This is a genomic window from Enterococcus sp. CWB-B31 (genome assembly GCF_020567645.1).
GTDB lineage: Bacteria > Bacillota > Bacilli > Lactobacillales > Enterococcaceae > Enterococcus_L.
The window spans coordinates 1-44492 of record NZ_JAJDJW010000023.1 but is presented as its reverse complement, the minus strand read 5'-3'; the positions used below and the strand labels follow the sequence as shown (position 1 = coordinate 44492).

The window sequence follows — 44492 nt, the reverse complement described above, 5'->3', positions numbered from 1 at the left end:
TTCCTTTCTAGTTGGTTTTGTGGTGATTCTATTCTAGCGGAAATGTTGTGTGTCTTCCTTGTTTTTTAATGAGAAAATAGGACCGATAGATTTTTTTCTATCAGTCCAATAAATTATAGAGCCTAAAATATAGTTGTTCAGACCATATTTAATAACGATTAGAAGGGCAAAAAATGGCTAATAAAACAAACAGTTTAGCCTATACAAAACAGATGTATAAGTACCATATTGTATTTAGAGGATACTTTTGGTGTAGTTTTTTTCTATTGGTTGTTTAAAAGTAATTAAACATAACTGTTACTTTTCATACATTTTCTGCATCGGACAAGTTGTCATAGACAAAAAGAAGTCTTGATGAAAAGCTATGTTGGCAGTATTCTTCTATAGAATTTTTAGAAAGTAAGTACAAAAGACGTTTGTATCGCATGCTTTTAGAAAATACCCCTATGTATTCATTTTTTGCTTTTACTCTTCAACAGGTAGTTCTTTAGACATTTTTACACACAGGATATTATCTTCCAAAAACGTGCCTGATTGTTTGGTATAGCCAAGTTTTTCATAAAATGGCACAACGCTTATTTCGGCCGATAAAGTAGAGGTCGTGCAGCCGTCTTTGACTGCTTTTTCTTCAAGAGCATTCATTAGTTTTGTTCCAATGCCTTTTCTTCTGTTATTTTCTTCCACACACAAGCGATCGGGCTGAATAATTTCATCTTCTGCTTTTTCATAACGAACAGTTCCGACTGCTTCTTTTCCATCGTATAATACGAAGTACTTGCGATCAGGTGTATCCAGGCTGTCAAATTCTTCCTGTACAGAGATGTGCTGTTCTTTTACGAATACCTCATAGCGGAGTGCAAAAGCTGCTGCCTGATTCCAACGTTCATTTCCAAAATGTAGTTTCATAGTTTTCCTCCATGTTTTATGATAAATAAAATGTGATTCAGTGGTATACTTATCATAACAGAAATATTAAAAAATTACGAGGAGGTTCTCAGCAGTGTTCATGGAACAATTAGACTGGGTGAACTGGAAACAGCTGTCTGACAGTGTGAAGAAAACAGTCTTTCAACAGCTTCTTCTTTATTACGTTGATCCAAATATAGAAATTACAGATATTCGTTTGAAAAATTTTGAGCTTTATGGAATAAAATGCCGAACCTTCGAATTGGAACTGGATGGCGAAACATTTGTTTTTATACCGGGAAATCGGGAGGCTATCCTGGGCTGGGATCTTGGAGTGGAAGGACTTCGCAGTCACGAACTGGTAAATGTTGATTCTGCTGAAATTGAGAATCAAACATATAAAGCAATGTTGAGCCGGCAAGAAATTGATGAAGCGGCTGATTGGTTAAATGTGGAAGATTCCTATGATTTTTCGACTCTGGAAGGAATCAGTTTGTATATTAATGATCATACAAGTGAACTCAGAAAAAGAAAAATTGCACCGATGCTCGTTCAGAAATATGCGTTGCCTGCCGGCACATCAATTCTTGGTATTCTTGATACAGTAACTGGAACGTTCAGAGGAGAAGTTGGTATCTTTTTACAGTTTGAAGAAGAAATTAAGACCATGCTATTTCCGCCTTTATCTGCTCAGGAAAGCATATTCTGGGAATTTCCAAAAACGCTGCATAAAAAGAACTGCTATTATCTAGAGTTTGTGCCGACAACAGATTCTTATCTTGTTTATTCTTCTCAGGATTGTACGCATGCTGGGTTAAAGAAACGAATCGCTCAAAAAGGCTTTGAGATGCTATCAGAAGATCATTGGGAGTTCGCGGCGGGTGCGGGAACAAGACGCTTGTTTCGGTGGGGAAATGAATTGAAAATCTATCCTAATTCATCTGGACAGCATATTCTGGAGAAAATTAACGGGCCCAATATGTTTGGATTGATTGTTGACAGTCATATGAACAGATATGAGCTGACTCGAGAGAGCAGCTCTGTAAAATTGGAGCGGCAGCGGCCAAAGCAATCATTGATTGAAAATATGCTGCCATTATCCACGTATTATCAGTCTGAACATATCATTTCTGCGGAACAGATTTTAAGCCCGGATATGTATTTGTACAGGAAAGCTATACTGGTTGATTATCAATAGAACAATTTTAAGGCGAGCTTGAACAATTTCCTGTCTTACTCAAGACTGGTAGTTGACTTTTAAGATGATTTTCCTTATACTTTGAGAAGAAATCTAAAGAATATCTTTTTAGTTCTCTATGTTTACAGAAAGTTCTTTACAGCTGAGAAAAGAACAACATATGATTAAATCGGCTCTCTTTAGTTACACCGGTAGAAATATCGGCGCCACTCTGCGTTACAGAGCTTAAGAGGTAATGATCAGCATCATTGCAATCAAGGTGGTACCGCGAAGATTTCGTCCTTGACTGCAATGGTGTTTTTGTGTGCTCAGACAAGGGGGAGTACCTCCAGCATATAAAATGCAGACTATCATTAGCAGCTCTCAGACTGTTTCAGCAAAGATCCAGTTGTTTGTCGCTTTATATAGTATCTGTAAGATTAAGTTTTCCAGAGCTCTTTGTTAGACAAGAAAAACTTTATTAAGAAAGCAGGAATAGAAAGATGAAAAAGTTATCAAGCAGTCAAGTCCGCCAGATGTATTTGGACTTTTTTAAATCAAAAGGTCATTCTATTGAACCAAGTGCTTCACTTGTGCCGGTTAATGACCCCACACTACTTTGGATTAATTCAGGGGTAGCAACCTTAAAAAAATATTTTGACGGATCGGTTGTTCCCGAAAATCCGAGAATTACCAATGCACAAAAATCAATCCGTACTAATGATATTGAAAATGTTGGAAAAACAGCCCGCCACCATACTATGTTTGAAATGATGGGCAATTTCTCCATTGGTGACTATTTTAAAAAAGAAGCGATTCTTTGGGCGTGGGAGTTTTTGACTTCTCCTGATTGGATTGGTTTTGATCCGGATAAGCTGTATGTCACTGTCTATCCAAAAGATACAGAAGCAAAAAGAATTTGGGCAGAGGAAGTAGGATTGTCAGCAGACCATATTGTGGATGTGGAGGATAACTTCTGGGATATCGGTGCAGGTCCATGCGGTCCGGATTCAGAGATCTTTTATGACCGCGGCGAAGCATTTTTGGATGTTGCCGAAGATGATCCTGAGAACTATCCGGGAGGAGAAAATGAGCGTTATCTGGAAATTTGGAATTTAGTCTTTTCTGAGTTTAATCATCAGGCAGACGGGTCTTACGATCCGCTTCCTCATAAAAATATTGATACGGGGATGGGACTGGAACGAATGGTCTCCATTATTCAGGATGCTCCGACAAACTTTGAAACTGATTTATTTATGCCGATTATTCGTGCAGTTGAAAAATTAAGCAGCTTAGCAAAATATGGAGAAAATCCTCAGACTGATATTTCGTTTAAAGTCATCGCCGATCATATTCGTGCTTTGTCATTTGCTATCGGAGATGGTGCCCTTCCATCAAATGAGGGAAGGGGCTATGTTTTAAGACGCTTGCTTCGTCGAGCAGTGATGCATGGGAAGAAATTAGGGATTAATGAAGCGTTCCTTTACAAATTGGTACCGGTTGTCGGTGAAATTATGGTCAGCTACTATCCGGAAGTTCTTCAACAGAAAGACTTTATTGAAAAAGTAGTACGGACTGAAGAAGAACGATTCCATGAAACGATTAATGAAGGACTGGAAATTCTTAATGAGCTGATTGCATCTGTTAAGGATTCTAAAGAAGACACATTGAGCGGTAAAGACATTTTCAAACTGTATGATACCTATGGCTTCCCAGTTGAACTGACAGAGGAAGTGGCAGAAGATGAAGGACTGAAAGTTGATCACTCTGGTTTTGAGAAAGAAATGGACATGCAGCGGGAGCGCGCACGCGCAGCAAGAAATACAGAAGCGTCCATGGGTGTGCAGTCAGCTGTGTTGACTGATATTAAAGTGAAAAGCACTTTTGTCGGTTATACTGAACTTGAAGCAAACTCAGAATTGCTGATTATTTTGGACGGTGAAAATATTGTTGATGAAATGAGTGAAGGGACAGCACAGTTGATTTTTGCTGAAACACCATTTTATGCTGAGATGGGTGGACAGGTTGCTGATCAGGGTACGATTAATAATCAAAGCGGCGAAGTGGTTGCTCACGTAACGAAGGTTCTCAAAGCACCAAACGGACAATTTCTGCATACAGTTGAGATTACAGGGAAACTGAGTGAAGGTGTCGTGTATCAATTGAAGGTTGATACAAATAAACGCAACCGCATTTTAAAAAATCATACAGCAACACACTTGCTGCATCGTGCATTGAAGGATATTTTAGGCGATCATGCAAATCAGGCAGGCTCGTTGGTTGCGCCGGGACATTTACGCTTTGACTTTACACATTTTGGACAAGTGACTCCAGAAGAACTGATTCAAATGGAAGCCATTGTTAATGAAAAAATCTGGGAAGCAATTCCGGTTACAACAATTGAAACAGATATTGATACAGCGAAAAACATGGGTGCAATGGCATTGTTTGGTGAAAAATATGGAAAAGAAGTTCGTGTGATTAATATCGGCGGTTACTCCATTGAGCTTTGCGGCGGAACGCATGTAAGCAATACAGAGGATATCGGTATCTTTAAAATTGTTTCTGAGTCAGGTATCGGTGCTGGAGTGAGAAGAATTGAGGCTGTTACGAGTAAGGAAGCCTACGAGTTAATGCATGGAGAAGAACAGCAGTTGAAAACAATTGCCGGAATTGTAAAATCACCACAATTGAAGGATGTTGTCTCCAAGACAGAACAACTGCAGCAGCAGCTGCGTGAGCTTCAAAAAGAAAATGAACAGTTGGCAGGCAAGCTGGCAAATCAACAGGCAGGCGATGTGTTCAAAGAAGTGAAAGAAGCGAATGGCTATACGTATATCGCAGCAAAAGTGACTGTTAAGGATATGAATCAGCTGCGTCAGCTTGCTGACCAATGGAAGCAGAAGGAACTTTCAGATGTATTAGTTTTAGCCACTGCTCAAGGTGACAAGGTGAGTTTATTGTCGGCAATGTCTAAAACAGCAAATGATAAGGGATTGAAAGCAGGAGAGCTGATCAAAGCAATTGCTCCGAAAGTCGGAGGAGGCGGAGGCGGTCGTCCTGATATGGCTCAAGCGGGCGGTAAGAATCCTGCCGGGATTGAAGAAGCCTTGGCTGAAGTGAAAAGCTGGTTGGAAAAATAGGAATTAGAAAAAGAGTTGATTAAAACTGAACGACGAAGAGCGTTCGGACCTTTGTCAAACATTTGTGAGCTCATACTATTCGTTCAATCTGAATAATGAAAGCTATTGATAAGCTTTCGTATAAAACAGGTCTGACAAATAGAATTTCGGGAGTGGTCATTGAACAGCAGTTTGCTTTTCAATGACTGCTTTTTTTAACCCAGCTTCGAGATGGAAATGGCTTTACTCAAAAAGGAGAGGACAAAGGTGTAACGGTTTCACTCTGGAAAACATAGAAAAATAGAGCTGACTGTTCGCCTTTCTCTGCTGCGTATCTTGTTATTTTCCCTGAATGGAACAGGAGTGAAAATCAAGCAACGGAATAAACCAAATAAGTTATTTTCCTGCTGCTGAAATTTTTTAGAATAATTCTCTTATGTTATAATGTTTAATGGAGGAATTGAGAGATGAATGAAAATCAATTATCAAAACGTTTGAACCAAGTAGGAGCCTTTGTTCCTACTGGAAGTCGCTTGGCTGATATCGGTTCAGATCATGCCTATCTGCCTGTTTCACTGATGCTTCAGGGGAAAATAAAATTTGCTGTAGCAGGTGAAGTGGTCAGAGGACCGTATGCATCAGCTGTAAAGCAAGTTCGGAAAAGCGGGCTTGAGAACAAAATAGTGGTCCGTCTTGCTGATGGCTTGGACGCGGTTGAGGAGCAGGATAAAATTGATGCTGTTTCAATTTGTGGAATGGGCGGAGTACTCATCAGAGATATTCTGGAGCGGGGATGGAACGCAAAACGGATAAATGGCAGTGAATTGCTGATTCTTCAACCTAACATTGGAGAAAGAGAACTGCGCGTCTGGCTGCAGCAGCGCGGATATACCATTTTGGAAGAGGCTATCCTTGAAGAAAATCAAAAAATTTATGAGATTATCTGTGCAAAACGAGAAGTGAGAACTGTTCAATATACAGAAGCAGAATTGTTGTTTGGCCCTGTTCTTATCACTAAAAAAGGAGATGCTTTCCGGAAGAAATGGCAGCGGGAATTGAAACAGCGGCAGAATGTGGTTGAACAGCTAAAAAGGTCAGCCGCAGATCAATCGGAAAAAATAAAAAAAATAGAATCAGAAATCAGAAAAATCGAGGAGGTTCTTTAGAATGAGTTTGTCCGGGAAACAATTTTTCGAAAAATTTGAAGCTTACTGTCCTCAATGGCTGGCCGAAGAAGGAGACCCCGTAGGATTGCATATCGGCACAACTAACAAGGAACTGAATACAGTGATGGTCACACTGGATGTGCGTCCTGAAGTCGTGGTAGAAGCAATTGAAAAAAAAGTGGATTTAATTATTGCCAAACATCCGCCAATTTTTCGACCGGCTAAAAGATTAGACTTGGATCAGCCGCAAACGAAGATGTATGCAGATCTTTTAAAGCATGATATTGCAGTATTTGCAGCCCATACGAATCTAGATATTGTTGAAAATGGATTGAACGACTGGTTTTGCGAATTGCTTGGAATTGAGAACACTGTCTACCTGGCAAAAACACATACCGTTCCCTATAAAAAGCTGGCAGTCTTTGTTCCGGTGGAGCAGGCAGCAGAAATGAGAGCGGCATTGGGGGAAGCGGGAGCAGGTACTCAGGGGGATTATCGTAATACCAGTTATTCAATTATTGGAACAGGACGCTTTACGCCAGTTGAAGGAGCAAGTCCGTCAATTGGTCGGCTGAATCAGGAAGAAAGCGTTCAGGAAGCCAAAATTGAAGTGATTTTTCCTGAAACACTGGAAACAGCTGTCCTCAATGCAATGTATTCTGTTCATCCATATGAAGAACCAGCGTTTGATGTTTATACTATTAGCAACCTAAAAAAAGAATATGGACTAGGGCGGATTGGAGAACTGAATGAAGCAGTGACTCTGACAGAATTTATAAAATTGGTGAAAAATAAGTTTGGTGTGGAAGGACTTCGGCTGATTACAAAGGACGAGGAGAAGAAGATCAAAAAAGTGGCGATCTGCGGCGGCAGCGGAGAAAAGTTTTACCGGGAGGCCTTAAATAAGGGCGCTGATGTTTACATCACAGGAGATGTCTATTATCATACTGCTCATGACATGGAAGAAGAAGGACTCACAGTTATTGATCCGGGGCACCACATCGAAGAATTGTGTATGCCTGAGTTGGTCAAACTGTTCAATCAGTGGAAAAAAGACTATACTTGGGAAGTAACATTTATTCAATCAGAAGTAAATACAAATCCATTTAAACTTAGATAGGAGTAATGAGAATGTACGAAAATTTATTACCTCGTTTTTTACGCTATGTAAAGACTGAAACACGGTCAAATCCGCTGAGTAAAACGACCCCTTCAACAGAGACTCAGGTTGCTTTTGCCCGCACACTGAAAAAGGAACTGGAAGAACTGGGAATGTCAGAGGTTTTTTATAATGAGGATAATGGTTTTGTGATAGCCACGCTGCCGGGAAATACAGACAAAGACGTGCGTACAATTGGTTTTATTGCACATATGGATACTGCTGATTTTAATGCAGAAAATGTAAATCCTCAGATTGTTGAAAATTATGATGGAAAATCGACCATTAAATTAGATGCTGAAGGGAAATACACGCTAAATACGAATGATTTTCCGAACTTAAAAAATTATGCCGGACAGACACTTATTACGACAGATGGGACAACTTTGTTAGGTGCTGACGATAAATCCGGGATTGCTGAAATAATGACTGCTATGGAAATCTTAATTAAGAATCCATCAATTGAACATGGAACGATTCGGGTGGCATTCGGCCCCGATGAAGAAATCGGGATAGGTGCAAATAAATTTGATGTTGACCAGTTTAATGTTGATTTTGCGTATACAGTGGATGGCGGACCTGTCGGGGAACTGCAGTTTGAAACCTTTAATGGAGCACAGGCAGAAATTACGCTTCTTGGAAAAAATGTTCATCCTGGAACTGCAAAAGACACCATGATTAATGCGTTACAGCTGGCTATTGATTTTCATAATGAATTGCCTGCAGAGGAAGTACCTGAAAAGACAGAGGGCAGAGAAGGCTTTTTCCATCTCCATCAATTGTCAGGAACTCCGGAAGAAGCACAGATGATTTACATTATCCGTGACCATGACCGCGAGAAATTTGAAGCTCGTAAAGAGATGATTACGGAGATTCAGGCTAAATTAAACAGTCAGTTTGATCAGGAACGTGTTGTGATGAACTTGTTTGATCAATACTACAATATGGGCGAAATTATTGAAAAAGACATGAGTATTATTGAAGTGGCAAAACAGGCGATGATTGAACTGGATATAAAACCAGTCATTGAACCGATTCGTGGTGGAACAGACGGCTCAAAAATTTCTTTTATGGGAATACCGACCCCAAATATTTTTGCCGGCGGAGAAAACATGCATGGACGTTTTGAATATGTTTCACTTCAGGCAATGGAAAAGGCAACAGATGTAATTGTAAAAATTGCTGAGCTGAATGCCAAAATCAATAAGTAAAAGCGGTTGAGAATCTTTTGTTTTATAAGGCTGGAGCTGCAGGATTAACCGTTGCTCCGGTCTTGTTTTTTTCTTGTGAGGGGATGATGAGATGGAAAAAATGCTGATTTTAACCAACGAAATATCCAGAAGTGAACAAGGAAAAGAATTTGCTGAAAAACTTGTGACGTATGCAGAAGAAAAAGATAAGGGTGCAGTGACTTGCTATCTGCAGCAGATTGGACCGGATGTTGCTGATCAGGCAGCTGTTGATTTAGCTTGATATAAAAATTGACGGCGAACTAAAATGGCAGGAGAAAATGATGCTGTGACAAAGCGTGCTCCTACGCTTCTTCGAATGCTCGTCGCATATCTGAGGGGTCATGTAAGAGCGTGCTCCTGCGTGGAACACCGTTTATTTAGTTTTTGGGGACTTAGCTATACTGATACTAATGTCACCGTCCCTTTAATGACAAACTCTGTTGGAGGCTGTCGAAACTTTACTGCTGCCAAGCCCGCTGATGAATGCTTGTCACCCCAATTATTTCTTCAAGCGCCGAGGACATAAGGTGTTCCACTTAATTATTTTGCCAAGAGTTAATATACTTAAACTGATGTCTTATCTGTCAAAAATTATAGTGAGAAAAGTGAATGAGCTTCCAGATATTGAGTACCTGACTGGGTCGCAAATTTAAATAAGCAGCTGTAAACCAACTATTTTGTATGAAAGTGAGGCAAGTGTATGTTACTGTCAGTAAATGTTTTTTTATGGATTTATTTGATAATTATTAATCTCTATGTTTTCTTTATTATGTATTACGACAAGAGTCAGGCCAAAAAAGGCGGCTGGCGAATTCCAGAACACAGAATACTCACAGCCGGAATCATTGGCGGTGGGCCGGCGGGATTAATCGGGCAGCAGATCTTTCGTCATAAATCAAGAAAATTAAAATTTTATGCTGCTTTCATATTGGGAAGCTTCGTTTTCTGCGGCATTCTTTATCTGTATTTTAGCTATTTTTCTTAGAGGAGGAAGTCATGAAGAATAAACCTGTGCTGAAAATCATTTTTAATGTGATTTTGATGCTGGTTATGATTGGAATCGTTTTTTATGTAATAGATAATTCATTAAGCAGTATTTTTGCACAACTGCTGAAAACAAGTGTTTTTACCCTACTGGCTGTTGTTGGGCTGGGGGTGTTCTATCAAATTGTAGAAGGTCGATCGATTAAAGAAATTGTCTACAGCTTTCAACCTGATTTCACAACAAAGGACGGCTTCTTTGCTTCCTGTTATGTTGCTTTTTATCGGATTGTTTCTTTTGGTACAGGAACGCTTGTTTCAGAAGTGGTTTATTACCGGAAAAAGGCTCTGGCAACCTCTCAGGCTATTGGTATTACAGCTCTGCATATGATTATGTATAAACTGGCTGTAATCTTTTTAGCTGTCTTAGGTCTTATTTTTCAGTTTCCGCTTCTTTATTCGAATGCCCCCATGATGATTCCATTTATTTTAGCTAGTTTAATTTTCAGCTTTTTGATTGTTGTTGTTGTTTTAGCTCTTTCAATAAGTATCAGACTGCAAGTATTTTTAACGGTTTGGGCGGATAAGCATATCAAGCGACCTAAGCTTAGGGATTGGGTAGACCAATGGAATATCCAGATTTATTCACTGAGGGATACCGTCCAGACAGTGATCAAAGACCACTCTGCAATGATTCGTATATTCATGTGGAATGTGGGAAAAGTTCTGATCTGGCTGGTTATTCCCTATGTAGCTTTGGTTGAGCATCATTCTTCCATCGACTTGCTGCTGACATTGTCTTATACTAGTTTTGCGATTGTTCTGGCTGGTGTCATTCCAACACCTGCTGGAATTGGCTCATTTGAATTTGTCTATCTGTTGCTGTTTAAACCTTTGGTAGGGACAGTAGATGCTGTTTCTTCTCTGCTCTTGTATCGATTCGGCAGCTTTGTTTTGCCCTTTCTGATAGGAATGGTTTATGTGATGATTGAAAAGAGAAAAGAGATCAAAAAGGAAATTGTTGCGGTACGTAAGGAAGAACCTTCTAAATGATCAAGACTGATTCTGATAAAAGAGTTATACTGCTTGAGATACTGTATTTGTGAGTAATGATAAAGAAGTTTAGATTTGGATTTTATTGAATTGACTGTTATATTTTGACAAGATTTAGGAAGCAGACTGGTGAAGCTGCAATCATGCCATTTCTAGCATTTTACCTAAATTCAACAATACAGGCTGCAGACTTTTTCTTTTCGTTTGCTGCTGCTGAGTAAATCGTTTTACAGGTTTATTTTGCGAAGATTGTTTTTTTCATTGTTTCTTCTTTTCTTTCTATGTTATAATTTTAGATATGCTGGGGGTGTCTTTATGACTGAGACGTTCATGTGAACGGACCCTTTGAACCTGTGAGTTGATACTTGCGTAGGGAAGTAGTCTGAGAAATAGAATAAGATATTTTAGACTCTTCAAAATGGTTTCGTACATTATGAAGGGTTTTTCTGTTTTTTTGGCTTTCTTCTCAAAAAAATTGAGGAGGAACAAGATGAGTTTTACAGAGGAAGTAAGGGAACAGGCAGATGAGTTGTGGAATAAAAGTAAGCAGCATCCGTTTTTAAAGGAGTTGAAAGAAGGGACACTTTCACCGGAGATATTTCGTTATTACCTGATTCAGGATAGGTATTATCTGGAGCAGTTCTCTACTATTCATCAAGCTGCTGCAGAACTTTCAGAGGACAAAGACATAAAGAAATCATTTCTTGCCGGTGTGGCAGGCTTGGATGAAGCAGAGCTTGCTGTACGAGAAAGTTTTTTCAAAGAGCTGAGAATTGATGAAAAAGAGATACAAGCCACACCGATTGCACCAACTGCATATTATTATACTGCACATATGTATAAGGAACTGGCTTCGGGCAGTGCAGCGAGAACTGCTGCAGCACTGCTTCCCTGTTACTGGCTGTATCAGGAAATTGGAGAAATGCTGATTGAAAACGGTTCCCCGAAGCCCCTTTATCAACAATGGATTGAAACGTATGACAGTACAGGATATCAGGAAGCAGTTGACCGCCAAAGAAGGCTGACTGATTTCCTCGCTGAAAATGTCTCAGAATCAGAAAGAAACTTGATGCTTCAAAGTTTTTTAGTTAGCAGCTATCAGGAATGGAAGTTCTGGGGCATGGCCTATGAACAGGAACAGTGGGAGGAATCTTCATGTATCCATATTATTTAATTGACGAAATCAGAAAGCAAAATCCTTTGATTCATAATATTACCAATATCGTCGTTGCAAATGATTCAGCGAATGGTCTTTTGGCATTGGGTGCCTCACCATTTATGTCCTCAGCGCTTGAAGAAATGATTGAGGTGGCAATAATAGCGGATGCAACGGTTTTAAATACTGGGACCCTTTCACAGGTGCAATTGGAGGCTATGATTACTGTTGGTGAAAAAGCCAATCAGCTGAACAAACCAGTTGTGCTTGATCCTGTAGGAGTGGGTGCAACTTTGTATCGAAAAGAAGCGGTTGCACATCTGTTGACAAGCATTAGTCCAACACTGATTCGTGGAAATGCAGGAGAGATTGCTGCATTGGCAGAGAGTGATTGGACCAGTAAAGGTGTAGATGCGGGAGCCGGCTCTGCAGATATCATTGCTGCAGCGAAGAAGGTTGCGAATAAATATCAGACATTTGTATCTGTCAGCGGGGAAAAAGACGTTGTCACAGATGGACGGATTGTTTATCTTGTTGAAAATGGAACTCCTTATTTTACTTCAATGACAGGTGCCGGCTGTTTACTGTCTTCTATTTGCGGAGCGTTTTTAGCTGTTGATACAGAAACATCGCTTGAATCCGTTGTGCTGGCCAATTGCAGCTATGCACTGGCAGGTGAATCAGTTGCCGGAAAACTTAAGAGACTTGCAGTAGGAACATTTAGACAGGAGCTGCTTGATGAACTTTCTTTACTGAATCAGGAAAAAGTCGAAAAATCAGCCAGAATCAGGAGGATTGACGGATGAATAAAACAATACAGGCGTTGACAATTGCAGGATTTGACAGCGGTGGCGGAGCCGGGATGCAGGCAGATTTAAAAACGTTTCAGGAAAGATTTGTTTTTGGTACTTCTGCCCTGACGGCTTTGCCCATTCAGAATACTCAGGGAGTCAAGGCAGTCTACGACATTTCAACAGCTGCAATTATTGATCAGCTGAACGTGATACAAGAAGATTTTTCAATTGATGCAGTTAAAACAGGCATGCTGTTCACAGAAGAAATAATTCGATGTGTTGCTCAATTTTTACAGATAGCTGACTTTGGTCCGCTAGTGATTGACCCTGTGATGATTGCTAAGGGGGGGCATGCATTGCTGAAAGAAGACGCAGTTCAAGCCCTGATTGAACTGCTGTTGCCGTTGGCCGAAATAATTACACCAAATATTCCGGAAGCAGAAGCAATTAGTAAAATGACGATCACCAGTCAAGAAGACATGGCTGCAGCGGGAAAATTAATCCAATCTCTTGGAGCAAAAAATGTCGTAGTCAAAGGTGGACATCATCTTGCCGATAAAGAATCATCTGACATGCTTCTACTGTCTTCCGGTAAGATTGAGTGGCTGACGGCTGAACGAATAGACACTAAAAATACGCATGGCACGGGCTGCACCTTTTCTGCTTGTATCACAGCTGAGCTTGCAAAGGGAAAATCGGTAGAAGAAGCGGTTCGAATCGGAAAAGCATTTATCCAAGCAGCAATTACAGATGGTATAGATGTGGGCAAAGGAAATGGACCTACTAATCATTGGGCGTATCGAAAGGTAAAAATAAATGAAGAAAAATAAAAGCTATTTAGAAGTTTATTGGATTGCCGGCACTCAGGATATTTTAATAGGAAGTTTGCCGGAGGTATTGGAAGAAGCGCTGCAGTCAGGAATTACATGTTTTCAATACAGGGAAAAGGGGAAAGGCAGTCTTCAAAAATTTGAGGATCGAAAGCAAATGGCACGTATCTGTCAGAATTTGTGCCGCAAATATCAGACTCCCTTTATTGTGAATGATGATGTTGAATTGGCTCTTGAAATCGAAGCTGATGGTATTCATGTCGGGCAGGAAGACCAACATATCCTGGAGGTATTGCCGCTTTTTAAAGAAAAGATTGTTGGTCTGTCCTGTTATGATGAAAAGGAAATTAATTCAGCCAATCAGTTGAAAGGACTGTCTTATTATGGGATTGGTCCGGTTTTCGGCACTATTTCAAAAGAAGATGCAAAACCTCCGATTGGTGTTGAAAAGCTGAGCGAGCTGGTAAATAAGGCATCAAAGCCTACTGTTGCAATTGGAGGAATCAATACAAAGAATATAGCCGAGATTCTTCAGACAGAGGTCGGCGGTGCTGCAGTCATTTCAGCGGTTACACAAGCGAAATCAATTTCGCAAACCATTCGACAATTGAAAGGTCAGTTATAATTATGTGAGTCCCGCTAATTGCTGGTGTATTGATCGAATTAAAACTAATCTATGCTTCTAGTCCAAGAAGCGTGGAGCCCGCACAGGAGTAGGACAGAAATGAAGTTTCAAACTCTCTTCGTATCTGACCTGAATAAACGGCGGGACAAAGACTTCCTACTACAGAAAAATCTTGTCTCTGCGAGTCTTGCCTTGTTCGATTCTTGATACAAACGTGTCTGCTTGGAAAAGCGTTTAGAATTTTATCCAATAGCATGGAAGCACAAAATGAATCAGGGGGAAGTTCTGACTTGTCTAAATGCTTTTTATACAAAAGGTTGAGTGTTTGAAGAGATGCTCAGCCTTTTTTTGCAGCGGCTTCCTTGAAATGCAGGAAATGTTGTGTTCATTTCTAAGCGAGATACTATGAATGATAGGATTGAAAAAAGTACGAAATGCTTTTTTGGGGTATTTACATAAAATTTACATGGTTTTTTGCTGTTTTTTTGAGAAAGTGGTAAAATCAATAGGATTGACTCACAAATAAATTGTTTTAACTAAAAATGTGAGAGCAATTTCTATTTATTAACGGTATAATTAAGAAGATAGTGTGTATTTTATTATCTTTTAAAGATCATAAAATATAAAGGCAGAATATTTGAGGAAGTGAGAAAAATTAGTAAACGGAATAGAAAACCAGAACCTGTTAAAAAGTCCGTATTCCTTTGTAAAAGTGTTGATCCAGAATTTTTAGGCAGAGAAATTTATGCGGATAATGTTGAGACACCTTATAATTTTTATTTAATCCGTGAAATGAATCTGGCTAAAGATTATCAAAATCTGGCAGAAGGGGAAGCATATTTTGATGCAATCTGCGATAGCTGGGATGTAACAAAGGACTTTAATAAACTGGTCGTCAAAAAAATCTATATGTATGTTGAAACTGAAATGATGTACTATACATTATTGATGGGCAGTTTTGAACCGCTGACCAGAGATGCCAGAACGGGCTTAAAGCAGTGGCTGGCGGAGGTTGTTGTTCAAAAAGAGGAGCGTTCTCTTGTTTATAAAGGATACGAAAATGCTAATCCTGCCGAATTAAACACTGTACTGAAGCAAATAATGGAAGCATCAAATGAGATGTTCCGTTTACGTAAAATGATCGGGGAGCTTAGTGAGACCATTGGTCAGGCACGTTTGGAAGCAAAATCTCAGCCTGTTATTTCAAGAAATATACATACCATTCATCTAAAACGAGCACAGCCGATTATTGAAAACAATCCGGAATCAGTGCCTGAAGAGAAAGCTGAGAAGAAACCTGTTACAAGGGTTGCAGAAGCACCGACTGTTGAAGGCGAGTATTCTGAAGAGGACGATGTTACAATTGAAATTCAGCATGTCACTTTCGAACCTGATGAACAGGAGGAAACGACGGAAGCTGAAAAAAAGTTCAAGTTGGGGAGGGCACGAGAAACGGCCCAAGGAAATACCCGGTCAGCCGAAGAGGATATAATCTCCCAAGAAAAGGCAGCCAAAGACAATAAGAACGAAAATGAATCTCCGACAGAAAAACTGCGCCGGAAAAATCAGGAAAATCAAGTTTTGAAAACTGAAGATTTGAAAAAAGCCAGCACTGCTGAACAATCAGGAGCTGAGGAAATAAAGCCTCAGCTGGCTGAAGAAGAAATCAGAGGTCAATTGCTTTCAAAACTGATCTTGTATCAAAAGGACTCCCGCAAGCGGACTCCGAGTAACTGGCCAAGATTTTCCAGATTGATGAAAAACAGCTGCTCAGTTCCTGCTCCAAAAAAAATACCAAATTTTTCTGTCAGTGAGATGGAAAGTCTGGAAGATGATATTTATCTGCGTTTTATGAATAAGCGAATGAATGTTCTCGGAAAGAAAAAGCAGCGTGATCAAAAACGCCGTGTAGATCAGTTCGAACTGCAGCAGCAGATTTCTCAAGCTGAATATTTGAATTATTCTTGGGGACAAGTACTGAAACAGCGCAAAGAAGATATCTTGATCTGCAATCGGCTGAGCAGTGCCAATCTTGTCGCCGGTATGGATGATTTTCTATTTGAAATGAAGAAAATCGCCAGCAAGCGGTCATTTTTCGGCAGAAAAGTTAACTGTTCCGTTGATAAGCTTAGACGGTTGGAAGGTTATGTTTTAATGGATCAATATATGCAGAAGTTAAGTCAGATTTCCAAAGAAGATTATAAATAATGTAAGAATGAATGAGAGGACGAGCTTAATGCAAGGCTCAGAACTCTCATTTTTATTTTGGTGCAACACGATTGATTACGGTTGAAATGAAGGAGCACCAAAGCTAATTTAATCTTTTCTGGTTTTATCGTTTGAATGAGTGATCAGGTGTTTTCAGGCTGCGACCGAAGAAATCACTTTATCAAATCGTTTATACGCAGGAAAAAGTCTTTTCATATTTTGACTTCCTTTAGCATAAATCATAGTGAAAAAGCAGCGATTTATAGTATAATTTTGAAGACAGCAGAAAGGTGGAGAAGGTATGAAAAAAAGTCCGATGTATGCGGTCGTAGATATTGAAACGACTGGTACGGACCCGACAGTGGATCGGATCATTCAATTTGGCTGTGTCCTGATTGAAAATGGAGAAATTGTTTCCCGTTTTTCCACCGATGTAAATCCGGGACGGAGTATCTCGCCTCAGATTCAGCATTTGACAGGAATCAGCAACAGTCAGGTACGAAAGGCGCCTTACTTTGAAGATATTGCATTGACGATCCATCATTTGCTGGCTGAAACAATTTTTGTTGCACATAATATTTATTTTGACTATTCATTTTTAAATAAGGAGCTTCAACGATGCGGCTCACCGGAATTAACTATTCCAGGAATAGATACAGTGGAATTGGCTCAGATTTTTTTTCCGACAGAAAAAAGTTTTCGCTTGGGTGATTTGTCAGAAAGCAAAGGGTTAATTCACGATAATCCTCATCAGGCTGATAGTGATGCTCAGGTTACGGCAGAACTTTTTCTGTTGATTGAAGCTAAAATCAGACGACTTCCGCTCGTTACAATGGAAGCAATTTTGTCTCTGAGTGATCAGCTGGGCATGGACACAGGAATCTATCTTCGATACTTGTTTGAACAAATGAAGGCTGATACAAAACCGTTGAATGAAAAATGGCGGGTCATTTCAGGAATTGTCTTGAAGAAAAAAGAGCTGAATTATATTGAAACACCTCTGTATAAAACAGCAGGATATCCGGAAACAAAGAAGCAAAAAGAAAAGGTTTTTGCTGATCGTCTTGTCTATAGAAAAGAACAAAGCAGAATGATGAATGATGTTTACAGACATTTTACAGATGGTGAGGAAAAGAACCTCTTCATTGAAGCGGCAACTGGTATAGGTAAAACTTTCGGTTATTTATTTCCTGCCAGCTACTTTGCTTCAACGGAAAATCCTGTTATCGTCAGTACGGTATCCATTATGCTTCAGAATCAGCTGCTGGAAAAAGATGTGGCATTTGTCAATCGCTTTTCTCCCAAAAAGCTGCAGGCAACAATCTTAAAAAGTCATCGGCATTATCTTGATCTTCAGCGGTTTAAAGAAACTTTAAATTATCCAGTTAAGCAAAAGCAGTATGCTTTATTTCAGATGAGAGTACTTGTCTGGCTATTGGAAACAACCACGGGTGATTTGGATGAGCTGCAGCTAATTAATTTTAATCATATTTTTTGGAAAGATGTTGTTCATAGAGGGCTGGATATGCTTAAAGTAGAAGATCCGCTGTATAAGGAGGATTTTGTTCGCTTTTTATATGACAAGGCTGCACACAGCAATTTGCTGATTGTGAATCACGCTTACCTGATGCAGGAATCATTTAGAGCATCGCCCCTACTTCCTAGAGCCTCCTCTCTGATTATTGATGAGGCACATCATTTACCGGATGTTGTTAAGCGGGCTGCACTGCAAAAAATTCTTTTTTATCCCTTTCAAAAGCAAGTAAATCAGGCTCAGGAAGAAGGCCAGTTGTTTGATCAATTAAGTCAGCTGTTTGAAGAGCTGCCAGATGTGCGAAGGTATACAGAGATTTATCGTCGGACACTTGCAGATGTTTTAGAGGATTTTAAGGATTTCTGTTTTGAAATAGAACAGCTCCTTCAGGTGAATAGAAATGACGGAGGACAGGAGCAGGTGATTGAAAAGCTGCAGTTTGATCAGTTATCGCTTGAAGGAGAACGACTCATCCGAAGATTAGAAACCCGATTTACGGATTTAGCAGAAATCCAGCAAACGAGTCAAGCAGAAATAGAACAGCAGATAGATCGTTTTTCAATAGCTGATCGAATGAAACTAACAGATATGTTTCAACTGTTTTCAGATGTATCTGAAACAGCAGATTGCTTTGATATTTTTGTCAATGACTGGTCACCGCATTGGGTAAAAGAATACAAAATAGATAAAAATGGCAATGTAACGATTTCAGTAAATGATCTCAGTGCAGGAATGATACAAAAAGCCGGTTGGTATGGGGAATATGAGCATATTCTTTATACAGGCGGAACACTCGCATTTGGAAAGAATCATCACTACCTTCCTGATAAATTAGGATTGGAGCATTTCTCAGTAAAAGTGCTTCCTGATCCTTATAACTATGAAGAGTCTGCTCAGTTGATTGTTCCAGAATTTCCAATGGATATTAAAGAAACATCTGCTGCAGAGCTGGCTGAATATATTTCAAAAACAGTGAAAGAAGTGGCCGTTCAAGAGGATAAGCCTATTTTGGTTTTATTTACTTCTCATGACGTTCTAAAGAGGACGTATACGCATCTGCATACAGTTATGATGAACCAGGGCAGGGAAGTGATGGCACAAGGTATCAGCGGTACAAGAGAAAAGCTGTTGAAACGTTTCTATCAAAGTAAAAACAGCATCTTGCTCGGTGCGGACAGTTTCTGGGAAGGAGTGGATCTTCCGGGAGATTCTCTTCAATTGCTGATTGTGACGCGTTTGCCGTTTGAAAATCCAAAACGTCCTTTAGTTAAAGCGGAATATGAGTTTTTGGAATCAAAAGGGGTGAACTCTTTCACTTCAGAAGCATTGCCTAAAGCAGCAATGAGATTAAGGCAGGCTCTGGGGCGGTTAATTCGTTCTGAAAAAGACATCGGTGTGCTGCTTGTACTGGATCACCGCCTGATTCAGACGAAATATGGGAAGAGAATACTGAAAGCTTTGCCGAAGCAGCTTCCGGTAAAGACGCTGTCCATGGAAGATACCTTGAAGGACATTCGAAATTTTTTTAAAGAAAGAGAATAATTTTCCTGTCAATTATCAAAATAATTTTGTTTTCTGCTATAATGAAAAACAGCAAGTTTTGAAAGGAAGAACCTGATTGTGGCATCTGAAGAATTAAAAGAGCAAAAACGAGTAATCATTCTGTTGGTATTGGTTGCAATCTTACTGACAGTCATTGTGATGCTCAGTATTTTCTATATTCGGGCGACGCACCCGATGGCTCAGGCAAAACGTGAGGCAGTGAAGATTGCTGAGGAATATACGGAACTTGAAACTGTTGATAACTTTTACTGGTTTAACCGCAAGGAAACTTATTTCACAGTAACAGGAAAAGATGCGTCAGGCAAAGAAATTATTGTAATTGTTCCTGAAAAGAGCGGGAATGTTACCGTCCTTAATCAGGAGGATGGAATCAGCGAAGATCAGGCAAAACAGATGGTCGCCCAAAGTTACAAAGAAGAAGAGATACAAAAAGCAAACCTTGGCTTGTTTGATGGAGAGGTAGTTTGGGAAATCGTCGCAAAGTCAGAGGAAGGACCGTTGAACTATTACCTGATTACATTTAAGGAAGGAAAAGAAGTCAACGTTATTCAAAATATCTAACGGTAAAATTAGAGTAGCGGGGCTTTTAAGATATAACAGTCAGAAAGAAAAATAAAAAAATGAGGAGTGGGCGAATGAGACTGTCAAAAAGGGTACAACAATTGGAGTCTTCAGTGACTTTAGCTGCATCTGCTAAGGCAAAAGCTCTTAAACAGCAGGGGAAAGATGTTCTAAATCTAAGTGTGGGGGAGCCGGATTTTGCCACACCTGAGAATATCCAGAAAGCAGCTGTTCAGGCGATTACCAATGGTAAAGCCGGTTATTATACAGCATCAGCAGGAATTCCTGAGTTGAGAGCTGCAGTTACAGAAAATATTCAGAAAAACTATGGTCTTTCTTATGAAGTGAAAAATGTGATTATTACTGACGGGGCTAAATTTTCCCTGTACCTTTTGTTTCAGGCACTGTTGGATGCTGGCGACGAGGTCATTATTCCAGTACCTTATTGGGTAAGCTATGGGGAGCAAGTAAAGCTGGCAGAAGGGACTCCTGTTTTCATCACTTGTCAGCAGGATGATAATTTTAAAGTGACTGTTACCCAATTGGAAACTGCACGGACAGATAAAACCAGAATCATGATCTTAAATTCTCCATCTAACCCTACAGGAGCAATCTATTCCAAAGAGGAGCTCCTTGACATTGGGAACTGGGCTGTTAAGCACAATATTTTTATTATCTCAGATGATATTTATGGCCGTTTAGTATATAACGGAAATATTTTTACTCCGATTGCCAGCATTTCAGAAGAAATTCGCCGACAAACGATTATTGTTAATGGCGTATCCAAGTCATATGCTATGACAGGCTGGCGGATTGGGTATACTGTTGCTGATGAGCAGCTGATTTCTGCGATGAATAAGATTGCATCACAATCAACCAGTAATCCGACAGCTGTCAGCCAGTATGCGGCAGTTGAAGCTTTACTGGGTGATCAAGATACAGTGGAAACGATGCGTCAGTCGTTTGAAGAACGTCTGAATATAATTTATCCTAAAGTTGCTGAACTGCCGGGCTTTAAATTAACTAAACCTCAAGGTGCCTTCTATCTGTTCCCTAATATTGAGGAGACATTAGCTCTTTGCGGCTGTGAAACGGCGACTGAATGGGTTGATGCTCTTCTTGAGGAGGAATATGTTGCACTTGTGACAGGAGAAGGCTTTGGGATGCCTGGATATGTTAGAATGAGTTATGCAGCAGATCTTGCTGCGTTAGAGCAGGCTGTCGCACGCATTGCAGCCTTTATTGAGAGAAAAAGCAACGCCAACAAATAGAAACGACTTAATTCGGGATAGGTAAAATTGAAGGAATGGGAGAGACAACGGTGGAACAAATTCAAATTATTGATTCAAAAAGCCATGTAGGAGAAACAGTTAGAATTGGTGCATGGGTAGCAAATAAACGGTCAAGCGGGAAAATTGCTTTTTTGCAGCTTCGGGACGGTACAGCATATTTTCAGGGAATTGTTGTAAAAAACGAGGTGGGTGAAGAGGTCTTTCAGCTTGCCAAAGGATTGAATCAGGAAACAGCGGTAGTAATCACCGGAGAAATCAGAGAAGATACGCGCTCGAAATTCGGTTATGAAATTGGCATCTCGGCAATTGAAGTTGTTGGCGAAAGTCATGAGTATCCAATTACACCAAAAGAACACGGAACGGATTTTCTGATGGATCATCGTCATCTGTGGCTGCGTTCTTCCAAACAGCATGCGATTATGCAGATTCGTAATGAGCTGATTCGTGCAACTTATGAATTCTTCAACTCAAACGGTTTTGTCAAAATTGATCCGCCAATTCTTACCGGCAGCGCGCCGGAAGGTACAACCGAGCTATTCCATACGAATTACTTTGATGAAGAGGCTTATTTATCACAGAGTGGACAGTTATACATGGAAGCAGCAGCGATGGCATTTGGAAAAGTTTTTTCTTTTGGGCCTACTTTTCGGGCTGAAAAATCGAAGACTCGTCGTCATTTGATTGAGTTTTGGATGATAGAGCCTGAGATGGCCTTCATGCATCAGGAGGAGAGCCTTGAAGTTCAGGAAAAATATGTTGCTTTTCTCGTACAAAGTGTGTTGGACAACTGTGAATATGCGCTGGATGTATTGGAAAGAGACAAAGAATTGCTGAAAAAATATACAAGTCTGCCTTTCCCTAGAATTACTTATGATGATGCAGTCGAGCTTTTGAAGAAAAATGGTTTCGAAGATATTGAATGGGGAGACGATTTCGGGTCACCGCATGAAACTTTTATTGCGAACTCATTTGAACAGCCTGTCTTTATTTTGAACTATCCAAAAGCAATTAAGCCTTTCTACATGAAACCTCATCCAACTAGAGATGATGTGGTTATCTGTGCAGATATGATTGCACCGGAAGGCTACGGAGAAATTATCGGCGGTTCAGAGAGAGCAACAGATTATGAATTTCTGCTGGAGCAGATTCGTCAGCATGGACTGGATGAAAAAGAATATTCATGGTACCTTGATTTACGCCGATACGGCTCGGTTCCTCATGCCGGCTTTGGTTTAGGACTGGAACGAACAGTAACATGGATATCAGGAATAGAACATGTGCGTGAAGCCATCCCATTCCCACGGTTGTTGAACAGATTATATCCATAAACATTAATTTGCAGAGCCTTGTCGGGTAGACGTTCTTTTCAGTCGTTTTAGCCGGCAGGGCTATTTATGTATATAGTTGGAAAACCTGAGAGAGAGCAGTCAAAAGCAAGTAAGCTGAAAGGACAGTATGTTGTTGACAGTTAATGGTTGAGTAAAATGAAAACGAGTGCTAGAATTTTAAACAGGAGCGATTTAGATGCTTCGTTCCTTAGTGTAGTGAAAATTCGATCAGAAACAATAGTTACTTTGTATCATTTAAGCCTGTTTTGAGTGATTAGATTAAAAATAAAAAGGTTTATGACAGCAGAAATTAATCATCAGTCTCTTTTGTGATATTTCCTGTTGAATAAACAAGCAAAGGCGGAAGCCCTCTCAAATTTTTACAAATCAGTTAATAATTTCTTGTATTTTAAAGATTTTGATTGTAAAAATGAAGGAAGCAGTTTAGAAAATAGTTTGTTTATGGTAGAATTAGCCGAAAGCAAAAATAAAGGAATGACGTAAATGGGAAACCCGGCACAGGTAACAAGAAGATATTCTCGATTTCCAGCTTTTGATGATGAAGTTGGCGTAAAGATAACCCCTGAAACAAAGCGCTATTTATTCAAAGACGAATCGTCTATGCTTCAAAGCAGTGATGGAAATACAACGATGTATGCAGAGATGGATACAGCAACACAGAACAAGCCAAAAACAAATCCGTCCCAAGCTGCAGGCAGATCTGATTTGAAGCCAGCGCATACCAAAGAACAAATCGAAGAATTAAAAAAGCATAAGTTGAATCTTCCTGATTATACAATAAACCGCAGCAGAGCAGCGGAACGTCAGAAGAAACCAAACTTATTTGGAAACATGCATAAGAAGAGTAAGGAAAACTTTGAAACGGCTGCGTTCAATAAACGAACCACTACCAGAAAAGTCACTTCATTTGGCGAGCCGAAAAAACAGGATCAAACCTACTTTGTTCCTACCTATGTTCCTGCATCTGTTATTCCAGATCAGCCAGCAGAAGAAGCAATTATATCTGATCAAGAATTGCTGGCCGCTATGCGGAAAGAACCTAAATCCTATCTGCTGATGGATCATGAGGATACCCAGTTTAAAGAAAAAAAGGAAAATGATCCGTCTGTTCAGAAATTTAATGTTCCAAAGGAAACACCGGAAATTCCGCTGACACGACGCCAGTATCAGCAAATTCGTCCGAACATGAAGCGTTTTGATCTAAAAGGGGAAGAAAATTTGCCGCGTTCACGTTCAGAGCTGAAATCAGCTAAAGAACAGGCAAAGAATCAGACGGCGTATGGTCAAAAGGTTTCTGAAGCAGAACAGGAACAGAAAAAGGGGATACTTGATAAATCGTTAAGCGGCATTATTGAAGATTCCCATGCTGAAATGGAAAATACAAAATATTTCAGTTAAATACGATAGATGAAAAAAGCGTACGACCATCCAATGGTCTGCGCTTTTAATCTATCTGTCCCGCTGTCAGAAAAGGAACTTCCAATCCAGCTCTATTTATTTGTTAGAATATTACTGGTTATTGTGAATTATTTTTTAGTTGATTATTTTTCTGTTTTATATGATAATGAGAAACGTACAATTTTAGCATAATTTTAATAAATAAAAGTCAATTTACATATAGAGATTAAGAGAAGAGGATCATAATGGAAAATCGTGAAAATCAACTGTATCATTTTGTGGGAATTAAAGGCTCTGGAATGAGCTCTCTTGCCCTTGTTTTATTTGAAAAGGGATATAAGGTTCAAGGCTCTGATGTGGAGGAGTACTTCTTTACACAACGGGACTTGGAAAAAGCAGGAATTCCCCTGCTGGTATTTGATGCAGAGAATATCACAAAAGATATGACAGTAATTGCCGGAAATGCGTTTCCTGACTCACATGAAGAACTGGTGCGTGCAAAGGAGCTTGGAGCAGAAATTATTCGCTACCACGATTTTATTGGGAAATTCATCCAGCCTTATACAAGTATCGCTGTAACTGGCTCTCATGGTAAAACCGGTACAACAGGATTGCTTTCTCATATATTGAGCGGCATCAAACCAACCAGCTACCTGATTGGCGACGGCACAGGTCATGGTGTTCCCGATGCAGAATTTTTTGCATTTGAAGCCTGCGAATATCGTCGGCACTTTTTAGCATACTCTCCTGACTATGTAATAATGACGAATATTGATTTTGATCATCCAGATTATTACAAGAGTATTGATGATGTATTTTCAGCATTTCAAAAAATGGCAAATCAGGTTAAAAAAGGAATTTTTGCGTATGGTGATGATAAGTATCTTCGTAAGCTTGAAGCGGATGTTCCTATCTATTACTATGGCATGAATGAAGAGGATGATATTCAGGCTAAAAATATTGAACGGACAACAACTGGTTCCGTTTTTGATGTTTACCATGGCAAGGAATTTGTCGGGCACTTTGATCTTCCTGCTTTTGGCGAGCATAACATTATGAATGCCTTGGGTGTGATTGCTGTTGCTTATTTTGAAGGTCTGAATATGGAAAAAGTTGCTGAAGAAATGCTGACTTTTAAAGGTGTGAAACGCCGCTTTACTGAAAAAAAGGTTGGAAAAGTTGTCATTGTGGATGATTATGCGCATCATCCAACTGAGATAAAAGCAACCATCGATGGTGCCCGTCAAAAATATCCGGATAGAGAAATTGTTGCTGTTTTTCAGCCTCATACCTTTACCAGGACCATTGCATTGATGGATGAATTTGCAGAAGCTCTGGATTTGGCTGATTATGTTTTCCTGTGTGACATCTTTGGCTCTGCCAGAGAAGAGCAGGGAAATGTTAAGATTGAAGATCTGGGTAATCGAATTAAAAAGGGCGGTCAGGTTATTCAGGAAGACAATGTCTCTCCATTGCTTGATTATGAGGAAGCAGTAGTTGTTTTCATGGGAGCCGGAGACGTACAAAAATTCGAACAAGCTTATGAAACACTTTTAAGTAATACAACTAGAAATGTACTGTAATTTTGAAATCTATGAATAAAGTCAATTTTAAACTGTAGAGAACTGTTCGTTTATCCGACGATTCTTTACAGTTTTTTTATTTTAGATTTCTAAAAGAGGGGCAGTAATAGTTTCAGAAGATGGGGATGATTATTATTGATTTCTGGAAACTTAGAAAGTATGCTGATTTAAAATACTTTTTTATGAGAATAAATAATTCGAAGGGTTTCTATAAATTTTTGGTTTGTTTTATAGTACATAATTTTTTAATAAAAAAATCTGTTCAATAGAATTGAACCTGCCTGCTATTGTCTGGACTTTCGTAATTTATATTTAGGACCTGACTGAAAATAATAGCAAAAAATCTTTGTACTATTTTCATGAAAATCATCATTATAAAGACTCGTTTATAAAATATATCGCCAGTCCTTCTTACCTAGTGTTAAGCTAGAAGGATGGTATGCAAAGCTCTGATGAAATAAATGAATAAACAGGTATGCCCCGTCTAAGAGATTGCTGGTATGCGTACGAGGATAAGTCTTATTTTTCCAACTATTGTCTGTAGAAAAATGAATATACTAAAATGAGCCAATTTCATTTAAGGGATATCTGTTGAAACTACATATACTATTCCACTAACGAACTTTCTACTACAAAAAAATTTGTATCTATAAGACTCACTAAACTACACTACACTTCGTTTCGATCTCATCAATTTCTAAATGGCAAAGCCACTAAGAATTGAAGGACCTTGTTCGCTTCTCGATAGTCTTAGACACGCTCCAGTCTTATAACAATAGCTGGGAAGTTTTTTATACATCATTGGGCTTGTTTAAATCACCATTAGTTTTTCATTTGAAAAACTTAAAAATTCGTTGACAGCGTTTTCTTAATGGTGTATATTTGGCTTAATAAATGGATAGTTATTATTAAGTTAAGCTAGACCTAAACAATACCTGCAAAGGATAATGTTTAGGTCTTTTTCTATGTTCAGGTTTGGGTTACAAACAAATGGGGGTAGGTTGTTTTGAAAATTCTAAGAATTCTAAATAATAACGTTGTGATTGTTTTGAATGAGGATAATGAAGAAGTGATATTAACAGGAAATGGTTTAGGATTTCAAAAGAAGCCTGGTACTGAAGTGGATAACTCAAAAATTGAAAAAGTATTTGAGCTGAAAAATCAGGTGGAGACAGAACAAATTAAAAAATTATTCTCAGAAATACCTGAAGAAATAATAGATATTTCTTACAAAACAATTTCAAATGCTAAAAAAATTTTGAATAAAGAATTGAATGAAACATCATTTATTGCAATTGCCGATCACTTGCATTCATCTATCCAGCGCAGCAGGAAAAATATCCAAGTAAAGAATTTTCTGCTTTGGGATATTAAGCGCTTTTTCCCAGAGGAATTGGAGATTGCCAGAGAGACCATTCGAACAGTCAACTATCAGTTAAATGCAGAGCTAAGCGACGATGAAGCAGGGTTTTTAGCATTGCATATTACAAATGCTGAAATTGACAGTAATCATGATGATGCAGTCAGTCTTACACAACTGATTGAAGAAATATTGACGGTCATAAAATATACCTTGCGTATTAATTTTGTTGAAAATGATATTTATTTTCAACGGTTTATTACACACTTAAAATTTTTTTCAGAACGCGTATTACGCGATAACCCCGTAGATCAGGAAGAAAATCAGATTGAGAATGAGCTGTTTTCTCTGGTCAGTAAACAATACCCGGAGGCTTTTGAAGCAACGAAGAAAGTTTCTGAATTGTTAAAAACCCGTCGTGATTATGATATTTCAAAGGATGAGCAGGTTTATATCACAATACATTTAGCCAGAATCATTGAAAAAAACTGTGACTGAGGAAGTAAATTCCTTAAGATAAAAAAGGAAGAAAGGAGCGCAGAATGACAGTATACCTGTGGAAAGGATCTGGATCGTGACATTGAGTTGGCGAGACCTCTGAATAAAAATAATAAACATAAATTTGGAGGAAAGAAAATGGGTAAATACGAGGAGTTAGCAAAAAATATCGTGCGAGAAGTTGGAGGCAAGGAAAACGTTAATTCATTAACAAACTGTATTACACGCCTTCGTTTTAAATTGAAAGATGAAAGTAAAGCAAATACAGAAGTATTGAAAAATATGGATGGGGTTGTTACTGTTATGCAGGCGGGCGGACAATACCAAGTAGTTATTGGGAATCACGTTCCGGATGTTCGTAAAGACGTAGACAGTGTTTTGGGCGTATTGGAGCCGGTAGTTGATGATGGACCTAAAGGGAACTTATTCGATCGATTTGTAGACATGATTTCAGGCATTTTTCAGCCAATTCTTGCACCATTATCTGCAGCAGGTATGCTGAAAGGTGTGAATGCAGTTTTGGCATTTGCTTTAGGTGCTGAGTTTTCAGCAAGCTCAACATACGCTGTTATTAACGCTATGGGAGACGGCTTGTTCCTGTTTCTGCCGATCTTTATCGGATATACAGCAATGAAAAAATTTGGCGGTTCTCCATTCCTTGGAATGATGATCGCTTCAAGTTTAGTTTATACTGGCTTTATTGACGGTTCTGCAACAGCAGTATTTGCTGAAAGCGGAGGTCTGAATTTCTTTGGAATTCCATTCTCGATCCCAGCTGCTGGTTACGGTTCAACCGTTATGCCGATCATTGCGTCAACAGCATTTGCTGCGCTGCTTGAGAAGCAGCTGAGGAAGATCATTCCAGATGTAGTAAAACTATTTCTGGTGCCATTCTTTACAGCATTAATCACAATCCCATTGACCTTCTTAATTATTGGACCGATCATGAACGTGGTTGCTGATGGCTTGGGAAATGGGCTGCTTGCTGTTCAAGATTTCAATCCAATTATTTTTGGAGCAATCCTTGGATTCTCTTGGCAGATTCTCGTAATGTTCGGTATGCACTGGGCACTGATTCCCTTTGTTATTATTGCCCTATCTCAAGGTGAACCAACTGCCCTGTTAACTGCATCAGGAAGTGTATCTTTTGCCCAGACAGGGGCTGTTCTTGCAGTAATGCTGAAAACAAAAAATGCAAAATTGAAGGAACTATCTATACCTGCTTTCATTTCAGGAATTTTCGGAGTAACTGAACCGGCAATTTATGGTATTACTTTACCGAAAAAGAAACCTTTCTGGGCTTCTTGTGCTGTCGGTGCTGTTACTGGAGCAATTGCAATGGGCTTGGGTATTCAAGCATATCAAATGGGTGGGCTTGGAATCTTTAGATATACCGGTCAAATTTCCCCAGATGGAGATATCAAATTTGCAGTTTATAGTATGATTTTAGATGCAATTGCTGTTGCAGCTGGTTTTGCACTGGCTTGGGTATTAGGATTTAAAGATGATGAGCCTACGGCAGCTCTGTCAAAAGAAGAGGCAAAAAAGGCGGCTATCGGTCAAAAAAAGCAATTGGGTAAAGAAGAAGTTGATTCACCACTGGAAGGAAATGTTCTTCCTCTTTGTGAAGCTAGAGATGCTGCGTTCTCAGAAGGTATTATGGGGAAAGGTGTTGTGATTGAACCAACTGTTGGTGAGGTTGTTGCACCATTTGACGGAACAGTAATGACGCTGTTCCCTACAAAACATGCCATTGGTTTAATTTCAGACAATGGAACAGAGGTGCTGATTCACATAGGTATTGACACTGTGCAGCTTGAAGGAGAAGGATTTGAAGCATTTGTTGAACAACATGCAAAAGTGAAAAAAGGTGATAAGCTGGTGACTTTTGATATTAAAGCGATTGAGGAAGCCGGTTACAGTACACAGGTACCAATTATAGTTACAAATACACCGGATTATGCGGATGTGATAGCATCTTCCAAATCATCAGTGAAAAAAGGCGAGGTACTGATTACTGCTGTCATCTCAAACTGATAAGCTAATACAGCAAACGATGAATTAACGACAGCGGTCGGAAAATTTTATCAGCAAAGTAGGCTGTGACAAAGCTTCCCCATACGTCGAGTCATCGCAGGAGCAAATGACTTTATGTTCCTACGCTTCTTACGAATGCTCGGATCATACAAAGACTAGAGTACCGTTTATTCGGCTTTAGGGGTCTGGTCTCAGACATACTTATGTCACAGGCCCCTTCTGTTTTAAAAAATGATATTAATCAGCAAAGGAGATAAATGATGAGTTTTCCAAAAGATTTTTTATGGGGCGGTGCAACAGCTGCCAATCAATGTGAAGGGGCATGGAATGTAGACGGTAAAGGAGATTCCATCAGTGATCATAATAGAGCTGGAAGTCGTACTTCCGGCATACATCGTTCATTTGATCCGGTAATTGATACAGATAAATATTATTATCCAAGTCATACAGGGATCGATTTTTATCATCGGTACAAAGAGGATATTGCACTATTTGCAGAAATGGGTTATAAAGTTTATCGCATGTCAATCGCATGGACACGGATTTTCCCCAACGGCGATGAAGAGACACCAAATGAAGCAGGTTTACAATTTTATGATGATGTATTTGATGAGCTGGCAAAATATGGGATCGAACCACTTGTGACTATTTCGCATTTTGAGCTGCCCTTTCATTTAGGAAAAACATATGATGGTTTTCTGGATAAACGAACAATCGGCTTTTATGAAAACTATGCGACCACTCTTTTTGAACGCTACAAAGACAAAGTGAAATACTGGCTGACTTTTAACGAGATTAACTTTGGAACAATGGAGCATGGAAAACGGATTAATGGTCTGTTCAATCGTGAGTATACGGAAACAGAACAGTATCAGGCACTGCATAATGTTTTTCTTGCTTCAGCACGTGCAGTAGTTGCCGGTCATAAGATTAATCCCGAGTTTAAAATTGGCTGCATGCTGGCATATATAACCATGTATCCAAAAACTTGTCGTCCGGAAGATGTTCTGAAAACACAGCAAATTAATGATAAATTCAATTACTTCTGCGGTGATGTTCAGGTTAAAGGGAAATATCCATATTTTATTAAGTGCTATTTTGAAAAAAATGACATTCAGATTGATATCACAAAAGAAGATGAAGAGCTGTTAGCCGCTGGAACGGTGGATTATTACACATTCAGCTATTATATGACGACTTGTGTGACTGATGATATTGACAATCGTGATGATAAAACGGGTGGAAATCTTTTCGGCGGAGTGTCTAACGAATATCTGGAAACAAGCGACTGGGGGTGGCAAATCGATCCTGTTGGATTGCGCTACACACTAAATCAGATTTATTCACGTTATGAAGTTCCGCTGATGGTCGTTGAAAATGGATTAGGTGCTTTTGATAGCGTTGAAACAGACGGTTCGATTAATGATGACTATCGTATTGATTACTTCAAGCGCCACATTATTGAAATGGAGAAAGCCATTGATGATGGGGTAGACTTAATCGGCTTCACTCCATGGGGCTGTATTGATGTTATCAGTGCTGGAACTGGTGAAATGAGCAAACGCTATGGCTTTATCTATGTAGACCGTGACGATGAAGGAAATGGCTCGCTGGAAAGAAGCAGAAAAAAATCTTTCTATTGGTACAAACAGGTCATTGAATCAAATGGTGAAAATCTTTTAAATGGCTGAGTTGAACAGGTTGTATTAGATTTTTTCAGTCATTAAAAATGAATACAGAAAAAGGTTTGGATGAGAGAAATTCCAAATCTTTTTTTGCTGAGAAAAAATGTTTAAAAATGTAAGCGAAAGGGATATCAAGCATTTTTCAGGAAGTGAAAAGAGGAAGAAAAATGGTTGTCCGAAACGCTTTTACAACTAAATGATGCATCCTCAAAATGCGGATTAGCAGTCTCTCATTATCGAAGTATGCACCCAAATGTGTTGCTTCCCGTTTCCCCCTACTTGCCTTTTGCAGTGTTTTTGGTACAATAATCTTATCATTAATGGAGGTGTACTAATTTGAACATCGGAAAACCGAGAAAATTAGGCAAAACCATCGAAGATATTGAGGAAGGTGATTCGTTGTCTTTGACGGAATCAATCGAAGACAAGGATCTGCTGCTTTATTTAGGCTTAACGAATGATGCAAACCCTCTTTATATCCAACATGATTATGCCAAACAAACTGAATATCAAAAGCCGATCGTACCATCGATCATGTTGATGGGCATCATAACAAGTGCCATTTCAAAGCATTTGCCCGGACCGGGCTCTCACGTTGTCAATTTTTCCATTAACTTTCTGGAACCAGTTTTTCACTATGAAACACTGACGTTTCAATTTGAAGTAATCAAAATTGACAAGATGAAAGATGTTGTTACAATCTCAATTGAGGCAGTTAACGAAGAGGAAAACAGAGTATTGGATGCTGTTGTATTAGTACAGCCGCCAAAACATGTAGATTTAGAGGAACCAGAAGAGAAAGAAGGGGTCAGAAATGAATCAGTTTGAAACAACGAAAATCCAAGAGGGACTAAATAATTTTTATGCAAAAGTTTATGGCTTTTTGGCAATGGGAATCGGAATCAGTGCCATCATTTCTTACATTGTTTTAGAAGTTTATGCTTACCAAATTTTCACGATTTTTTATAAGTATCCACTTGCCTTTACGGGGATGTGGATTGTAGAAATTGCTTTGGTCCTTTTTTTGGCTGCCAAAGCACAGAAAAATCCAACATTGGCAATTGGCGGGTTCATTGTTTATTCAATGATTAACGGACTGACTCTCGCAGTTACTGTTGCAATGTATACTCCGGCAACAGTCGTTTCGGCTTTTGTCAGTGCGGCATCTACATTTGGCTGTATGGCTTTGGTCGGTGTGTTGACGAAGAAAGATCTGTCAGGAATGGGTAGAGCATTATATGCCGCATTGTTTGGAATTATTATCGCTGTTCTGTTGAATGCGTTCATTTTCCAAAGCAGCGGAATGGATTACGCAGTATCAATCATAATTGTGCTGGTCTTTTCCGGATTAACCGCATATGACAATCAGCGAATCCGCAATATCTACTTTGAAACAAATGGAACAGCTGGAAATGGGATTGCTGTATTTATGGCTTTACAGCTGTATCTTAATTTCATTAATTTGTTTTTGGCATTCCTGCGAATTTTTTCAAGAGACTAAATCAATATTTATGGGGTTGGGAAAGGATCTCCCAGCTCCTTTTTTAATGAATGAAGGAGGCGAAACGAAAAATGGAAGAGCTGAAAGAAGTAATCAAAAAAGAAGCTGGAAAACTGCCGGGTGCCAGTGTGTATTACCGGGAAAGCTGGGGATGTGATTATTTTGATATTGCCGGAAAGTTTTTTGCATTAATGGGTACAAACAAAGAAGGTGATGAAATCTTCACCTTTAAAGGTCTGCCAGAAGAAAATGAACTGTTAAGAGAACAGTATACGTTTGTGGTTCCGGGATACTATGCAAACAAAACACACTGGAACTCAATTATCCTTAAAGACAGCACATTTTCTGAGAAAGAGTATCTTGGATTAATGAAAAAATCCTACGAACTGACTGCAGCGAAATTGCCAAAGAAGGTAAGGGAAAATCTGGTCGAATAATTTTTATTAAACATAATTGATACGATTATAGAATCTGAGAAGGACTCTGATAGGCTCCTCTTAGATTTTTTTTATTTTCTTTAGTTATCCTTTCCATTTACGAACGTATGTTTTATAATAAGAGAGATTACGAGGTGATGGAAAGTGTTTGATTCAGAAAAGATTCCGATTCGTAAACTGGTTGAATTTATTTTGCGTAAAGGAAGCATAGATGCACGAAAGACCAGCAGTCATACCGCTCAGGAAGGAGCGCGTATTCATAGAAAGATACAAAAAGAAGCAGGGAAAAACTATCAAAAAGAAATAAAAATTTCGAAAGAGATTCGATTAAATAATACATCATATTTTGTAGAAGGGCGTATGGATGGTCTCTTTAAAAACGAAGAAGAAGAAATAGTAATAGACGAGATAAAAACTTCCGAAGCGGCTTTTGAAGATTTGTATGAAGAACAGCTTGATATGTATTGGAATCAGGTAAAGTGCTATGGTGCAATATACAGTCAGCAGGAGGAACTAACTGAGGTTGTCCTGCAGCTGACCTATTATCAAACAACAACTGAGGAAATAACGAAAACTCAAAAAATTTATACACAAACAGAGCTTGGCAAGTTTTTGGATATGCTCTTGGCTGAATATGAAAAGTGGTTGATTTTTAATGAAAACTGGCGGGTAATTCGGAATGAATCACTAAAAAATCTTTCTTTCCCTTATGGTGAATATCGCAAAGGCCAGCGTGAATTGGCTGTTGGTGTTTATAAGACCATTCTTAGTGAAAAGCGTTTATTTGTGGAAGCTCCCACAGGTACGGGTAAAACGATTTCCACACTGTTTCCCTCATTGAAAGCAATGGGAGAAAAGAAAGCAGAGAAGATTTTTTACTTAACGGCAAAAACAATTACTCGTCAGGTGGCGGAAGATGCAGTTGAAGGGATGAAACAAAAAGAACTGAAGATCAAAAGTATCACGATTACAGCGAAAGATAAAATCTGTTTTCTGACAGAAAGAAACTGCACTCCCGAGCACTGTCCTTTTGCAGCCGGCTATTATGACCGCTTGAATGAAGGCTTATGGGAAATTCTTCACAGTGAGGATCAGTTCACACGACCTATTATTGAAAAATATGCACAAAAACACCAGCTTTGTCCTTATGAGTTATCATTGGATATCAGTCTTTGGTGTGATTTAGTAATTTGTGATTATAATTATGTATTTGATCCAGTCGTTTATCTTCGCCGTTTTTTTGATGAGGGTGTAAAAAAAGAGTACGTTTTTCTGATTGACGAAGCACATAATCTAGTGAATCGGTCCAGAGAAATGTATTCAGCAGAGTTATCCAAATTTCAGGTGTCTGTGCTGAAGAAACTGTTAGGGAAGAAGCAGAAGTCTTTAACTCGTACAATTAATCAAGTTATCGATGAGCTTAATCAATTGGATGAATATTGTAAAAGTGAAGAAAAAGAGTTTATTTCCCAGCCGGCTCCGATTGACAGCCTGAACAAACAGCTTTTTCGACTGACGGAAAAAATTGGCGAATGGCTGCCGCAAAATCAGGAGCTGCCGGAATTAAATCAGGTGTTGGAAATCTATTTTTCCATGTTGAACTATTTGAAAATCAGCGAATTTTATGACGATCATTATTGTACGTATATTCAAAAGAAAAACCATACAATTATAATTAAGCAGTTCTGTCTTGATCCATCCTATCTTCTGGATCAAAAATTGAGTATGGCACATACCGGAATTTTATTTTCAGCCAGCTTTACACCGCTGAGTTATTATAAAGAAATTCTGGGGGGAACAGACGAGAGTCTGACCTACAGGATTCCTAATCCGTTTCCGGAAGAAAATCAACTGCTGCTGATTGCCAATTATATTCGGACAACCTATAGAGAAAGACAAAACAGCTTGAATACGTTAATTCAAAGTCTAACGACCATGATTCAGCAGAAGAAAGGAAATTATCTCTTTTTCTTTCCTTCTTATGCATACCTGGATATGGTTTATGACGCTTTTAATGAAAAGAATCCCGATATTAAGCTGCTGATTCAACAGACTGAAATGGAGGAAAAAGAAAGAGAACGATTCCTGGAACAATTTACAGAAAAACCGAAAGAAACGTTAATTGGTTTCTGTGTTTTGGGAGGCGTCTTCTCTGAAGGGATCGACTTAAAGGGAGACCGGCTGATCGGGACAGCTATTATCAGTGTTGGTCTGCCTCAAATTAATGAAGAGCAGGAGCTGATTAAGCATTATTTTGATGAACAGGGATTGGGCTTTCAGTATGCTTATCAAATTCCGGGGATGAACAAAGTATTACAGGCAGCTGGTCGTGTGATTCGAGATGCGGCAGATAGCGGAGTTGTCTTGCTGCTGGATCAGCGGTTTGCAAGTCCGGATTATCAGCGGCTGATGCCGCCTCATTGGTATCGTGCGCAGGTTCAACCAACGCTGGCTCATTTGGAAAGACAGATCGAACAGTTTTGGCAGCCAAAAGAGAAGTTTGAAAAAGGAGTAAAAGAATGAAACGGATACTTGCTTTACATACAGGAGGAACTATTTCAATGTCAAAAGATATTGGAGGAGGGGTCGTTTTAAATGAGAAAAATCCTTTGCTGAATCAAAACGAACTGTTTTCCGAAGAAATAGAATTGATTGTAGAAGAAATGTTCAACCTTCCTTCTCCGCAAATAACATTAAGTGAAATGTTCTTATTAAAAGAACGTATTCTTGATGCAATTGAAGAAGGGATTGACGGAGTGGTTATTACACATGGAACAGATACGTTGGAGGAGACTGCCTATTTTTTGGAATTGACTGTGCCCAAAAAAATATCTGTCGTCTTAACCGGTGCCATGCGATCCAGTAATGAAATTGGCAGCGACGGGCTGTACAATTTCATGAGTGCAGTATGGACGGCTGCTTCAGATGACTCATTAGGAAAAGGAGTACTGGTTGTAATGAATGATGAAATCCATATGGCAAAGTATGTGACAAAAACGCATACAACAAATGTGGCAACATTTCGTACACCGACATTTGGACCTATTGGTATGCTGACGAAGGGAAAGACCTTTTATATAAAAGAAGTTATGCCGGAAGAGGTCTGTGATATTCAGAATATTGATGGAGAAGTATTTTTAGTGAAAGCTTACGCAGGGATGAACGGAGAGATTTTTAAACTGCTTAATACAGAAAGCCTCGCTGGACTGGTTATTGAAGCATTGGGAGCCGGCAACCTTCCGCCAGCTGTTCTGACAAATCTGCAAGTCATTCTGGATAGAGGAATACCGGTTGTTTTGGTTTCACGGTGTTCCAATGGCATTGCGGAAGATATCTATGCTTATGAAGGCGGCGGGGTCGAGCTGAAGAGACGCGGAGTGATTTTTGCCAGAGGGTTAAATGGACAAAAAGCTCGAATTCGACTGATAGTGGGCTTGAACAGTGATAAGGACAGTAAAGGACTGCGCGCCTATTTGGAAGGAGAATAACAGGTATTTTTACTAAAAAGTGTTCGAAATTAAAAGCTTCGGACACTTTTTTGTATTCTGGGAAAAGTTGGAGATCAGAGAAATAAATAGATAAAACTCTTTTGTTGTTTAAGCTCTTTTTAAGTTCCTCTTGTTATTCTTACTTTACTAAAATAAAAGCAGGTGATCAGATAACAGCGATGATCGTTATTTCCAGTTACAGACCAAGAGAAAAGGTAGTTTCAGTTGTTTGACAGCTTGGTGAGCAGATGAATAGAAAAATTCTTCTTATTGAGGGCGATGATTCTCCAGCTTTGTGTTTTAATGGAGACCATTAATCAAATGTCTGGAAAAGGCTCTAGTAAATGCTCTGTCAGTGATAGTATCTATTTTAGCCAGTAGGAAAGGATAGCCCAGAAAAAAATACTCTTCTTCTATACAGGTATTGGCTTATTTTTCAAAAAATTTATCATTATTACGGATAGGGTGCTGTATTCTCAGCGTTAAAGTATGCTGGGGGTGGCTGCAATTGCTACTTTTTTTAGCAGGCTGGTGGAAAGAGAGTACAGGCTCTTTTGGTCTGGTCCTTAATCTGATGAATTCAGTACTGACTGCTTTCACAACTAGCTTGATTCTAACGGAAATCGTTGAAATTGCAGGAACGGTTTCTCTCTATGTCTTTACTTTTTTTAATTCTACTGCTTTTTTCCTCTTTGCTGGTGTTGATTCCTTTTGTAAAATGAGGTGATTGAATGTGGCTCTTTTTGATTATTTTATTTACTGCAGTGCTGGGATTAATCTGGTCGATCATCCCTAAAGAATAGAGAGTATTTTAAAGGAGTTATAGCAGAAGATTTATTTGGGGTGATACTGGAACAAGAAGCTGCCTTGTAATGCAATAGATGTTTCAAATAGAATTCAGAACCTGTCTGAGGACTTTCGTGTGTCGCCCAAATTAAAACTAAGTTATACTTCTAATCCAAGAAACGTGGCGCATGTCCAGCAGTTGCGACTACTGGATGTGCGCCAATATAAATCAACAGCGGTTGTCGTTCGTCCAGCATTCTGCTGGATCAAAGGGGAGCAGACTCCGTTTAAAGCTTGAATGTCTGCACCTTCAAAGGATGTCGTCTGCATACAGCTGTCTCTTTATATATGGAATAAATTTTGACAAATTTATCTTCAGCAGAGCTTTGCATACCATTCTGCTAGCTGTTCCTGCAACAGTAGAAAAGCCTTGTATTTACAAGTCTCACTACATTACACTACACTTCATTTCGATCTCAACAATTTCTAAATGGCAGAGCCACTAGGAATTGAAGGACCTTGTTTGATTCTCGATGCAAACGCGTGTACTTGGAAAAGCGTTGGCAGCTGCCTCCAAAAAAAAGTGTTAGAAAAAATTTATTAAACTGACTGTAAAAAACAGCCTCAGGAAAACGCTGTTTTTGTTTTCATGAGGCTGTTTGATATTATCGATAGTTTGTAAATTGCAGTTCCAGCGGCAGATCCAGTTTTCTCAGCAATGTAATAACTTGTTGAAGGTCATCACGGCTTTTCCCTGTCACCCGAATTTTATCTTCCTGATACTGAGACTTAACTTTCAATCCGGATTTTTTTATTTCATTGTTAATCTTTTTTCCATTTTCTTTATCGATCCCGCTGATCAGCTCGCCATATTGACGTGCTGTTCCGCCAAGAGATTTTTCACTATCAGAAAACTGAATGTTTTTGATAGGTACTTCCCGTTTCACTAATTTGCTGAACAATACATCTTTTACTTGTTCAACCTTATAGTCATCATCAGCAACAACGGCCAGCCGCCCATTTTCAAGTTTAATATCAACGAGTGAATCTTTAAAATCAAAGCGATTTTTAATTTCTTTCAATGCGATTTGCATTGCATTTTTAACTTCTTCCATATTCATTTCAGAAACTACATCAAAACTTGCATCCTTTGCTGCCATTTTGTAACCCCCTGTATACTGTTGTTTTACTAATAGTATCAATGATGGCAGGAACAGACAAGAGCTTATCCGAAAAATCAGAGAGAAATCCTTTTTTTTCTTCCCATAACCTGTTATTCTTTATCAGAGAAATTATTTTCCGGAAGGTTTGGCTGGAAACATAGAGACCTTTGAAATGACAGAGTTTAGCTTATTCAGTATGCGCAATTTTGTTCTTAAGAATAAAAAACAGCTAATCTGGTTAAGATGAATATAAAATAATTGAAAGTAAAGGAGTAGAGTAGATGGGAAACGTTCTTGCTTCACGAAAGAAATCAGAATTTATGAAAAGAGTTATAGTCATTTTCCTAACCGGGCTGACAGGAGCAATGGGCTTGAATTTGTTTTTGATTCCTGCAAAAGTTTTTTCAGCTGGAATGAACGGAATTGCTCAAATTTTAGCGACACTGCTATACAGTAATTTTTCAGTCACCATAGATACAGGTATTTTTATTTTACTTCTCAATCTGCCAATTTTTATTTTAGGCTTTTGGAAGCTTGGAAAGGAAGCGACAATTTTCAGCTTTGTGAATGTTGCCTGCATTTCATTGCTTACAATGGTTGTACCTGTATATACAGTAACAGACAATCCGCTAATGAATGCAATTGTGGGCGGAGTTCTGCTTGGAATCGGTGCAGGCTTTTCATTGAAAATGGGTTTTACCACTGGCGGGATGGATGTTGTTTCTCTGGTTTTGTCTAAAACAACAGGGAGAACAGTCGGCAACTATATTTTTGCTTTAAACAGTATCATTGTCGCTATAGCCGGATTTCTGTTTAACTGGGAGAGTGCGCTTTATACGATCATTTCCATTTACTGCATGACCCAAGTGATTGATACGCTGCATACCAGTCACCAAAAAGTAACAGCAATGATTGTCACGACAAACCCTGATTCTGTTATTCAGGGGATTGCAGAACAAATTGCCAGAGGGATGACCTTGCTGCCATCAATAGGAGGGTATTCAAAAGCTGAAGGAAAGATGATTATGATGGTCATCACACGCTATGAACTATATGAATTGGAACAGGTAGTGCAGATGTATGATGAAAATGCATTTGTGAATATAGTTCCGACCCAGACAGTACTGGGGCGTTTTGCCAATGAAGAGGAACAAAGAGCATTTAAATCAACCGGAAACTTTCCTGAATTGAAAAAGCATCGGATCAAATAAAATTGTTATTAGCGGCAGCTGAAAATTTATCAAAAGCATCAAAAAAGCGTAACCGAACAGTTCTTTATAGATCGTTTGAAAATAAAATTATTGTATGGAAAGGCCTATTTCTTCAACCTATCCTGCAGAGCACGACTTAAAGTTTTATACGATCAAAAACTGAACAAGCTGTAATAGTTTAGAGGGGATTGATTGGTGTGAAAAAACCGGAGAATTTACGTCGGAGCATTTTCCATACAGACTACTTTGTGAAAGCCTGTATAAAATTTTCTGAAAGAGGTAATTTTAGTAGAAAAGTACCAAAAATAGTGATAAAATGAATCTGTTGGTTAAGGATAGCCTTAACAAATATGGTTTTTAAACTTAGGAGGAATTTTTTATGCCATTAGTATCAGGAACAGAATTTCTTAAAGCAGCACGTAAAAGCGGCTACGGTGTTGGAGGATTCAACACAAATAACTTGGAATGGACAAAAGCGATTCTTGAAGCTGCTGAAGCTAAAAAAGCACCAGTATTAATTCAGACTTCTATGGGAGCTGCAAAATACATGGGCGGTTATCAAGTATGTTACGACCTAGTAAAAGATTTAGTTGATTCAATGGGTATTACTGTACCTGTAGCACTTCACTTAGACCACGGTGAATATGAAGATGCACTGGAATGTATCGAAGTCGGCTATACTTCAGTTATGTTTGACGGATCTCATCTTCCATTTGAGGAAAACATCGAAAAAGCAAAAGACGTTGTAGCGAAAGCTCATGCTAAAGGCGTTTCTGTAGAATGTGAAGTTGGTTCTATCGGCGGAGAAGAAGACGGGATCATTGGTTCCGGCGAATTAGCTGATATAGAAGAATGTAAACAAATGGTTGCAACCGGCATTGACTACTTGGCTTGCGGAATTGGCAATATTCACGGTGCTTATCCAGACAACTGGTCTGGTCTGGCTTTTGATCACCTGCAAGCTATTGCGGACGCTGTTGGCGACATTCCATTAGTATTGCATGGAGGATCTGGTATTCCTTTAGATCAAATTCAAAAAGCCATTTCAATGGGTGTTTCTAAAATTAATGTAAATACAGAAGCACAAGAAGTATTTGCTGCTGCGACGCGTAAATATATTGAAGAAGGCAAAGACCTTGAAGGTAAAGGCTTTGACCCTCGTAAATTATTGGCACCTGGTACAAAAGCAATTACTGAACTGGTTGAACAACGTATTGAATGGTTCGGTTCTGACAACAAAGCATAATTCCTGATTCTAAGGAGCAATAAAAAACTGTCCAAGTGAAATAAGCTGGGACAGTTTTTTTAATTAACATTAAAAATTTTGGGAATGATGCTTAAAGAAAAACAGCAGCAGAATCAATATAGAGTTCAGATTTGTTGATGGAGATTTTTAAGCTCAATTGGCAGCTGTTTTGTTATTCTTGAAAAGATTTCTTTTTTATTGAAGTGTCTTGTGTTAGAATAGTTTGGGTATATTAAAAAATAGCTCAGTTTCTGACATAGTTAGGTGAGATAAATAGATGAAAAAAATAGTAATTAATGGTAATCGACCTTTAAAAGGTGAAGTCTGGGTAAGCGGCGCAAAGAACAGTGCAGTAGCTTTAATTCCAGCAGCAATTTTGGCTGATTCACCTGTTACTTTAGACGGCGTGCCGGATATTCAAGATGTTCATTCGCTGATTGAGATTCTTGAAATCATGGGTGCCAAAACGACATTTAAAGACAATACGCTGGTGATTGATCCAACTGAGATTGTTTCAGTCCCAATGCCTACAGGTAAAATAAACAGCTTGCGGGCTTCCTATTATTTTATGGGATCTCTATTGGGAAAATTTGGTGAAGGAGTCGTTGGTCTTCCGGGAGGCTGCTATTTAGGTCCTCGTCCAATCGATCTTCATGTGAAAGGCTTTGAAGCATTAGGTGCGGCAGTTACCAATGAACATGGTGCGATGTATTTGCGTACAGATGAGGAGCTTACCGGAACCAGAATTTTTATGGATATGGTTTCTATCGGAGCAACCATTAATGTTATGCTGGCTGCGGTCAAAGCAAAAGGTAAAACAATCATTGAAAATGCTGCACGAGAGCCTGAAATTATTGATGTAGCAACATTGTTGAATAACATGGGTGCTGAAATCCGTGGAGCCGGCACAGACATCATTCGAATTGAAGGGGTAGAGGAATTGCATGGCTGCCGCCATTCCATTATTCCGGATCGGATTGAAGCCGGGACGTACTTGTCTATTGCAGCAGCAATGGGGCAGGGAGTAAAAGTTCGAAATGTGATCTATGAACATTTGGAGAGTTTTATCGCCAAACTTCAGGAGATGGGCGTCAAAATGACTATCGAAGAAGATATGATAGAGGTACATCCTTCTGATGACTTAAAAATGATTAATGTAAAAACGTACCCTTATCCAGGATTTGCAACGGATTTACAACAGCCTCTGACACCGCTTCTGTTAAAAGCACATGGAACCGGTCAGGTAGTGGACACAATCTATTCTCAACGAACCAAGCATATTCCTGAACTTGCAAGAATGGGCGCTAATGCTTCTGTTGAAGGCAATATGATTCTTTTAAACGGCCCTGCAAAGCTTCATGGTGCGGAAGTTACTGCATCTGATTTGAGAGCAGGCGCATGCCTGGTTGCAGCAGGACTGATGGCTGAAGGAACTACAACGATTTATAATGTTGAATATATTTTACGCGGTTATGATCACATTATTGAAAAACTGACAGGTCTTGGTGCAGATATTCAGATGATAGAAACGGAAAAAGAATTTGAGGTGAGTCAATGAGTGACTATTTGACGATGGCGGAACTGGAAAACAGTACGCTGAAGGATATTTACGCTTATGCAAAAGAGTTTAAAATTCCTTACTACAGTCAGATGAATAAAAAAGAGCTTTCTTTGGCAGTAATTCGTGCTCAAGCTGAGAAGCAGGGTTTCTTCTTTATGGAAGGGATTCTAGATATTGTTTCTCAGGATGGCTATGGTTTTTTGCGTCCAATCAATTATGGACCAAGTGCAGAAGATATTTATATTTCTTCCTCCCAAATTCGGCGATTCGGTCTGAGGAATGGAGATAAGGTTGCAGGTAAAGCTCGCCCGCCTAAAGAATCAGAACGTTATTACGGGTTGATGCACGTGGAGAGTGTGAATGGCAAAGATCCGGAAGAAGCAAAGCAGCGTCCGCATTTTCCTGCACTGACACCTTTATATCCGGAAAAGCAAATTCAGCTTGAAACAACACCGGGAAGAGTTTCTACTCGAATGATTGATATTTTTTCTCCAGTCGGCTTTGGTCAGCGAGGGCTGATCGTTGCTCCTCCAAAAGCAGGTAAAACCAGTGTTCTGAAGGAGATTGCCAATGGAATTACAGAAAATCATCCGGAAGTGGAATTGATCCTTCTGTTAATTGACGAACGTCCGGAAGAAGTGACTGATCTGGAACGCAGTGTCAAAGGAGATGTTGTTTCCTCTACATTTGACCAGCAGCCCCAAAATCATACACGAGTAACCGAACTGGTGTTGGATCGGGCAATGCGTCTGGTTGAGGATAAACGGGATGTAGTGATTTTGATGGATAGTATCACTCGTCTTGCCAGAGCTTATAATCTGGTTATTCCGCCAAGCGGCCGCACATTAAGCGGAGGAATTGATCCTGCTGCTTTTTATAAACCAAAACGATTCTTTGGAGCTGCCAGAAATATTGAAGAGGGCGGCAGTCTGACAATTTTGGCAACAGCTCTGGTTGATACCGGAAGCCGAATGGATGATATGATTTATGAAGAATTTAAAGGAACCGGAAATATGGAACTTCATCTTTCAAGAGATCTTGCAGAGCGGCGTATTTTCCCTGCGATCGATATTAAGAAATCAGGAACCAGAAAAGAAGAGCTGCTGATGAACAGCAAACACCTTGAAGAGATTTGGAAGCTTAGAAATAACATGACTGGAGACTCGCTTGATTATACAGAGCAGTTTATCAAGTTTTTGAAAAGAACAAAGAGTAATACTGAGTTTTTTGAAGCATTTCATGATGTTTCGTTCAGTAAACCAGGTCCAAAAAGAAATTTGAAAAGATGATTGCAACCAAAATTGAAACGTGCTATTATTGTACTGTTGTATTTTGACAAAATAAACTCTGATTCAGCAAATGGCTCAGGGCGAAGGAGCGAAAAAGATTATGAAACAAGAGATTCATCCAGATTATCATCCAGTAGTTTTCATGGATTCAACAACAGGTTTTAAATTTTTGTCAGGTTCTACAAAAGCCTCTCAAGAAACAGTTGAATGGGAAGATGGCAACACATATCCATTGATTCGTGTGGAAATCACATCTGATTCTCATCCATTCTATACTGGACGTCAAAAATTCACTCAAGCGGATGGACGTGTGGACCGTTTCAACAAGAAATACGGTCTCAAAGACGCAAACGCTGGAGAATAATAAAAACGTTATTATGCCAATGTTTAGCAGAATTCTTTATAAGAAGAATTCTGCTTTTTTGTATGTTCTGAAAACCCCCAGCTATGCTGGGGGTTCTTGAGAGCTTCCAGCGTGGTAGTAAAAAAGCCTCCTAAACTGATAAGATGAAGTTGGTTTCCCGACCACCACATCAAAAGT

At 39.2% G+C, this 44492-nt stretch carries 34 protein-coding genes and 1 riboswitch; of the genes, 32 read left to right on the top strand and 2 right to left on the bottom strand.

The window, feature by feature from the left end; genetic code table 11:
* Positions 1–465: 465 nt before the first annotated feature.
* Positions 466–906 carry a GNAT family N-acetyltransferase gene (locus LI954_RS15115; RefSeq protein ID WP_202067366.1) on the bottom strand — a complete coding sequence of 147 codons (441 nt, stop codon included), beginning with the start codon at positions 904–906 and terminating at the stop codon, positions 466–468.
* Positions 907–1006: 100 nt separating this feature from the next.
* Here LI954_RS15115 and LI954_RS15110 point away from each other — a divergent pair, with 100 nt between their 5' ends.
* The 27 genes from LI954_RS15110 (at position 1007) to LI954_RS14980 (ending at position 36695) form a co-directional block, all read left to right on the top strand.
* Positions 1007–2104 (top strand): DUF7278 family profilin-like fold-containing protein, encoded by a 1098-nt coding sequence (locus LI954_RS15110; protein WP_229444861.1) that lies wholly within the window; start codon positions 1007–1009, stop codon positions 2102–2104.
* A 482-nt stretch (positions 2105–2586) separates the two neighbouring features.
* A complete protein-coding gene (alaS, locus tag LI954_RS15105; protein ID WP_229444857.1) occupies positions 2587–5226 on the top strand; it encodes an alanine--tRNA ligase in 2640 nt (879 codons plus the stop codon).
* 446 nt (positions 5227–5672) lie between these two features.
* Positions 5673–6371, top strand: a complete 699-nt coding sequence (locus tag LI954_RS15100; protein WP_202067364.1) for a tRNA (adenine(22)-N(1))-methyltransferase — start codon at positions 5673–5675, stop codon at positions 6369–6371.
* Between the two features lies 1 nt (position 6372).
* Positions 6373–7491 carry a Nif3-like dinuclear metal center hexameric protein gene (locus tag LI954_RS15095; RefSeq protein ID WP_202067363.1) on the top strand — a complete coding sequence of 373 codons (1119 nt, stop codon included), beginning with the start codon at positions 6373–6375 and terminating at the stop codon, positions 7489–7491.
* A gap of 11 nt (positions 7492–7502) precedes the next feature.
* Positions 7503–8741 carry a peptidase T gene (pepT, locus tag LI954_RS15090; protein ID WP_202067362.1) on the top strand — a complete coding sequence of 413 codons (1239 nt, stop codon included), beginning with the start codon at positions 7503–7505 and terminating at the stop codon, positions 8739–8741.
* A gap of 91 nt (positions 8742–8832) precedes the next feature.
* Entirely contained in the window at positions 8833–9003 is a 171-nt protein-coding gene (locus tag LI954_RS15085; protein WP_202067361.1) for a hypothetical protein, read from the top strand.
* 459 nt (positions 9004–9462) lie between these two features.
* Positions 9463–9747, top strand: a complete 285-nt coding sequence (locus LI954_RS15080; RefSeq protein ID WP_202067360.1) for a DUF1294 domain-containing protein — start codon at positions 9463–9465, stop codon at positions 9745–9747.
* A gap of 11 nt (positions 9748–9758) precedes the next feature.
* On the top strand, positions 9759–10796 hold the full coding sequence (locus LI954_RS15075) for a lysylphosphatidylglycerol synthase transmembrane domain-containing protein (RefSeq protein WP_229444855.1): 1038 nt from the start codon (positions 9759–9761) through the stop codon (positions 10794–10796).
* Positions 10797–11089: 293 nt separating this feature from the next.
* A riboswitch (TPP riboswitch) is annotated at positions 11090–11189 on the top strand.
* A 97-nt stretch (positions 11190–11286) separates the two neighbouring features.
* Complete coding sequence (gene tenA, locus LI954_RS15070; RefSeq protein WP_229444853.1) at positions 11287–11970, top strand: thiaminase II; 684 nt, start codon at positions 11287–11289, stop codon at positions 11968–11970.
* A complete protein-coding gene (thiM, locus tag LI954_RS15065; RefSeq protein ID WP_202067357.1) occupies positions 11952–12758 on the top strand; it encodes a hydroxyethylthiazole kinase in 807 nt (268 codons plus the stop codon). The genes tenA and thiM overlap by 19 nt, the downstream gene beginning before the upstream one ends.
* Positions 12755–13576 carry a bifunctional hydroxymethylpyrimidine kinase/phosphomethylpyrimidine kinase gene (thiD, locus tag LI954_RS15060; RefSeq protein WP_229444851.1) on the top strand — a complete coding sequence of 274 codons (822 nt, stop codon included), beginning with the start codon at positions 12755–12757 and terminating at the stop codon, positions 13574–13576. Before thiM ends, thiD begins: the two co-directional genes overlap by 4 nt.
* Positions 13563–14201, top strand: coding sequence for a thiamine phosphate synthase (thiE, locus tag LI954_RS15055; protein ID WP_229444849.1), 639 nt, complete (start codon positions 13563–13565; stop codon positions 14199–14201). Before thiD ends, thiE begins: the two co-directional genes overlap by 14 nt.
* A 645-nt stretch (positions 14202–14846) precedes the next feature.
* Positions 14847–16409 (top strand): hypothetical protein, encoded by a 1563-nt coding sequence (locus LI954_RS15050; protein WP_229444848.1) that lies wholly within the window; start codon positions 14847–14849, stop codon positions 16407–16409.
* 301 nt (positions 16410–16710) lie between these two features.
* Positions 16711–19485, top strand: coding sequence for a helicase C-terminal domain-containing protein (locus LI954_RS15045; RefSeq protein ID WP_229444846.1), 2775 nt, complete (start codon positions 16711–16713; stop codon positions 19483–19485).
* 78 nt (positions 19486–19563) lie between these two features.
* Entirely contained in the window at positions 19564–20067 is a 504-nt protein-coding gene (locus LI954_RS15040; RefSeq protein WP_420705991.1) for a DUF5590 domain-containing protein, read from the top strand.
* 74 nt (positions 20068–20141) lie between these two features.
* Complete coding sequence (locus LI954_RS15035) at positions 20142–21338, top strand: pyridoxal phosphate-dependent aminotransferase (protein ID WP_202067352.1); 1197 nt, start codon at positions 20142–20144, stop codon at positions 21336–21338.
* Between the two features lie 50 nt (positions 21339–21388).
* Positions 21389–22687: an asparagine--tRNA ligase gene (gene asnS / locus LI954_RS15030; protein ID WP_229442190.1), complete on the top strand. Its 1299-nt coding sequence runs from the start codon at positions 21389–21391 to the stop codon at positions 22685–22687.
* A gap of 504 nt (positions 22688–23191) precedes the next feature.
* Complete coding sequence (locus LI954_RS15025) at positions 23192–24106, top strand: hypothetical protein (protein WP_229444845.1); 915 nt, start codon at positions 23192–23194, stop codon at positions 24104–24106.
* A gap of 245 nt (positions 24107–24351) precedes the next feature.
* Positions 24352–25689 carry a UDP-N-acetylmuramate--L-alanine ligase gene (murC, locus tag LI954_RS15020; RefSeq protein ID WP_202067349.1) on the top strand — a complete coding sequence of 446 codons (1338 nt, stop codon included), beginning with the start codon at positions 24352–24354 and terminating at the stop codon, positions 25687–25689.
* Positions 25690–26695: 1006 nt separating this feature from the next.
* The gene (gene licT / locus LI954_RS15015) at positions 26696–27547 is read left to right on the top strand and encodes a BglG family transcription antiterminator LicT (RefSeq protein WP_229442186.1); all 852 of its coding nucleotides are present in this window, start codon (positions 26696–26698) and stop codon (positions 27545–27547) included.
* Between the two features lie 138 nt (positions 27548–27685).
* Entirely contained in the window at positions 27686–29584 is a 1899-nt protein-coding gene (locus LI954_RS15010; RefSeq protein ID WP_229442184.1) for a beta-glucoside-specific PTS transporter subunit IIABC, read from the top strand.
* 260 nt (positions 29585–29844) lie between these two features.
* Positions 29845–31275, top strand: coding sequence for a glycoside hydrolase family 1 protein (locus LI954_RS15005; RefSeq protein WP_324254766.1), 1431 nt, complete (start codon positions 29845–29847; stop codon positions 31273–31275).
* A gap of 330 nt (positions 31276–31605) precedes the next feature.
* Positions 31606–32097: a MaoC/PaaZ C-terminal domain-containing protein gene (locus LI954_RS15000; protein WP_202067346.1), complete on the top strand. Its 492-nt coding sequence runs from the start codon at positions 31606–31608 to the stop codon at positions 32095–32097.
* Positions 32084–32770, top strand: a complete 687-nt coding sequence (locus tag LI954_RS14995; RefSeq protein ID WP_229444841.1) for a Bax inhibitor-1/YccA family protein — start codon at positions 32084–32086, stop codon at positions 32768–32770. The genes LI954_RS15000 and LI954_RS14995 overlap by 14 nt, the downstream gene beginning before the upstream one ends.
* Before the next feature lie 71 nt (positions 32771–32841).
* Positions 32842–33207, top strand: a complete 366-nt coding sequence (locus LI954_RS14990; RefSeq protein WP_202067344.1) for an MmcQ/YjbR family DNA-binding protein — start codon at positions 32842–32844, stop codon at positions 33205–33207.
* Positions 33208–33351: 144 nt separating this feature from the next.
* Positions 33352–35730, top strand: a complete 2379-nt coding sequence (locus LI954_RS14985; RefSeq protein ID WP_229444840.1) for an ATP-dependent DNA helicase — start codon at positions 33352–33354, stop codon at positions 35728–35730.
* Complete coding sequence (locus LI954_RS14980; protein WP_229442179.1) at positions 35727–36695, top strand: asparaginase; 969 nt, start codon at positions 35727–35729, stop codon at positions 36693–36695. Before LI954_RS14985 ends, LI954_RS14980 begins: the two co-directional genes overlap by 4 nt.
* 1451 nt (positions 36696–38146) lie before the next feature.
* Here LI954_RS14980 and LI954_RS14975 read toward each other — a convergent pair.
* A complete protein-coding gene (locus tag LI954_RS14975; protein ID WP_229444839.1) occupies positions 38147–38641 on the bottom strand; it encodes a YajQ family cyclic di-GMP-binding protein in 495 nt (164 codons plus the stop codon).
* A gap of 323 nt (positions 38642–38964) precedes the next feature.
* Between LI954_RS14975 and LI954_RS14970 the strand changes: the two genes are divergently transcribed.
* From LI954_RS14970 to LI954_RS14950, 5 genes are all read left to right on the top strand, one after another.
* The gene (locus LI954_RS14970) at positions 38965–39855 is read left to right on the top strand and encodes a YitT family protein (protein ID WP_420705935.1); all 891 of its coding nucleotides are present in this window, start codon (positions 38965–38967) and stop codon (positions 39853–39855) included.
* Positions 39856–40234: 379 nt separating this feature from the next.
* A complete protein-coding gene (locus LI954_RS14965) occupies positions 40235–41101 on the top strand; it encodes a class II fructose-bisphosphate aldolase (RefSeq protein ID WP_202067338.1) in 867 nt (288 codons plus the stop codon).
* Positions 41102–41378: 277 nt separating this feature from the next.
* Positions 41379–42659: a UDP-N-acetylglucosamine 1-carboxyvinyltransferase gene (locus LI954_RS14960; RefSeq protein ID WP_202067337.1), complete on the top strand. Its 1281-nt coding sequence runs from the start codon at positions 41379–41381 to the stop codon at positions 42657–42659.
* Positions 42656–43951, top strand: a complete 1296-nt coding sequence (gene rho, locus LI954_RS14955; protein ID WP_202067336.1) for a transcription termination factor Rho — start codon at positions 42656–42658, stop codon at positions 43949–43951. The genes LI954_RS14960 and rho overlap by 4 nt, the downstream gene beginning before the upstream one ends.
* A 100-nt stretch (positions 43952–44051) precedes the next feature.
* Entirely contained in the window at positions 44052–44315 is a 264-nt protein-coding gene (locus LI954_RS14950; protein WP_202067335.1) for a type B 50S ribosomal protein L31, read from the top strand.
* Positions 44316–44492 lie beyond the last annotated feature (177 nt).

What these genes read in the sequence shown, in the direction of transcription:
- LI954_RS15115 (WP_202067366.1), bottom strand. Translation starts at nt 906, where the DNA reads ATGAAACTACATTTTGGAAATGAACGTTGGAATCAGGCAGCAGCTTTT.
- thiE (WP_229444849.1), top strand. Translation starts at nt 13,563, where the DNA reads ATGAAGAAAAATAAAAGCTATTTAGAAGTTTATTGGATTGCCGGCACT.
- rho (WP_202067336.1), top strand. Translation starts at nt 42,656, where the DNA reads ATGAGTGACTATTTGACGATGGCGGAACTGGAAAACAGTACGCTGAAG.
- LI954_RS15025 (WP_229444845.1), top strand. Translation starts at nt 23,192, where the DNA reads ATGGGAAACCCGGCACAGGTAACAAGAAGATATTCTCGATTTCCAGCT.
- LI954_RS15080 (WP_202067360.1), top strand. Translation starts at nt 9,463, where the DNA reads ATGTTACTGTCAGTAAATGTTTTTTTATGGATTTATTTGATAATTATT.
- LI954_RS15045 (WP_229444846.1), top strand. Translation starts at nt 16,711, where the DNA reads ATGAAAAAAAGTCCGATGTATGCGGTCGTAGATATTGAAACGACTGGT.
- LI954_RS14970 (WP_420705935.1), top strand. Translation starts at nt 38,965, where the DNA reads ATGAAAAGAGTTATAGTCATTTTCCTAACCGGGCTGACAGGAGCAATG.
- LI954_RS14950 (WP_202067335.1), top strand. Translation starts at nt 44,052, where the DNA reads ATGAAACAAGAGATTCATCCAGATTATCATCCAGTAGTTTTCATGGAT.
- LI954_RS15110 (WP_229444861.1), top strand. Translation starts at nt 1,007, where the DNA reads ATGGAACAATTAGACTGGGTGAACTGGAAACAGCTGTCTGACAGTGTG.
- LI954_RS14965 (WP_202067338.1), top strand. Translation starts at nt 40,235, where the DNA reads ATGCCATTAGTATCAGGAACAGAATTTCTTAAAGCAGCACGTAAAAGC.
- murC (WP_202067349.1), top strand. Translation starts at nt 24,352, where the DNA reads ATGGAAAATCGTGAAAATCAACTGTATCATTTTGTGGGAATTAAAGGC.
- LI954_RS14980 (WP_229442179.1), top strand. Translation starts at nt 35,727, where the DNA reads ATGAAACGGATACTTGCTTTACATACAGGAGGAACTATTTCAATGTCA.
- LI954_RS14995 (WP_229444841.1), top strand. Translation starts at nt 32,084, where the DNA reads ATGAATCAGTTTGAAACAACGAAAATCCAAGAGGGACTAAATAATTTT.
- LI954_RS15085 (WP_202067361.1), top strand. Translation starts at nt 8,833, where the DNA reads ATGGAAAAAATGCTGATTTTAACCAACGAAATATCCAGAAGTGAACAA.
- LI954_RS15100 (WP_202067364.1), top strand. Translation starts at nt 5,673, where the DNA reads ATGAATGAAAATCAATTATCAAAACGTTTGAACCAAGTAGGAGCCTTT.
- LI954_RS15005 (WP_324254766.1), top strand. Translation starts at nt 29,845, where the DNA reads ATGAGTTTTCCAAAAGATTTTTTATGGGGCGGTGCAACAGCTGCCAAT.
- LI954_RS15095 (WP_202067363.1), top strand. Translation starts at nt 6,373, where the DNA reads ATGAGTTTGTCCGGGAAACAATTTTTCGAAAAATTTGAAGCTTACTGT.
- thiD (WP_229444851.1), top strand. Translation starts at nt 12,755, where the DNA reads ATGAATAAAACAATACAGGCGTTGACAATTGCAGGATTTGACAGCGGT.
- LI954_RS15035 (WP_202067352.1), top strand. Translation starts at nt 20,142, where the DNA reads ATGAGACTGTCAAAAAGGGTACAACAATTGGAGTCTTCAGTGACTTTA.
- LI954_RS14990 (WP_202067344.1), top strand. Translation starts at nt 32,842, where the DNA reads ATGGAAGAGCTGAAAGAAGTAATCAAAAAAGAAGCTGGAAAACTGCCG.
- alaS (WP_229444857.1), top strand. Translation starts at nt 2,587, where the DNA reads ATGAAAAAGTTATCAAGCAGTCAAGTCCGCCAGATGTATTTGGACTTT.
- LI954_RS14975 (WP_229444839.1), bottom strand. Translation starts at nt 38,641, where the DNA reads ATGGCAGCAAAGGATGCAAGTTTTGATGTAGTTTCTGAAATGAATATG.
- tenA (WP_229444853.1), top strand. Translation starts at nt 11,287, where the DNA reads ATGAGTTTTACAGAGGAAGTAAGGGAACAGGCAGATGAGTTGTGGAAT.
- LI954_RS15010 (WP_229442184.1), top strand. Translation starts at nt 27,686, where the DNA reads ATGGGTAAATACGAGGAGTTAGCAAAAAATATCGTGCGAGAAGTTGGA.
- pepT (WP_202067362.1), top strand. Translation starts at nt 7,503, where the DNA reads ATGTACGAAAATTTATTACCTCGTTTTTTACGCTATGTAAAGACTGAA.
- LI954_RS14960 (WP_202067337.1), top strand. Translation starts at nt 41,379, where the DNA reads ATGAAAAAAATAGTAATTAATGGTAATCGACCTTTAAAAGGTGAAGTC.
- thiM (WP_202067357.1), top strand. Translation starts at nt 11,952, where the DNA reads ATGTATCCATATTATTTAATTGACGAAATCAGAAAGCAAAATCCTTTG.
- LI954_RS15075 (WP_229444855.1), top strand. Translation starts at nt 9,759, where the DNA reads ATGAAGAATAAACCTGTGCTGAAAATCATTTTTAATGTGATTTTGATG.